We start from the raw sequence: 55,715 nt of genomic DNA, 5'->3' as shown, positions 1-55,715 counted from the left end.
GGCATCGGCGTCAGCATCCCCGGCCACGTCGATGTCGCGCCCGAGATCCCGCTGTGGACGCTGCAGGGCAAGACGTACACGCTCGAAGAACTGTGGCAGAGCGACGGCGTTCGCTGGCAGCTGGAGGATGCCGCGGTCGTCACCGTTCCCCTGCCAGGGGGTCTGCCCGACGGCATCCACGAGCTTTCGATCGACCTGCGCCTGCGCATGTCGTACATTCCGCAGGAGCACCAGCCCAGCCGCTATCAGGTCACCAAGCACGTGACGCTCTCGCCCGAAGCGAAGGGCGCCCCGTTCACCTACGGCGTCTCGCTGTACAGCTTCATGGGTGACTACGGCACCAACACCGACCTCGAGACGGCCCTGCATTCGATCGCCGACCTCGGGGCGACCGGTGTCGAGATCCTCGGTGAGGGCCACGTGCCGAACTACCCGGACCCGCCGCAGGAGTGGGTCGACGAGTGGTTCCGGCTGCTCGAGGTCTACGGTCTCGAACCGACCAACTATGGCTCCTGGATCGACACCCGCCTGCACTCCAGCGGCGAGCACGGCCGTGACATGACCGTCGAAGAGGGCGCCGCCGCCCTGCAACGAGACCTCCGGCTCGCGAAGCGACTCGGGTTCCGCTTCGTGCGCCCGAAGATCGGCGTCGTCTCCGGCGACCTCATCCCGCACCCGATCTGGACCGACGTGGTCGAGGCGAGCCTTCCGCTGGCGGAGGAGCTCGATGTCATCATCTGCCCCGAGATCCACTCGCCGACACCGATCAAGCACGAGGTCGTCGACGACTACATCGAACTGATCAAGCGCACCGGCACGAAGCACTTCGGGCTGCTGCTCGACACCGGGATCTTCCAGGATCGGCCGATCCCCCTGGCCCCGGGCGAGTTGCCCGGCCGCCGTCCGGCATTCCTCGACGGCATCGGTGTCGACCCAGCCGATGTCTTCGACATCATCGACCACGTCGTCTTCATCCAGGCGAAGTTCCACGACATCGACGACGCGCTCGAAGATCAGCAGATCCCGTGGGAGCCGGTCCTTCGCGCCCTCAAGGATGCCGGGTACACCGGCTACCTCTCCAGCGAGTACGAGGGCGAGCGCATCCCGTGGCGGTCCATCGAGCAGGTTCGCCGCCAGCACTCGCTCATGCGCCAGGTCGCAGACAAGCTCTGAACGGAAAGACATCATGCCCAACGGACTCATCCACGCCGACAGCCTCCGTCCGCACCCGGACGGCCTCGCGCTGCGCCTCACCATCCCCTGGTACCGCAGCCTGTGGCTGTCATCGGTGACCAGCCTCGAGCTGACCGTCGACGGCAAGCCCGTGCCACAGGACGACCTCCGCTTCGTCCTCGGCGACCGCGAATACCGCCTCGAGGAGCTGCCGAACCAGAGTGAGACGCTCTGGTTCCTGCAGGAGCATCCGCTGCTGGTGGCCAAGGGAGAGCGCCCGGTCGAACTCGGTGAGAAGTACGAGATCACGCTCGTCGGGCAGTTGCGCTTGCCGTACATGCAGATCGCTCCCGGGAAGGACGGCGCGCCGGGTATGTATGTACCCAACTTCGTCCGGGACTCTCTCTCGCTGACGGTGACGGATGCCGACGCGCCCGCTCCGGCGCTGGTCTCCGACGTTCCGCCGGCTCCGCCGGCGACCGATGCCGACCCGTTCCGGCTGGGTCTCACGCTCTACTCGGCATCCGCGGAGTTCCGCGCCGGCTGGTACGACTTCGACGGGCTGCTCGACCGCGTGTCCGAACTCGGCATCGGTCCCGGCATCGAGATCGTCGCGTCGCAGATGGTGCCGACGTACCCCGTCGTCTCCGACGAATTCGAGCGCACGTGGCGGACGGCATTCGATCGCCACGGCTTCGACGCCAGCTCGTTCGGCGCGAACCTCGACATGGGACGCCGACGCGACCGCGACATGACCCCCGACGAGGAGTTCGCCTTCAGCGAGCTCATGTTCCGCGGTGCGAAGAAGCTGGGCTTCCCGCTCGTGCGCATCCAGAGCGCGAAGCCGGAACTGCTGCGGCGACTGCTTCCGATCGCCGAGGAACTCGAGCTGAAGCTCGCCTATGAGATCCACGCTCCGATGGGCCCGAACGCCGAGCCGATCATGAAGGTGCGCGACACTTATGCCGCCCTCGACTCGCCACTGCTCGGATTCGTCGCCGACTTCTCGTCGACCATGCACGCGATGTCGCCGACGCTTCTGCGTGCCGTGCAGCGCGCCGGTCTCGACGACGAGGCGCTCGCCCGTCTGCAGCAGATCTGGGCGACGGATGCCACGATGCAGGAGCGTCAGCAGGAGTTCATCGGCTACCTCACGGGGCGCGATTTCGACCCGGGTCGACTCGGGTCCTTCGCGCACCTCGCATTCAACATGCACGGCCACGTCGACCCGCGCGAGTGGGCCGACATCATGCCGCAGATCATGCACGTGCACGCGAAGTTCTACGACATCGACGAGCACGGTCAGGAGCCTGCGATCGACTACCCCGAGCTCGTGCGAGTGTTCGTCGAGGGCGGCTACCGCGGGTACTGGTCGAGCGAATGGGAGGGGCATGCGTTCGCCGAGCTCGGCGAGGTCGACCCGCTCGTGCTCGTGCGCAGGCAGCACGACCTGATCCGCACGACGATGAGGTCGCTCCAGGCGGTGTGAGCCCACATGTGAACGCAGTCGGGCGTGGCTCAGGCGTGCTCGCCTGCCTGGACGATTTCGCCCGCCTCGCGGAGGAGATCGATCATCCAGGCGTGCTCCGGATCCCGGCCATGAACGGGGTGCCACCAGACCGCGTTGACGATCGGCGTCGCATCGAACGGCAGCCCGACGACCCGCACGCCGCCGAGGCGCGTGACGACGGGCGCCAGCGCGCGCTGCACGAAACCGACCCGGTCGGTTCCGGACACGAACAGCGGCATCGACAGGAAGCTCTCCACGACAGCCTCGACGCGCGGCTCGATGCCGAGCTGCTGGATCTGCCTGCTCGCCGACGTGAATGCCGACCGCGACTGGTATGTCATCACGAAGGGGAGCGTACCGAGCTCTTCCATGGTCAGCGTCTCGCCGACCGACGGATGGTCGTCGGAGACGATCGCCACCCAGTCGTCGCGCCACAGGTCGGCGTACGCGAGATCGGTGAGGAACCCGTGCGGGATGATCAGCGCGTCCGCGGAGCGCAGGCGTGTGGCGGCATCCTCGACGACGGTCGGATTGTGAAGCATGAACCGGAACCGGATGCCGAGACCACGGTCTGCCGCGAGCTTCGAGACTGCGGCGCCGACCGTGGCGAACCCGTAGTCGGAGCCGTAGATCGAGAACTCCCGGGTCGAGTCCGACGGTGCCCACGTCGCCTGGCTCTCGAACACGCGGCGCGCGGCCTCAAGTGCCGTCGAGGTGTGCTCCGAAAGTCGCAGTGCGAAAGGCGTGAGCTCATAGGTGTTGCCGCGCCGCGCCAGGATCTGGTCGTTGAAGTGCGTCCTCAGTCGGGCGAGCGACGCGCTCAGCGCCGGCTGGCTGAGATGGAGGCGATCCGCGGCCCTCGTCACGCTGCGTTCGGTGAGCAGTGCGTCGAGTGAGACCAGGAGGTTGAGGTCGAGACGAGAGAGAAGCGCGTGATCTGTCACAACGATGTGACCCTTCGGGAGAGGGGATCGGGTGCCGTCAGTCTATCGATGCAATCTATGTGCACGCCAGGGGCCATCGCTCAGCCGGATGCGGGGCATTCGCCATCCGGTTCGCGCCAGCTTATGCCGCATATCGAAACAGCTTATGTGTGTTTCTGGCACATCGGGACGATACTGGCAGAACAGCGGGCGGCCCGATGAACGAGTCGCCGACAACGAAGTCAGAAAGGCTGGACATGACACAGCACCGCCGCACTCACGTCCTCCGCACCGGCACTCTCGCCGTCGCGACCGTGGGAGCCCTCATCCTTGCCGGCTGCTCCGCCGGTGGAACCGACGACGCCGGCGACGGAGGCGAGTCGCAGTCGTTCTCGTTCACGTTCGCCACGTCCAACAACCTCGAGAGCCCGTACGAGTCGCTCGCCAAGGCCTACATGGAGGCGAACCCCGACGTCGAGATCACCACCAACCCGACGCCGAACGACAAGTACGGCGAGACGATCCGCACGCAGCTGCAGGCCGGCAACGCCTCGGACGTCATCCAGACGACGCCCGGTTCCGGTGATGCGCGCGGTGTCATCCCGCTCGCAGAGGCCGGGTTCCTCGAGCCACTGGGCGCCACCGCCGAGGGCCTCGTACCGGAGGGCAGCGAGACGATCTTCGAGATCGACGGCAAGACCTACGGCCAGCCGATGGACTTCACGATCGCAGCTGTCGTCACGAGCATGGGCACCGCGGCGATGAACGGCCTCGACGAGTGGCCGACCACCGAGGCGGACATGTACGACGCGTGCACCGCGCTCGCCGCAGACGGCAAGTCGCTCCTTGCGCTCGCCGGCGCCGCCGGCCCGAACGCCGGCCTCACGGCGCAGGGCATCGCCGCGACCCGCGTGTACGCCGAAACGCCTGACTGGAACCAGCAGCGCGCCGACGGCGAGACGACCTTCGCCGAGAGCGAAGGCTGGGCCGACACCCTGCAGACGGTCATGGACCTGCACGAGGGTGGCTGCTTCCAGCCCGGTGCAGAGGGCGCAGGCTTCGACGCCATCACGAACGGTCTCGCCCAGGGTGTCTCGGTGGGCAGCTTCATCCCATCGGGTTCGGCCGTCGAGATCGCGGCCGCCGCGCCGCCGGAGGCCGACTTCAAGGTGCAGCCCTTCCCGGCAGCCGACGGCGGGGATCCCTACATCATCGCCAGTTCCAACTACACGATCTCGATCAACGCCGCATCGGAGGCCAAGGACGCCGCGGCCGCGTTCGTCGAGTGGCTCGCGTCGTCCGAAGCGCAGACGCTGTACTACGAGAAGTCCGGTCTCCTGCCGGTCTCGTCGTACCAGGAGCTCGACCTCGAGGACACGATCTACTCCCCGGTCGTCGACCTTCTCGCAGAGGGCTCGTTCACGCCGCTGCCGAACAACATCTGGCCGAACCCTTCGGTGTACGAGGCGCTCCAGGTGGGCGTCCAGGGTCTGCTGACAGGACAGAAGACGGTCGATCAGGTCCTCCAGGACATGGACGCCGCATACGGCGACTGATCGCACGACTGCCCGGGGAGCCCCGCTTCCCGGGCAGTCATCGCCCCACCACTTCCGATGCACGAGCACACGAGGATCTCATGCCCACCAAGATGATCGACGCCGAAACAGAGACAGAGCTGGTGATCGTCCCGAAGCGCAATCGCCGGGGCCGTCACCGTAATCCGGCGCCGCGCCGCCCGGGGCTGCTGAAGTTCGGGCACTGGTGGTGGGCGCTTCCGGGCATCCTCCTCGTCATCGCGATCCACTATGTCGCGACCACCGTCGGAGGCTTCTTCGCATTCACCGACTGGTCCGGAATCGGATCGTTCAACTGGATCGGGTTCGCCAACTTCGCCAAGATCTTCGGCGATCCTACGCAGGTCGGCGCACTCAGCAACACGCTCTTCCTGGCGTTCGTCTCCGTCATCCTCAGCAACGTCGTCGGTCTCGGCCTCGCCCTCGCCCTCAATCGCGGGCTGAAGACCCGTTACGCGCTGCGGGTGCTGTTCTTCATGCCGGTCGTGCTCAGCCCGCTCGCCGTCTCGTACGTGTGGAAGTTCATCTTCGACTTCAACGGGCCGATCAACGCGTTCCTGCGCTCCATCGGCCTCGAAGAGTTCGCCAAGGCCTGGGTCGCAGATCCGACCTTCGCGATCTGGACCATCCTGATCGTCGTCGTCTGGCAGAACACCGGCTTCGCCATGGTCATCTACATGGCGGGGCTCGCCGCCGTTCCAGTGGAGATCGAAGAGGCCGCCGCAATCGACGGTGCGAACCTCCGCCAGCGGTTCTGGCACGTCACGTTCCCGTCCATCCGCCCCGCCGTCGCGATCGCGACGACGCTCGGGCTCGTCAACGGACTGCGCGTCTTCGACCAGATCATGGCGATGACCGGTGGCGGTCCCGCGGGGGCCACGGAGACGCTCGCCACCCAGGTGTACAAGGAGTCCTTCGCGCTCGGGAACTTCGGCTACGGTGCCGCGCTCGCGCTCCTGCTCACCGTCGTCATCCTGGTCTTCGCGATCATCCAGCAGCGCGTGACCAACGGCCGCCCCGAGGAGTCCTGACATGTTCCGCTACACGAAGCTCACCGCGCTCCGCGAGGTCCTCATCTGGGTGTTCGCCCTGATCTTCCTCGCCCCGTTCTACTTCCTGGTCACCACGGCGCTGAAGTCGGATCAGGAGGTCATCACCTCGTCCAACTTGGCCCCGCCTACGAGCGTCGACTTCTCGAACTTCGTCGAGGTGCTCACGGCCCAGGGCAATTCGAACGTCGTGATGGGTCTGGTCAACAGCATCCTCATCACCGCGGGAAGCATCCTCGGACTCGTGCTGCTCGGCGCCCTGACGGGGTACGTCATCTCCCGCAGCACCCGACGCTGGAGCCGGACGGTATACTACCTGTTCCTCATCGCCATCGTGCTTCCCACGCAGCTCGGAACCGTGCCGCTGTACATCGGTGCGCGCACCATCGGCCTGACCGGCTCGATCTGGGGCATGATCATCCTCTACACCGGGATGCTGCTGCCGCTGTCGATCTTCCTCTACGCCGGCTTCTTCCGGGGCCTCGGCACCGAGTACGAAGAGGCGGCCACGATCGACGGGGCCTCGCGCACGCAGATCTTCTTCCGCATCGTGCTCCCGTTGATGTCTCCGGCGACCGGCACGGTCGCGATCCTCGCAGGGCTCATCGTGTGGAACGACTTCTTCACCTCGCTCATCTTCCTCGGCGGCTCGGAGAACCAGACCCTCCCGGTCGCGATGTACTACTACATCGGTTCGCTCGTCTCGTCCTGGAACAAGATCTTCGCGATCGTCATCGTTTCGATGATCCCGATCCTCGCCTTCTACCTGTTCGCCCAGAAGCGCTTCATCCAGGGGTTCGCCGGCGGCCTCAAGGGCTGACGCCCTGCGGACGCCACGGAATCCCGCGAGCCTTCTTCGCTTCAACGACCCAGAAAGAGAACCATGTACCAGCTGTCCCCCAACATCGAGTTGCTCTTCGCCGAAGCCGGCGACTACCACGACCGGGTCCGTGCGGCGGCTGCCGCCGGATTCACCGCGGTCGAGATGTGGGGACCCACCGGAGTCGACGCTCCGGCGACGCCGAAGGACATCCCGGCGCTGAAGGCCGCGCTCGAGGAGACCGGCACGCAGCTCACAGCCCAGCTGTCCGAGCCGCGTACGCAGTTCATGATCCCGCCGTGGGACCACTCCGAGTTCTACCGCAAGCTCGATGAGGGGGTCGCGATCGCACACGACCTCGGGTGCCCGCGGATCGTCGTCGGCAGCGGCACGGGCTTCGGCGGGTGGAAGCGGCAGGTGCAGCTCGACAAGCTCGTGGAGATCTACCAGCAGGCGATCGCCCAGATCGACGGCTCCGGCATCACGCTGGTGCTCGAGCCGGTCAACGTCCGCGTCGACCACCCCGGCTCGCTCCTGGACCGCACCGCCGAGGCCGTGTACGTCGCCCGCGGCGTCGACTCCGCGCACTTCGGCGTGCTCTACGACATCTATCACTCCGCCGTGGAGGGGGAGGACATGGCCGCAGAACTCGCGAACGGCGGCGACCTCATCAAGTATGTCCAACTCGCCGATGCTCCCGGCCGCGGTGAGCCCGGAACCGGCGAGCTCGACTGGGCCGACCGCCTCGGCATCCTGCGCCGCTCGGGCTACGACGGGCCGATCGGACTCGAGTACTACCCGCAGACCGCCTCGGAGGCCTCGGTCGAGCGGATCGTCCGGCTGGCGGCAGAGGCGTGAGCGCCCGCGACTATCCGCAGCAGGTCGACGTGGTCATCGTCGGCAGCGGACCGACGGGCTCCGCCTATGCCCGGATTCTCACAGAGCGTGCACCGGATACGACGATCGCGATGTTCGAGGTCGGTCCGACGGTCTCGGATCCAGCCGGCGCGCACGTCAAGAACATCGACGATCCCGAGGAGCGCGCCGCGGCTCAGCGCGCCTCCGAGGGACCGGGTGCTCGTGCCGCGACCGTCGACTCGCCCGGTGCGGTGAAGTCCGGCCAGCGCCGTGCCCGTCCCGGCACCTATCTGCTGGAGGACGGCTTCCAGGAGCCGGGTGAAGACGGCATGCCGGTGGCCGCGATGTCGAGCAACGTCGGCGGGATGGCGGCGCACTGGACGGCGGCGTGTCCGCGCCCCGGCGGCAGCGAGCGAATCCTGTTCCTGGACGACCTCGATGAACTGCTCGATGAGGCCGAGCGGCTGCTCGGCGTCACGACCGACGCCTTCGACGCGACCCCTTTCGGCGACATCATCCGAGAACGGCTCGCCGCAGCCGTCGACGAGGGTCGCGTTCCGGCGTCGCGCGTGCAGCGGATGCCGCTGGCGGTGCACCGCCGCGACGACGGACGGCTCATGTGGTCGGGCTCCGACGTCGTGCTCGGTGATGTCACGCGCGACAACCCGAGATTCACCCTGTACGACGAGTCGCTCGTGACCCAGGTGCTCGTCGAGGACGGTCGCGCCTCCGGCGTGCGGGTCACCGACCTGCGCACGCAGGAGAGCCGCGACGTCCGTGCGCGCTTCGTGATCGTCGCTGCCGACGCGCTGCGCACTCCGCAGCTCCTGTGGGCATCCGGCATCCGCCCCGCCGCGCTCGGGCGGTACCTCAACGACCAGGCGCAGATCGTGTTCGCGACCCGCATCCGGGATGCCGCGGAGGTGTCGACCACCGCTCGTGAAGGGGCAGGTCTCAACGAGTACAGCGGCGTGACGTGGGTGCCGTTCACCGACGACACGCCCTTCCACGGTCAGGTCATGCAACTGGATGCCTCGCCCGTGCCTCTCGCCGAAGACGACCCGGTCGTCCCCGGATCCATCGTCGGAATCGGGTTCTTCTGCGCGAAGGACCTGCGCGCAGACGACCGTGTCGAGTTCTCGGACACGAAGACCGACGGCTACGGGATGCCGGCACCCCGCATTCGCTACCGCCTCACCGACACCGACCACGCGATCCTCGAGCGCGCGGAACGCGAGATCGTCGAGCTCGGAAAGGCGGTGGGCGAACCGCTCGATGACCGCCCGTTCCGCATGCCGATCGGCAGCTCACTGCACTACCAGGGCACCACCCGGATGGGCCAGGCCGACGACGGTACGAGCGTGTGCGATCCCGACAGCGAGGTGTGGTCGACACCCGGCCTGTTCGTCGCGGGCAACGGCGTCATCCCGACCGCCACCGCATGCAACCCGACCCTCACCGGCGTCGCGCTCGCGGTTCGCGGTGCGCGGTCCATCGCCGCGGCGTTAGACACCTGAGCATTGTTTATGTCGAAAAGAAACATTAGACTGTCGAAATACGAAAAAAGAACGAGGAGGTACTCGTGATCCCGGATCGCATCATCGAACAGGGAACGCTGAAGATCGAAGGCGGCCGTGCCGCCGTCGAGGTCCGCATTCCCTGGTACCGCGCACTTCCCGGCTCGTGCATCGCCGGAGCCGGCCTCACCGTGGACGGCGTCGCCGCCCCCGCCGACTCGCTGCGCTGGCAGATGAACGGCAAGGAGTTCACCTTCGAGGAACTCTCGACGAACACCGAGGAGTGGTGGTTCCCGGTCGACTCCGCCGTGCTGTCGGGAGATCTCGACCTCGCCGTCGACGCCGAGCACACGGTCGACGTCGACCTCACGCTGTTCATCCCGTACATCGTCATCTCCGACTCCGAGGTGCTCCACATCGAAGAGCACGATCGCAAGACCATGAAGGCGGTAGCGGCATGACCCTCGGCACTCCGATCCAGGGTGTGACGCTCTACAGCTTCACCCGGGCGTTCCACGGGCGCGAGTACGACCTCGACGCGCTCATCCGAAAGGTCGCGGCCGAGGGGTACGGCCCGGGCCTCGAGATCATCGGCTTCTCGAGCTTCCGCGGATTCCCCGAGATCGACGACGCGTTCGCCGGACGCTTCCGCGACCTGGTCGATGAGGTCGGGCTCGTCACCACCTCCCTCGCGGTCAACGCCGACATAGGCATCCATCGTGATCGACTCCTCGACCAGGAGGAACTGATCGCCTACATGCGCCGGCAGATCGCCGCCGCCGCGAAACTCGGATTCCCCATCGCTCGAGTGCAGATCTCGATCACGCCCGACTCGATGGAACAGCTCGCACCCATCGCCGAGGAGTACGGCGTGACCCTCGCCCTCGAGGTCCACGCCGATCAGTACGCCTCGCACCCGCGCATCCTCGCGCTGCGCGACCGCTACGAGAAGGTCGGCTCGCCGTTCCTCGGGTTCACGATGGACTGGGGCGCCACGGTCTCCGGCTTCGCGCCGTCACTCATCGAGTCCTACCGTCGCCGCGGTGCGTCCGAAGACCTGCTCGCGCAGGTCGTGTCGCTGTGGGACGACTTCTACCAACAGGGGCCCCCGCGCGATCAGGCGGAGCACGGACAGCGCTTCGGACGCTTCATCGGCCTTGCCGCGCAGAACGGCCGCCCCGATCTCGGGATCGACTTCGGCATCAACGGCACCGGCCTGTTCGGTCCCGCGCGCGTCGACGACTGGCTCGAGATCATGCCATGGGTCAAGCACGTGCATGGCAAGTTCTTCGGTATCGACGAGAACAAGGAGGAGCCCTCCGTCCCGGTTCGCGACCTCATCGGCCTTCTCGTCGAGAACGGCTACTCCGGTGCGGTCTCCAGCGAGTACGAGGGCTGGCACTGGAACAACTGGGAGAGCCCCTTCGACATCGTCCGCGACGAGCAGGCGGTGCAGCGCTCGGCAGCGCAGAACGCCGGCAGCCGCATGATCACGGATGCTGCCGAGGCGCGCGCCGCGCTCGCCGCTCACCTTCCGCACGCAGCTCTGAAGGGAGCACGCGCATGACCCGCAGACAGGCTCAAGGACCGGGCATCGCCGGCACCGGCATCAAGCTCGGCATCACCCTCTACTCGCTGACCAGCGAGTTCGCGGCGGGTCTCTACACTCCCGAGACCCTCATCGCCGCGGCGGCCGAGCACGGGCTCGGGCCGGGCGTCGAGTTCAACATCGCCCAACTGCTGCGCACGTATCCGGACGTGGACGACGAGTTCATCAAGCTCTGGTTCGACAGCCTGGAGAAGTACGAGCTCGAGCCGAGCGCCGTCGGCACCAATCTCGATATGGGGCGCCGCAAGGACCGTGACATGACCCCCGACGAGGAGCATGACTTCCTCGCGCGCCAGCTGAAGACCGCGCACCGGCTCGGTTTCAAGAACGTCGTCATCCGCTCGCACGGCAAGGAGCTGCTGCGCAGCCTGCTGCCGCTGGCAGAGAAGTACGACCAGCGCCTCGGGTATGAGATCCACGCGCCGTCGGGGCCGAACGCCCCCCAGGTGCTGCAGATGCGCGAGATGTACGACGAGCTGCAGTCGGACCGGCTCGGGTTCACGGCCGACTTCTCCTCGACGATGCATTCGCTCTCCCCGACCCTGCTGCGCACGCTCAGCCAGATGGGCATGGACGAGAAGCACTTCCCCGTCATGGACGAGATCTGGCATGAGCCCACGCCCATGCACGTGCGCAACCAGAAGTTCGAGGACTACCTCACCGGTGAGGGGGTCGACTTCCTCCGTTTCGGACCGTTCACGCGACTGGCGTTCAACATGCACGGGCTCGTCCCGCCGGAGGAATGGCTCGACATCATGCCGCAGATCTTCCACGTGCACGCGAAGTTCTACGACATCGGTGCGGACGGCGAGGAGCCGGCCATGGACATCCCGCGCATCGTCCGGCAGTTCGTCGAGGGCGGATACCAGGGGTACCTCTCCAGCGAATGGGAGGGCCACGCGTTCTCCGATCTCGGCGAATCCGACCCCATCGACCTCGTCCAGAAGCAGCACGCGCTCATGCGGCGTGCGATCGAGGAGACCGTCGTCGCAACGGCGGTGTAGGAGACATCATGGCAACGCACAACTCGCTCTTCGCCGAGAAGGACGTCCGTCGCACTGACGACGGGATCGCCGTCTCGGTGCAGCTTCCCTGGTATCGCAGCCTCTGGCTCTCGGCCGTCGACGACGTCGCGGCGACCGTGAACGGCGTCGAGATCGCGCGCGAGGACCTGCGCTTCGAGCTCGAGGGGCGGTCGTACACGATCGACGAACTGCCGGAGCAGTCCGAGACGCTGTGGTTCGTGGCCGACCGGCCGGATGTCGTCATCCGCCTCGACACGCCTCCGGTCTCAGGCGAGCGTCTCACCGCCGAGGTCGTCCTCACCATGCGGCTGCTCTACATGCAGATCATGCCCGGAGTGGACGGCGGCCCCGGTCGGTACGTGACCAACCGCGTACCGGTCGAGCGAGAGGTCGTGCTGGCATGAACGCGCGTGCGCCGCTGCGTGTCGCCATGATCGGCTACGGCTTCATGGGCGCGGCGCACTCGGTCGGCTGGCGTCAAGCACCTCGGATGTTCTCGCTCCCGCGCGACATCGAGATGGCGGTCGTCGTCGGGCGCAGCCCGGCGGCTGTGGCGGATGCCGCGGCGCAGTGGGGGTGGGCGGAGCACGCCACCGACTGGCGGTCGGTCATCGCGCGCGACGACATCGACATCGTCGACATCGTGACGCCCGGAGATTCGCACGCCGAGATCGCGATCGCGGCGCTGGAGGCCGGCAAGCACGTGCTGTGCGAGAAGCCGCTCGCGAACACCGTCGCCGAGGCGGAGGAGATGCTCGCCGCCGCGGAACGCGCCGCCGCGAGGGGCATCGTCTCGATGGTCGGCTTCACCTATCGCCGGGTCCCGGCGGTCACGCATCTGCGGGACCTCATCGCAGCCGGGGAGATCGGCGCGGTTCAGCAGGTGCGTGCCGCCTACCGCCAGGACTGGCTCGTAGACCCGCAGGCGCCGCTCGCATGGCGCCTGCAGAAAGAGCACGCCGGTTCCGGCGCGCTCGGTGACATCGGCGCGCACATCATCGACATGGCCCAGTTCGTCACCGGTCAGACCGTGGATGCCGTCGCCGGCGTCGTCGAGACGATCGTCGCGCGGCGGCCCCTGCAGGACGGCGGATCCGGGCTCTCCGCAACCGCCGGAGACGGCTACGGAGATGTCACCGTCGACGATCTCGCCATCTTCACCGGTCGGCTCGCGGGCGGTGCCCTCGTGTCGTTCGAGGCGACACGGTTCGCCACCGGACGCAAGAACGCCCTCACGATCGAAGTGTCCGGAGACAGAGGATCACTCCTCTTCGATCTCGAAGATCTCAACTCCCTGCAGTTCTACGACCGCACGGCCCCTGTTGACAGACAGGGATTCACGAAGATCCTCGTGACCGACCCATCCCATCCGTACGTCTCGGCATGGTGGCCATCCGGTCACATGCTCGGGTACGAGCACGGCTTCTCGCATCAGGTCGTCGACTTCGTGAATTCCGTCGCCGACGGCAGCCGGCCCCACTCGAGCTTCGCCGAGGGTCTCGCGGTCCAGCGCGTCCTCGCCGCTGTGGAGGCGAGCGCCGAGCGCGACTCCGCGTGGGTGCGTGTGGGTGCGATGGCGACGGCATCCGCCTGAGAACGTATTCCAACCGGAGCGAAGGAGCTCATCGCCATGTCTGATGTTCTGAACGTCCTCATCCTCTCCGGGCACATGACCCGCGAGCACGACAACGAGTTCCGCAGCTTCCGCCAGCACAACCAGTGGCTCACCACGCTTCTGGAGGACACCGGCCGCTTCCGCGTCCGCGTCGTCGAGGACCCGCGCGGGCTCGGCGCCGAGATCATCGACAAGTACGACGTCATCATCGTCGTCTTCGAGGGACGCGACGGCTATCACGAGAAGGCGGTCGGCTTCGGGCCTGAGACCGATGCCGCGCTGCTGCGCTTCGTCCATGCCGACGGCAAGGGCATGGTGTGGTTCCACGGCTCCGCAGCGCAGGAGGACGACTGGGGCTACCCCGAGGAGTACAACGTCATGCGCGGCGCGAAGCTGAGCGTGGCGACAGGGTTGCGGCCGCGGCCCTGGGGCGAAGCGCTGCTGCGCACCTCAGAGCCCCGTCACGCCATCACCGACGGCATCAGCGAGACCTGGACGGTCACCGGCGACGACATCCTCACCGGCGTCGAGCTCTACGACGGCGCGCAGGTGCTGCTCACCACGTTCGACGATCTCGAGTCGTACGAGAGGGCGCCGATGTGGCCGATGTCGCACTACCCGGTTGCGATCCCCGAGGGCGGGGTCGCCGACCTCCCCGGTATGAACAGCGATCAGCCGATCGCCTGGATCAACGAGTACGGCGCCGGTCGTTCGTTCACCATCACGATCGGTCACGACATCGACACCTTCCGGCGCATCGAGTTCATCAGGATGTTCCCGCGCGGCGTCGAATGGGCGGCGACGGGGGAGATCACCCTCGACGGTCCTGACCGGCGCGGCGAGCGGCGCTTCCTGCCCTGGCCGTACTACAACCACGAGGGCTGAACGCCCCTGCGGGGGCCGCGCTGACCGTCAGGCGGTGAGCGCGGCCCGGACCAGGTCGAGGTGGCGCCGCGTCATGTCGGCCGCATCGTCATCGAGCCATTCATGGCCGCCCCATTCGCTGGTGAGCGAGCCGGTGAATCCGGCCGTGCGCAGCTCGCTCGCGAAGTGGCGGACGGGCCGTGAGACGCGGTCATCGGCGTCGTGGAGGTCCCAGAACTTCAGGTGCGCGGCACCCGCGAACGTGAGCACGTCGCGGAGGTCGGCGGCATCGGAGCGACCGAAGCGCACGAGCAGGTTCATGAACATGGTGTGCACGTCGGGCGGCACCGCTCCTGCGCGCAGCAGCGCGACGGCGGCATCCGACGTCGCCGGATCCTGCCAGTCGCTCTCCAGCCGGTCGACGAACGAGGCGGGAAGGTCGCTTCGACGGAGCCGGTCGAGATAGGTGACGGGGAGCGCGGGCATCAGCATGCTGATGTCGACGAGCAGTCGCAGGTGCGGGTCGTCGAAGTGCGCGATCGTGTCGTAGTGAGCGCGGTGGGCGGGCGACGACGGGGTCTGCGGGCCCTGCGCCTCCTCGAACAGCACGAGGTCGAGGTCGTGCAGCTCCGGCAGCAGCCGCTCGAGCAGCGCGACCCCGGACTGACCGATCGGCAGACGGACGCCGGTGGCGCCGAGCCGGTGGGCTGCGCGCAGCTGCGGCAGCAGGAAGGACATCCGCTCGTCGTCGTCGCGCCGCCGCGTCGGCGCCGCCCAGTCGTCGATGCTGGCCCCGACGATCGAGACGCGGCCCCCCGCGGCGGCCAGGGCATCCCGGAGGCTCTCGGCCTCGGCGTCCGAGGGTACGGGGAACGAGCGCCAGAGTTGACCGAGCTCGACTTCGATGATGGGAGCGATGCCGTCGGAGACGATCCCGACGGCGATCTCGGTGGCGCCGGATTCAGCGCGGATCAGATCGGGGGTCCAGTTGAAGGCGCTCGCGGCGAGGGGCCAGGTGGGGGCGTGCTTCGGCATGATGCGTGCTTCCGGTCAGGCGACGTCGAGCGCCACGGTGGGGACGGCCGAGGAGTCGTTCAGGCTCAGCGTCCTGCCGAACCGGAAAGGCAGTCGGAGCGGGCTCTCCGGACCCGCCTGGAGGTAGGGCACCACGAGGTCGAAAACGACGCCCACTTCGTGGTCGCCGGGGGCGAGGGCCTGTTCGCCTCGCAGCAAGAGACGATCCTGGACGAACCACCATCCCGGCTCGTCGGCGAGATCCGACGGTGCGATCGCGCGCTGGCCGAGCAGGATCCGCAGGCCGCGCTCCGTGCGCCCGTCGATCGTGACGTGCAGTCCCTCGACGCTCCACAACGGCAGCGAACGGATCCACGGCAACGAGAGTCGGAGCACGAACCCGTCGTCCGTCGACCCGAGAGCGTCGTCACGCAATGCGCCGAGCATGGCACTCCTTCGTGTCTGTCAGGCTCGCGCCTGTTCAGACAGAAAGATACATGCTTATGTCTGTTTATGGAATAAGGGTCGAGCTCAGTGGAAACGCGAAAGTGTCGGCTTGCCCTCCGCGAACCAGCGGGGGAACGTGACCTCGAAGAGCTGCTCTCGTGCGAGCGCGGCCCCGCCGCGCAGCGGCTCGCCCTCGTCGTTGACGGAGTTGACGATCGTGAGATCGCGGGTGGCCAGCGGGAGCGAGAGTTCGTACACGCGCTGGCGTACCTCGGCGAGGTAGAGCTCGCCCGTGCCGGCGACCACGCCGCCGATCACGATGACGCTCGGATTGAACATGTTCACGAGTGCGGCGATCGATTCGCCGACGACGCGTGCGGACTGCTGCAGAAGGGTGGTCGAGAGCGCATCGCCGGAGTCCGCCGCGCGAGTGATGTCCTCCGGGCTGATCGTCTCTCCGGCGGCGTGCTGCGCGGCCAGTTGCCCGCCGACCCCCTCTGCGATCGCGGCTTCCGCCTGCTTCACCAGTGCCCATCCGCTGGCGACCGCTTCGAGGCATCCGGTCTTCCCGCAGCGGCAGAGCGCATCGGATTCGCGCACGCGCACGTGCCCGATGTCGCCGGCTGCTCCGTTCGCTCCGCGGTGCACGTGACCCTGAGAGAGCAGGCCGGCACCGATTCCGGAGCCGATCTTCACGTAGATGAGGTTGGCGTCCTCGCCGGCGCGGCGCACCAGTTCGCCGAACGCCAGGAGGTTCACGTCGTTGTCCACCCAGGTGGGGGCGTCGTAGCGCTGTTCGAAGGCCGAGCGGATGTCGTAGCCGTTCCATCCGGGCATGATCGGCGGCGCCACGGGGCGTCCGGTCTCGAAGTCCACGGGCCCGGGGGCCCCGACGGTCACGGCCCAGATCGGGGCTCCGGGGGTGCGCGTGATCAGCTCGTCGATCAGCTTCATCGCCATCTCGAGCGTTTCTTCGGGGCCGCGGGAGATCTCCCATGGCGTGTGGGTCTGATCGACGACTTCGCCCTCGAGATCGGCGATCCCCACGCGGATGTGCAGGGCGCCGAGTGCGCAGACGATCAACCGCCCGCGCTCGGAGCGGAAGCGCACATGGCGAGGGGCCCGGCCTCCCGAAGACGGACCGTAGTCACCGTCGGCGAGATAACCCATCTCGTACGCCTGATCGACGCGCTGAGTGACGACTCCGCGCCCGAGGCCGGTGATCCTGCCGATCTCAGGACGGGTGGTGGCTCCGCCGGTCCTGACCATGTTCACGATGCGAAGGAGGCTCGTCACCTCGTCAGTCTGGGCGCCGAAGCGCAGCGTGGATTCGGTGGCCATGGTTGATTTTTACACAAGAGGCAGCAGTACCCATGAGCAATCGCCGATCTATGGTCAACTATCTCGTAACTTACGTATACTTCTGACAAAAGCGAGGAGCAAAGATGCCAGCGGGAGTCGGGGTCATCGGTGCGGGGCCAGGAGCCGCTGCACTGCACCTGCCGACCCTCGCCCGGCTGAGCGATCGATTCGCCGTCGTGCACATCTCGGATGCGGGCAGCGGCCGCGCCGAGGACCTCGCCGCGCACTTCGGTGCGACGGCCTCCACCGGGACCGACGAGTTGCTCGCGGACCCGCGGGTGGAGGTCGTCGCGATCTGCAGTCCGCCGGACGCGCACGCGTCGCAGATCCTCGCCGCCGTCGCCGCGGGCAAACGCGCGATCCTGTGCGAGAAGCCGCTCGCCCTATCGCACGATGACGCCGCGCGCATCATCGACGCATGCCGCGATGCCGGAGTCGCGCTCGTGGTCGGTACGAATCACCTCTTCGACCCCGCATGGGGGCGGGCACAGCACCACATCGCGGCCGCGGGCGCGCCAGTGCGTGCGATCTCGATCACTGTCGCCCTTCCGCCGAACGGCAGATATCACGATGCGGTGACCGAGATGCCCGCGACGGCCGGGCAGGCTCGGGGAGTGCCCGACTGGAGCAGCCCCGCCGTCGCGGCCGCTGTGCTCCGCCAGCTCACCCTCGGTCTCGCCATCCACGACCTGCCGCTCGTGCGCGACCTCGCCCAGCGCCTGGACCGCGTCGTCTTCGCGCGCCCGGTGTCCCCGATCGGCTACGTCGTGGGATTCATCGCCGGGGACGTCGCCGTGAGGCTGACAGCGGTCATGACACCGGGCGGTGCGGATGCGCTGTGGCGCATCGGGATCGCCACGTCGCGCGACCTCGTCGACATCGAGTTCCCACCCGCGTTCGTGCACGACGGCAGTGCCGCGGTGCATGTGCGGACACCGGACGGCCGCCGCGCCTCGTTCCCGCTCAGCGCGGACGACGGCTACGTCGCGGAGTGGCGGGCTCTCTCATCCATCCTGGAGGGAGAGGAAGTCGTCGAGTACGACGAGATCCTCGCGGATGCAGGTTTTGCCATCGAGCTCGCGGATGCCGTGGCCGCCGCAGTCCACGCGAGGGTGACGGCATGATCGGGGTCTGCACGAGCATTCCCGCGTATCGCGTCGCGGTCGCGGAATTGCCGTCGAGCGTGAAGCTCGTTCCGAATGTCGCGGACTCCATCACTGTGGTGCCTGGCGATCGCCGGTGGGCGCAGAGCGCGCGAAGCGCATTCGAGGGCGGCGCTGCGGCCGTGATCGTCGCGAATCCAGGATTCGTCGATCCGGACGAGTGCCTCCGACTGCACGATGCCGCCGGTCGACGGCCGATCGTCGTCGATCGTCCGATGCTGCGCGCCGATCTCGTCGAGACGGCATCCGCTCACGCCTCGTCGCCGAGCTACGCGGCCGTCGACGTCGCGGCGATGGCAGGGCGCCGATCCGAGGCCGTCCGCGACGCCGCGGGCTGGATCCGCGTGCTGCTGGGCGGTCCCTGCGAGGTGCGGGAAGCAGGCCGCACCGGCTCGGCCGTCCTCGCGCTCCTGCAGTGCGCGGACGACGGTGCACCTGGCGCGCTCACGGCGACCACGATCGAAGGCGCCGACGAGGGGCCATGGATCAGGGTGCTGGCCGTCGCCGCGACGCGCATCGAGGTGGCCATCGACGAGGCGGATGCGCAGATGACCGTCGAGGTGACGACGGCGGAGGGCGTGCTGCGCACTCCGCGTCCATTCGAGACGCACGAGCGGTTGTCGCTGCGCCGGGCTCTCCATGCCCTGTCGGCTGGAGGGCAACCGGTCACCGATCTTGCTGAGCTCCGCGCCGACGACGCCGTCGCAGAGGGCCTCTTGGGCGGGCGCCGGTGATAAACAGCGCTGATCCTCCGCATAGGAAGAATCGGGTTCCTTGATGGTCGATTTCCGACAAAAGTAGGAAGTGGGGCAGATCCCACAGCCCCATCGGAAAGGAAGATCGAGGATGATCAAGCTACTCTCCCACCTCTCGTATGTCGCGATCACATCGCCCGATGTTGAGGCGTCCGTGAAGTTCTATGAGGAGCAGGTCGGGCTCACGGTCGTCGATCGGGTCGACGGCGCTGTGTACCTCCGATGCTGGGGCGACTACTACGCCTATTCGCTGGTCGTCGTCCCGGGCGACGAACCCGCGCTCGAGACGATGGCATGGCGCACTTCGAGCGCTGAGGCCCTCGAGGAGGCGGCCAAGCGCGTCGAGGCCGCCGGGGTCGAGGGCGAATGGCTCTCCGACGTGCCGCAGATAGGCCGCGCCTACCGGTTCACCGGTCCTTTCGGCCACTCGATGACGCTGCACTGGGAGGTCACGCGGCACCAGTCGTCGGGGGAGACCGCGTCGATCTACCCCGATCGTCCCGAGAAGCGTTCCAAGATCGCCGGTGCTCCGCGGCAACTCGATCACGTCACCGTCGCGACGAGCGACGTCGATGCGTTCGTCAAGTGGTACGTCGATGTGCTCGGTTTCCGCTTCATGGCACGCACCGTGCTGGACGAAGCTCCGGTCTCGGTCTTCTCCGTGCTCACCACCAACGAGAAGTCGCACGACCTCGGCGTCGTGCTCGACGGCTCCACTCGCGCGGGCCGGGTCAACCACTACGCCTTCTGGGTCGACACCCGCGAGGAGCTCCTCATCGCAGCTGACACCCTCATGGAGAACGGCATCCCGATCGAGTACGGCCCGAACATCCACGGGATCGGCGAGCAGACGTTCCTCTACTACCGTGAACCGTCGACGCTGCGCATCGAGTTGAACACCGGCGGCTACCGCAACTACGTCCCCGATTGGGAGGCGAACACCTGGAAGCCGTCGCAGGGGTCGAACAACTTCTACCGCAACGGCGCGATGCCGATGTCGATGACGGAGTCGTTCCCGCCGGCGGACGGTCCGAGCGCGACGGAGGAGGGTGTTCCCGACGAGATCAGGGACGCCCTGCTCAACCCGTACGCCAAGCACGGCCAGGGCTGACAGATGTCCCGACGCGGCGGATGCTCCTTCATCCGCCGCGTCGGGAGACCACACGCGCGAAGATGAGCGAGAGGATCACCCCATGACGACCACCACCCCAGAGGCGCCGTTCGCTCTGGTGCGCTACAGAGACGCCGACGGCGCGCAGCTCGGTCTCGCCGCCCGGAACAGGGTGCGGCCGCTGACCTCGGCTGACCTCGGAGCCGCCGACCTGAACGCGTTCCTCGCGAAACCGGATTGGGATAGCATCGCCGCGCTCGCAGTTCCGGACGAGACCTGGCTCTCTCTCGACGACGTGACGCTCACCGCTCCCGTCGAGCCGCGGCAGGTGCTCCAGACCGGCGCCAACTACCGCGAGCACGTCATCGAGCTCGTCGCCGCTGGTCTCACCCAGAACGCCGAGCGTACGCCCGACGAGGCGCGGGCCTTCGCCGCGAAGATGATGGACGATCGCAAGGCGAACGGCGAGCCCTACTTCTTCATCGGGCTTCCTTCGTGCGTCGTCGGGGACGACGCGGCCCTCGAGCTGCCCGCGTACAGCGAGGTGCACGACTGGGAGCTCGAGCTCGCGATCGTCGTCGGCCGCGAGGCCTTCCGGGTGTCGCGCGCTGACGCCTGGGGCCACATCGCCGGGTACACCATCGTCAACGACATCACCACGCGCGACCTCGTCTTCCGCAAGGATATGAAGGAGATCGGCACCGACTGGTATCGCGCCAAGAACGCCCCCGGCTTCCTGCCGACGGGGCCGTTCCTCGTGCCGGCGCAGTTCGTCGACGCGGAGGACGCGCACGTCACGCTCGCGCTCAACGGTGAGGTGATGCAGGATGCCTCGACGAGCGACCTGCTGTTCGACATCCCCGCGCTGCTGTCGGCCGCCTCTCAGACGCAGCGTCTCCTCCCCGGCGATCTGCTGTTGACGGGGAGCCCGGCCGGAAACGGGCAGCACTGGAAGCGATTCCTCCGCGACGGCGACGTCATGACCGGCACGATCGCCAATCTCGGCACTCAGGTGGTGCGCTGCGTCGCGGAAGGAGCCGCCTCATGAGCGTTCCGAGCGCGAACCCCGCAGACCTCGACCGGCAGGACCCCGCCTCCGAGGTCTCTGCCCGCGCCGAGGCCTTCCGCAACTGGGGTCGCTGGGGGGACGACGACGTGCTCGGCACCCTCAACTTCATCGACGAGTCCAAGCGCCTCGAAGCGGCCGCCCTCGTGCGCTCCGGCCGCGTCATCTCGCTCGCGCAGGCCTTCGACACCAACGGACCGCAGAAGGGATGGCGCCGTCGCACCAACCCGGTGCACACGATGACCGACACCGGCACCGACGCCGAGCGCGGCAATCAGGGCTTCCCGCACGGCATCGGCGGAGCGGATGACGTCATCGCGATGCCGTTGCAGTGTTCGACGCAGTGGGACGGTCTGGGCCACATCTTCGACAGGGGCATGGCCTGGAACGGGCGCCGTGCCGGCGACGTGGTCACCAGCGACGGCGACCTCGTCACGGGCATCGAACATGCGGCGTCCGTCATCGTCTCGCGTGGCGTGCTGCTCGACGTCGGCAGGCATCTGCGCCCCGAGACCTGTGAACTCGACGACGGACACCCGATCACGGTCGCCGATCTGGAGGCGACCGCCGCAGCGCACGGCGTCACGATCGGTCGCGGGGACATCGTCCTCGTGCGGACCGGACAGTACGCCCGAACCCGCCGCGACGGCTGGAACGACTACGCAGGAGGACCTGCGCCCGGACTCTCGCTGACGACAGCGGGGTGGCTGCACTCCACCGAGATCGCCGCGATCGCGACGGACACCTGGGGATTCGAGGTGCGTCCGAACGAGTTCGACGTTCCGGCGTTCCAGCCGCTGCATCAGGTCGTGATCCCCAACATCGGACTGACGATCGGCGAGATGTGGAACCTCGACGAACTCGCCGAGGCATGCGCGCAGCGCGACAGCTGGGACTTCCTGCTCTCGGCCGCGCCACTGCCGATCACCGGAGCCGTCGGATCGCCGATCAATCCCGTCGCCATCCTCTAGAAACCGCAACCACACACCACCAGAACAGGGAGGTTCTGAAATGACCGCAGTGCAGAAGGTCGCGATCGCCGGCAGCGGCGTCGCCGGTCTCGCCGCCGCCATCCAGCTCGCGAAGGCCGGCGTCACGGTCGACGTCTTCGAGGCCAAGCCGGAGTTCAACACGCACGGCTCCGGCATCTCGTTGCAGGGCAATGCCCTGCGCGCGTTCGGACAGCTCGGCATCTGGGACGATGTCCGTTCCGCCGGGTACCCCTTCGAGGGTCTCAAGCTGCGCGCGCCGGGTCCCGAGGCGCCCGTCGTCGCGGCGCTTCCCGACGTCAAGATGGGTGGACCGGACTACCCGGCCGCGATGGGTATGCCGCGCCCGGCGCTGGCGCGGATCATGTTCGACAGCGCGCAGCGCGCAGGAGTGAACATCCGCTTCGGTGCGAAGGTCTCCGGCATCGACGCCCGCGAGAACGGCGAGGTCGAGGTGTTCGTCGATGACGATTCCGCCGGTGCGTACGATCTGCTGATCGGCGCTGACGGCCTGAACTCGGCGGTTCGCGATCTCATCGGCATCGAGACCAAACCCGAGCCGAACGGAATGGGCATCTGGCGCACCTTCGTGTCGCGGCCGGCCGAGGTCGAGAGCAGCGAGCTGTACTACGGCGGTCCGGTCTACATCGCCGGATACACGCCCACCGGTGACGACACCATGTACGCGTTCCTCGTCGAGAAGGCGCAGGACCGCTTCGACGTGTCGCCGGAGGATGCCACGCGCATCATGCTCGAGGAATCCCGCGCCTACGGCGGCCCGTGGAACTCGATCCGCGCCGACCTCGAGCAGGGCGCACCCGCGAACTACACCTGGTTCACCAGGCACCTCGTCGAGGAACCTTGGAACCGCGGCCGGGTCGTCATCATCGGCGACGCCGCGCACTCGTGCCCTCCCACGATCGCGCAGGGCGCGGCGCAGGGTCTCGAGGACGCCGTGGTGCTGACCGAACTGCTCGTGAACCGGGACGTTGTCGATCAGGGCCTCTGGGATGAATTCCACGCCCGCCGGATCCCGCGAGCGAAAACGGTCGTCGACGCCTCGTCGCAGCTCGCCCAGTGGCAGATCGACGGTGATCGCGATGCCGACGCCGGCGGGCTGATCTTCGGCGTCGCACAGAAGATGGCGGAGCCGGCATGACGATCGACATCCACGCGCACGTACTGCTGCCCTCGCTCCAGGCCGGTGTCGAGGCGCGAATGCCTGAACTCGTGGAGGAGGCCGCGGCCCTCGAGCTGAAGCGCAACGGCGCCGAGAGTCTCGCGATCTCCGGACCCATGGTGGGCGCGCGGATCCCGAAGCTCACTCAGGTGTCCGAACGGATCGCGGCGATGGACGCGCAGGGCGTCGACGTGCAGTGGGTCAGCGCTTCGCCCAATCACTTCTACCCATGGGCGCCGGAGGGGCTCGCGGTCTGGGCGGCTAACGAAGCGAACCGGCTCGTCGCAGAGCACGTCGCAGAGGTGCCTGACAGGCTCGTCGGTCTCGGCCTCGTGCCGCTCCAGCATCCCGAGCGCGTCGTCGAATGTCTCGACGACGCGGTCCTCGGTCGCGGACTCGCCGGCGTCGAGATCTCGTCGTTCGCAGGGGACGTCGAACTGTCCGACGAGCGTCTCGAGCCCTTCTGGGCGCGCGCCGCCCAGCTCGGCTGCATCGTGTTCCTGCACCCGTTCGGCTGCAGTCTCGACGAGAGGCTCGACCGCTTCTACCTCTCGAACACCGTCGGTCAGCCGACCGAGAACGCCGTGGCGCTGTCGCACCTCATCTTCGCCGGCGTGCTCGACCGGCATCCTGGTCTCAAGATCGTCGTCGCGCATGGCGGGGGATACCTGCCGTTCGCAATCGGTCGGTCCGACCGCGCCTGGCAGGTGCGCCCGGAGGCGCGCCGCTGCGCGCATACGCCGTCGTCCTATCTGTCGAAGCTGTGGTTCGACACCGTGGTGCACGATCCGTCTGCACTGCAGCGGCTGGTCGAGGTCGCCGGCGCATCACGGGTCGTGCTCGGCAGTGACTTCCCGTTCGACATGGGGCTCGACGATCCCGTCGACTTCGTCCGCGGCGCCGGCCTCTCCGCGGAGATCACCGACGGCATCCTCGCCGGCAACGCGGAGGCGCTGCTTGCGACGAAGGTGCCGGCATGAGGATCGCGCGCTGGTCCACCCGCACCGGCCAGGCGGAGGGATTCGTCGACGGCGACGTCGTGATCCCTTTCCCCGATTCGCTGCGCGTCGCCGACGTTCTCGCGCAGGGACTGGATGCCGCGCACGCGCTGTTCGCGCGACGTGACCGCGCAGCCGCGCAGGCCTTGGGCGAGGTGATGCTTCTCGCGCCCCTCGCTCCGGCGGCGATCCGTGACTTCGTCGCCTTCGAGGAGCACGTCGAGGGCGTGAGCGCCTCCGTCGACGGCAAGAGCGAAGTCGTGCCGGAATGGTACGAGGCGCCGACTTTCTACTTCACGAACCCGCATACCGTGCGCGGTCCTGGCGAGACGGTTCGGGTTCCCGAGACCGCGCGGCTGGACTTCGAACTCGAGGTGGCCGTCGTCGTCGGCGGTGCCGGCGGCGAGAACCTCGACACGGATGCCGCGGCATCCGTCATCTTCGGATACACGATCATGAACGACTGGTCTGCGCGCGACCTGCAGTCCCGCGAGATGAAGGTGCGCCTCGGACCCGCGAAGGGCAAGGACTTCGCCACGACACTCGGTCCCTGGATCGTGACGGCCGACGAGATGGCGTCGTACCTCGACGCCGACGGCTTCCTCGCCGTGCGGGCAGAGGTGCACGTCAACGACGAGTTGATCGGCGAGGACCTCGTCTCGAACATGGGATGGCCGTTCAGCGAACTCATCGCATACGCCTCGCGCAACTCGAAGGTCGTCCCGGGAGATGTGCTCGGAAGCGGCACGGTGGGCAACGGCGGATGCCTCGGCGAGCTGTGGGGGCGCCGCGGTGAGCTGACGCCGCCGCCGCTGAAGACCGGTGACGAAGTGCGGATGTTCGTCGAGGGCATCGGTGAGCTTCGCGGGATCGTCGGCGAGCCGGTGACGGCGCCGACCGTGCCTGCGGCGCGGGTGCGTTCCCGGCAGCGACACCGCAGCTGACTTATGTTGAAAACCAACTAAAGATCGGATAGGATGAAAGCGGCGTCGGGGTTCCGCGGAGCCCGATCTCTGCGCGAAGATGCCGCAGAGGCACACAAGGTCGCGTCGACTGCCCGATCTCTCGGGTTACTCGCCATGCCACTGACTCCACTGCGGCTTCGACTGCTCGTCGCATCCCTCCTCACCGTCTCGTTCCTCGGGGCGCTCGATCACACCGTCGTCTCGACGTCCCTCGCCACTGTCGCCGGTGAACTCGGCGCGCTCGAGCACATGAGTTGGGTCGTGGTCGGCTACACGCTCGCCAGCACCGTGCTCCTGCCCGTGCTCGGCAAGCTCGGCGACGTCGTCGGCCCGCGCAACATCTTCCTGGTGTCGCTGGTGGTGTTCCTCGCAGCATCCCTCGCCTGCGGGTTCGCTCCCACCATGTCCTGGCTCATCGTCGGCCGCGTGCTGCAGGGTATGAGTTCAGCCGGCCTCCAGCTCATGTCGCAGACCATCATGGCGCAGGTGACGACGCCGCGGCAGCGACCCCAGTACATGGCGATCATCGGCGCCGCCTTCCCGATCGCGATCCTCGTCGGACCTGTCCTCGGCGGGCTCATCACCGATCTCTGGGGGTGGCAGTGGGTCTTCTGGGTGAACCTGCCACTCGGCCTCGCGGCGCTGGCTCTCGCGATCTTCGCGATCCCGCACATCGAGCCGGGTGCGCGCCGCGCCTTCGACGGCATGGGCGCTGTGACCTTCACGATCGCCCTCGTCGCGCTCGTTCTCGCCGTCTCGTGGTACCCGGATCCGGAGCTCCTCCTCAGCGCCTCCCTCGCGACGGCGCTCGCCGCGGCGGCCTTCGCCGCCTTCGTCCTCGCCGAGCTCAGGGCGCCGGAGCCGATCGTGCCGTTCCGTCTGCTCCGCAACCGCACCGTCGGCGCGGCGATCGCGCTGTCGGCGATCATCGGCGTCGGGATGTTCTCCATCACGGCGTACCTGCCCACCTACTTCCAGATGGCCTACCGCACCAGCGCGACCGTATCGGGCCTCGTTCCGATCGCGACGGTCTTCGGCATGCTCGTCAGCAACCTGACCTCCGGATTCATCGCCAGCCGGACCGGTCACTACCGCGCGTTCCCGATCGCAGGAACGGCACTGGGCGCAGGAGGTCTGTTCGTGATGGCGCTGCTGCCTGTCGGTCTTCCCCTGTGGGTGCCGATGCTCGTCATGTTCGTCGTCGGCATCGGAACGGGTGCGTTCATGAGCCTCATCATCACGGTGGTCCAGAGCGCGGTGCCGCGCGGCGAGACGGGTTCGATCACCGCGACGACGAACCTCGTGCGCCAGATCGGCGCCACGGTGACCACAGCGATCATCGGCGGCGTCGTCGGCGTCGGGGTGGCCGCGCTGCTCCCGGTCGGCCTCGATGCCGCCTCGCTCACACCGCAGATGGTGCATGGGTTGAACCTGGCGGCGCAGGATCTGGTGGCCGGTATCTACCGTGACGTCTTCGCACCGGTGTTCTTCGCGCTCGCTGCCGTCTACGTCGTCGGGTTCGTCGCCGCACTGCTGATGCCGCAGGGGCGCCTGTCCGACGATCACGAACCCGCTTCCGCGGCCGAACCTGTTCCCGCCTGACCTCCGGACCTGAGGAGACAACCATGACCGAACACCCCACCGTCGCCATCGTCGGCAGCGGACCGATCGGCTCCGCCTACGCTCGCACGATACTCGAGACTCTCCCCACGGCACATGTGGTGATGTTCGAAGCCGGACCTCAGCTCACCCAGCGACCCGGGGCGAGCGTGCGGAACATCGCCGACCCCGATGAGAAGGCGCGCGCACGCGAGATGTCGCAGGGTCCGCAGGCGGGCTCCTTCCGTGAATCGCTCGGCATCCCGGAGAGCGCCGTCGTGGAGGGCATGTTCACGGCGAGGCAGGGAACGCACCTGCTGGACTTCGGTGGCGAGGGCTCGGCGCACGCACCGACATTCCCGGCGGTGGCCGCGGCCACGAACGTCGGCGGTCAGGGAGCGCACTGGACCTGCGCCATTCCGCGACCGGCGTTCAGCGAGAAGATTCCGTTCATCGACGACGACGAGTGGGAGGATCTCATCTCTACGGCGGAGGCCCTGCTGCACCATCAGGCGGCGGCGTTCGCCGATTCCCCCATCGGCGGCGCCATCCGATCGCTGCTCAGCGATGAGTTCGGAGCGGAGCTGCCGGAAGGCCACGGCGTCGGCACGCTGCCCGTCGCCGGCGACCCCCAGCCGGATGGGTCGATGCTGTGGGCGGGAGCCGACATGGTCCTCGGGCCGCTCATCGAGGAGGGCACGGACGAGAGCACACGTTTCGAGCTGCGCGACCTCACCCTGGTGCGCCGCATCGAGCATGAGGACGGACGGGTGCGGGGGGTGACGGTCGAAGATCTGCGCACCAAGGAGACCTCTTTCGTCGCGGCTGATCTCGTCGTCGTCGCGGCGGATGCTTTCCGATCACCGCAGCTGCTGTGGTCATCCGGCATCCGTCCCGAAGCCCTCGGGCGCTACCTGACCGAGCATCACGTCGTCATCAGCACCGTCTCGCTGGACGGAGACCGCATGGGTGCGCTGATCACGGACGAGCAGCTCTCGGCCGAGCTCGCGCACCGCGCCGTTCACGCGGCGGACCCTGTCGCCGCCGTAAATCGCATCCCGTTCTCTGAGCCGGGCCACCCGTTCTCGCTGCAGGTCATGTATGCCGAGAACCCGCCGTTCCCGCTCGACCCCGAGAGCACCGAGGCCGGCAACCGCTGGGGCTACGTGAACATGGGCTACGGAGTGCGCAAGCACCCTCGCGCGGAGGACGGAGTCCGGTTCTCAGAGGACGAGCTCGACTATCGCGGGTTCCCGAACATGACCATCGAGTACGCCCTCACCGAGCGAGAGGAGACGGAGATCGCCGAGGCGACCCGGCGGCTGGAACGGGCCGGCGCGGCGCTCGGCACGTTCATCGCGACGCCGCGGCTGCTCCCGAACGGCTCGAGCCTGCACTACATGGGCACGATGCGAATGGGAGACACCGACGACGGCACCTCCGTCGCTGATCCGTACTCGCGGGTGTGGGGGACGGAGAATCTCGTGGTGGGTGGCAACGCCCTGATCCCGACGGCGAACACCATGAACCCCACGCTCACCAGCGTCGCCCTCGCGGTGCGAGGCGCCCGCAAGGCGGCGGAGGCGCTCGGAGCCGAGAGCTGACGGCTACCGCTGCGCGGCGAGGCGGATCGGCGCGTTCGCGCCGCCGTACCCGTCGTAGCCGCCGCGGCGCTCGACCACCTCGAAGAACACGTCGCCGATCGTGCGCGTGTAGAAGTGGATGAACTCGCCGTTCGCGTCCCGGTCGTACAGCAGGTCGAGCTCGCGCAGCGAGGCCAGTATCTCCGCAGGCAGGTCGAACCGCGCCGCGAGGTCGTCGTAGTAGTTCGCCGGGATCCGCAGGTGGTCGATGCCGCGCTCCCGAGCCCGCCGCGCGACCGTGAACACATCGTCACAGCGCACCGCGATGTGTCGCGCCGGCGGCTTCGCCGTCGGAGGGGCGAGGTTGATCGGCACCCGGACGATGCCGTCGGGCGTCCGCATCACCTGGCTGCGGATGAGCCCCTGCGGCCCAGGCACCTCAGCCGGAGCATCCGCCTGCAGCGACAGCGCGCTCGACATGAACAGCACCGCCTCGTCGAAGTCCTGCCAGGCGTAGGCGAGGTTGATGTGGTCGATCTCGCCCTCCAGCCCATCCACGACGCCCGTGCCGCCCTCGAACTCCTGCAGCCACGACCGCTCTGCCGGCAGAGAGCTCCAGAACACCTGCGTGCCGTCGGGAGCTGCAACGCCCCGCAGGTCCTGCTCGCCCTCATACGTCCGCCGGAACACCGACGGCGAACCGAGCGCCAGCGCGCGAGACACCGCTGCCGCGGCATCCGCCGTCCGCAACCCGATCCCGGCGAGTACCGGCTCGCTCTGCCGCGCCTGTTCGTTCAGGATGATCCGCGCCGACCCTGCGCTCCACAGTCGCACCGGCTTCGACCGGTGACGCCCCTCGAACGCGAACCCGAGCTGGGCGAGCAGCTCGTCGACCTCGGCGAGATCCGCCCCGGCCACCTCGACGAAGTCCAGTCCGGTCGACTGCGGCGCCTCCCCGAGCAGGCCGTCCGACCACCCGTTCGCGGCGGCCGTGCGATCGGCCAGCCACACCAGCGAGCGGTGCGCGTGCGCGGCCGTGCGCACCGTGTCGGTCTGCCGGTACGTGTCGTTGAACACCTCGAGCGACCACGGCCCTGAGTACCCCGCACGCACCACGTGCGTCATGAACCCCACCAGATCGAACGAGCCCTCACCCGGGAACAGTCGGTGATGCCGGCTCCACGACAGCACGTCCATGTCGAGCGCCGGAGCATCCGCCAGCTGCAGGAAGAAGATCTTCTCCGCATCGATCTGCTCGATGCCCGCCGGGTCATGCGCGAGCGACAGGATGTGGAAGCTGTCCAGGCACACGCCGAGATTCGGCCGATCGGCGCGCTTCACGATCTCCCAGGTGCGCCGGTAGTTGTCGACGTACCGGCCCCAGGCGAGCGCTTCGTAGGCGAGCCGGATGCCGTGCACTGCCGCCCTGTCCGCCAGCTCGCCGAGCTGCCGGGCGATCACCTCGTCGTCATCCACGCTCGCGGTGGCGACATTGCTGCACACGAGCATCAGATCCGTGCCCAGGCGCTCCATGATCTGGAACTTCGCCTCCGCTCGGCGCAGGTTGTCGGCGAACAGCTCTTCCGAGACGCCCTCCGCGTCCCGGAACGGCTGGAACATCTCGATCTTCAGTCCGAGGCGATCGCACAGCGCGCGGATCTCCTCGGGAGACTCGGGCGCGGCGATGAGATCGGCATCCATGATCTCGACGCCGTCGAAGCCTGCTTCGGCGCAGGCATGGAGCTTCTCGACGAGCCCGCCGGAGATGCAGACGGAGGCAACTGAGGTGCGCATGGCAGTGAACGTACCAGTTTGTACATTAATTTCACAGAGCACTTGCTGATCAATGTACTAACCAGTACATTCAGTTCCACTACCCGATCCACCGATGACGAAGGCGTCTTGTGACCTCAGATCAGCAACCGCAGCGAACCGGCGTTCTGCGCCGCATCGCGCGATACATCACCGGCTTCGAGCTGGTCATCGGCGGTGTCTCCGTCATGATGATCCTCGTCCTGGTCTTCTACCAGGCGCTGCAGCGCTACCTGCCGTTCGAGAGCATCGCCTGGACCGGTGAGCTCGCCCGGTTCGCGCTGCTGTGGGCGACGTTCGCCGCGATGGGCGTGCTCGTCACGACGCACGGCCACATCGCGCTCGAACTCGTCGACTCGATCCGCAACCCCATGACCGTTCGCGTCATCCAGGTCATCTCACTCCTCATGGTCGCCGCGACCGCGGTCGGCATGGCGCTGGAGGCCTGGGCCCTCGTCGAGACCCAGAGCATCGTCAAGTCGCCCGTCCTGCGCGTGCCCATGTCGTGGGTGTACCTCCCCGTGCTGATCGGCGTGGTCAGCACCGCCATCCGCGCGCTGATCTCGGCCGCCGACATCGCGCTGCACGGCCCGATCGTCGCCGACGTCGACGAGGACCAGGCGGAGGTGGCAGGACTGTGACTCTCCTTCTCCTCGCCCTCGCGATCGCCGTCCTGCTGGCGATCCGCGTCCCGGTGCCGTTCGCGTTCCTCGGCCCCTCCCTGGTCTACATGGCCATCGAAGGGCAGTCGCTCGGCATGGCGCTGCGCACCGTCACCAACGCCGCCAGCAGCTTCCCGCTGCTCGCCGTGCCGCTGTTCATCTTCCTCGGCGCGCTGGCCAACCACGCCGGCATCGCCGATCGCCTCTTCCGCTTCGCCCAGGCGCTGCTCGCCAACGTCCGCGGCAACCTCGGCTACGTCGCCGTCGGCACCAGCGTCGGCTTCGCCTGGATGAGCGGCTCTGCCGTCGCCGACGCGGCAGCGCTCGGCAAGGTGCAGATCCCCGCGATGATCCGCGCCGGCTACGGCCGTCGCTTCGCCACCGGTGTCTCGGCGACCTCTGCGCTGATCGCTCCGGTCATGCCGCCCAGCATCCCCGCCGTCATCTACGCGGGACTGGCCGCCGTCTCCACCGGTGCGCTGTTCGCGGCATCCGTCATCCCGGCCCTGCTCATGGCCATCGGCCTGTGCATCGTGGTGTGGATGCTGGTGCGCCGCATGCACAACGTCAAGAAGGGCACCTTCGACCGCGCCGAGTTCGTCGCATCGAGCAAGGGCGTCATCCTGCCCCTGATCGCGCCGTTCATCATCCTCGGCGGAATCCTGGGCGGGTTCTTCACCCCGACCGAGGCGGCGGCCGTCGGCGTCGTGTACATCGCCCTCGTCGGAGTGCTGCAGCGCTCGCTGAGCCTGAAGAGCTTCATAAAGGCGCTCACCGAGACCGCCACGACGACGGCGTCGATCATGATCATCGTCGCCTCGGCGTCGCTGCTCGGCTACATCCTCGCCAGGGAGCGCCTACCCCAGATACTCACCGAGCTGGTGTTCGCGATCACCGACAGCCCGATCGTGTTCATGCTGCTGGTCGCCCTGCTCATGCTGATCCTCGGCACCGTCATCGATGCGACCGCGATCCTCGTGCTCACCGTGCCGATCATCCTCCCGATCGCGAATCAGATCGGGGTCGACCCGATCGTGCTCGGCGTGCTGATGATCCTTTCGCTAATGATCGGCCTGCTCACCCCGCCGGTGGGAACCGTGCTGTTCGTCACCGCCGCGGTGTCGAAGACCCGCATCGGTGAGGTGTTCCGCGGCAGCCTGCCGTTCATCGTGCCGCTGCTGGTGATCTGCGTGCTCATCATCGCGTTCCCGAGTGCCGTGATGTGGCTGCCTGGAGTGCTGGGACTGTGACCCTCACCGACCTGGACACCACCGTCAGCGCTCGCCGCCCCGCCGTGCTGATCGGCCTCATCGGCGAGGGCGTCACGCCGTCGCTCAGCCCGCCGATGCACGAGCTCGAGGGCGCCCGCCACGGCATGCACTACGTGTACCGGACGATCGACCTGGCGCCCGCTGAAGGCACTCCCGAGTACCTCGAGGCGCTGCTCCGGGCGGCACGGCGCCTCGGCTTCAACGGGCTGAACATCACGCACCCGGTAAAGCAGGCAGTCGTTCCGCTGCTCGACGACCTCTCCGACAGCGCCCGCGCGGTCGGGGCGGTGAACACCGTCGTGTTCACGGATGCCGGCACCATCGGCCACAACACGGATGTGACCGGTTTCGACGCCGCGCTGAGGGATGCCTTCGGCGTGGAGCCGCTCGAACGCGTGGTGCTGCTGGGCACCGGAGGCGCAGGCTCCGCCGTCGCGACCGCGCTGGCGCAGCGTCCGGTCACGGACCTGGTGCTCATCGACCAGGTGCCGGTGCGCGCGAGCGCACTCGCCGCCCAGGTGAACGCGCTGGGTGCCGCCTCGGCGCGCGCCGCCGACCTCGGCGACCTGCCCGGTGTGCTCGCCGGCGCAGACCTCGTCGTCAACGCCACCCCGATCGGCATGGCCGCGCATCCCGGAACGCCGTTCGACGTGGCGCTGCTGCCGGATGGCATCCGCGTGGCGGACATCGTCTACCGTCCAGCGGACACCGCGCTGCTGCAAGCGGCTCGCGCCCGCGGCATCCGCACCATGTCGGGTCTCGGCATGGCGATGCACCAGGCCGCCGACGCCTTCGAGATCTTCACGGGGGAGCGCGCGGACCGCACGGCCATGCTCGCCGACCTGAACGACCTGGTCGCCGCCGAGGCGACCGGAAACCCACCTGCAACACCCGAAACAGCACCAGAAAGAGGAGAGAACCGATGAACGCACGACGCACACGGCGAACGATGTGGCTCGCCCTTGTCGCAGCACCGGCAATGCTGCTGGTCGCCTGCTCCAGCGGCGGAGACGGCACCGGCGGAGAAGCCGGAGGCGACGGGGAGACCCGTACCCTCGCGCTCGCCCACAGCTACAACGAGGATCAGCCGCAGCACCGCTGCGGCGCACAGGTCATCGCCGACGAGGTGAACGCGGCCGGTGTGGGGCTCGAGGTCGAGATCTTCCCGTCCAGCCAGCTCGGCGGCGACGCCGACCGCATCGCCTCGGTCGCCTCCGGTGACATCGACATCGACATCCAGGGCGCTTCGGCGCTGGGCGCCGTCTACGAGCCGATCAGCGTGCTCGATTCGGCATACGCCTTCGACGACGCCGACCACCTGGCGCGGTTCATGGCCAGCGACGCATCCGACACCGTCACGGAGGCCTTCGAAGAGGCATCCGGCGTCCATACGCTCGGCGCCTGGTCGGCCGGCGCCCGCCAGTTCACGGCCAACACGCCGATCCGCACACCGGAAGACCTCGAAGGCCTGCGGATGCGCTTCCCCGGTTCGCCGCAGTTCCTCATGAACGCCAAGGCGCTCGGCGCCGAGGCCACCGAGGTGGCGTACGAGGAGCTCTACCTCGCGCTGCAGCAGGGCACGGTCGACGGCCAGGAGAACCCGATCACCAACATCGTGGCCTCGAACCTCAAAGAGGTGCAGGACTACGTCAGCATGAGCTCCCACCAGCTCAACACCAACCTCGTGATCGTCGGCCCGGTGTGGAACGACCTCAGCGAGGAGCAGCAGCAGGCCCTGACCGACGCGACCGAGAAGGCCGTCACCGAGGTCACCTCCTGCGTCGCCGAAGACGAGGAGACGATCCTCGAGGAGTGGCGCACCGGTGGTGAGTGGGAGGTCGTCGAGGACGTCGACCGCGACGCGTTCAGCGAGAAGGCCGAGGAGTACCTCTCCGGCGCGCTGACCGGTGACTCGCTGACGGTGTACGAGGCGATCCGCTCCACCTCGGAGTGATCCTTCCTGCATGGCCCGTTCGATTCCGACGTTCACCGGTTCGGTCGACGAAGATGCGCTCGGGGTGACCCTCATCCACGAGCACATCTTCGTCACCGACCCGGAACTCGACGTCAATATGCCTCATCCGGAATGGGATGAGCAAGCGTGGATCGAACGCGCCGTGCAGACGCTCACCTCGCTGTATGACCACGGCGCGCGGACGGTCGTCGATCTCACCGTCATCGGCCTCGGCCGCGACGTTCGCCGCGTCGCCGAGGTCGCCTCGCGGGTGCCGGTGCAGATCGTCGCCGCGACCGGATGCTACGCCGCAGAAGTCCTGCCGCCGTACTTCCGGCTCAACGGACCAGGGCTCGTGGTCGACGGCCCGGACCCGCTCTTGGAGCTCTTCGTGGGCGACATCGAGCAGGGGATCGCGGGTACCGGCGTGCGGGCGGGCATGATCAAGGTCGCCTCGGATGCTGGTGGTCTCACCCCCGATGCGTCACGGGTGTTCGCGGCTGCCGCCTCGGCGCATCTGCGCACGGGAGTGCCCATCACGACGCACTCGCACGCGGCATCCCGCGGCGGGATCGCCCAGCAGGACGCTCTCGAGCGTCTGGGCGTGCCGCTGGACCGGGTCGTGATCGGGCACAGCGGCGACTCGGCGGAACTTCCCTATCTGCGCGGACTCGCCGACCGTGGTTCGTTCCTCGGCTTCGACCGGTTCGGCATGGAGAATGTCGGGTCCGACGAGGATCGGATCAGGATGCTGCTGCAGCTGCTCGACGCCGGCTACGCCGACCGCATCGTGCTCTCGCATGACGCCGCCGTGTTCAGCCGCGTGACCCCGCCGTCATGGCGGGCCGCGCACACCCCGAAGTGGACGATGACGCACCTGTTCGAGCGCATCCTTCCGCGGCTGCGCGCCGCCGGGCTCGACGCGGCCACCGAGCATCAGCTCATGGTCGTGAATCCGCGGCGCGTGCTGGCCGGTGCGGCATGATGTGGGGATGGGCAGCATGAGCGAACCGGTGGTGCGCAAGCGCGACGCCGAGCGGACCAGAGCAGAGCTGCTCGAGGTCGCCACGCAGGCCTTCGCCGAATCCGGCTACGCGGGCACGCGAGTCGACGAGATCGCCGAGCGTACGCAGACGACGAAGCGGATGATCTACTACTACTTCGGCGGCAAGGAGCAGCTCTACCTCGCCGTACTCGAGAACGCCTACCGCGGCATCCGCGAGACCGAGCAGTCGATTCACGCCGGCGATCTGCCGCCGGTGGAGGCGCTCCGGCAGATCGCCGAGCTCACCTACGACCACCACCGGAACCACACGGCGTTCATCCGGCTCGTGTCGATCGAGAACATCCACCACGGCGAGTTCATCAAGCGCCTGGATGGACTGCGCACCCTGAACCAGCCCGCCGTCGACGTGCTCGAGACCGTGCTGGAGCGCGGGCGTTCAGAGGGTTCGCTGCGGGCCGACGTCGACGCGCTGGACGTGCACCTGCTGATCAGCTCCTACTGCTTCTTCCAGGTCGCCAACCAGCACACGTTCGGGTACCTGTTCGACCGCGACCTGCTCGCCGAGGACCGCCGCGAGCACCTGCGCTCGATGATCGGCGACGTGGTCGTCGCCTGGATGACGGCGGCCGACTGACGCTTCGACTCAGATGAGTCGGCGGAGCGCCTGCTCCAGCGAGATCCCCTGGGCATCGGCCCGGTCGCGCAGCCGCGCGTGCTCGTCGGCGGTGAGCGTCACGTGCAGGTCGACAGGGGATGCCGCCGGCTCGTCGAACACGTCGAGAAGGGAGGATGCTTCGGCCCAAAGTGGCTGCGACGCGCCGGGCCCTTCGACAGGCTCGGGGACCGGCGTGAGCTCAGGGACCGGCGAGGGCTCAGGAGCCGTGACGAGTCCGGCCGCTGAGCCTGTCGAAGCGTCCGGACCCGTCACGAGCGTGAACCCCGGTCCGCGACGCGGCTCCCGCTTCGCCTGATAGGCCTTCGCCGCCGCGTTCGCGCGCTCGTCCGCCGCCTCGTTCAGATCGTGGCCGGCGTGGCCCTTGACCCACGCGAACTTCACGTCCCGCCCCTGCATGGCCTCGTCCAGCGACTCCATGAGGTCGCGGTTCAGCACCGGACCGCCGTCGGCCTTGCGCCATCCGCGGCGCTTCCAGCCCGGCATCCACTTGGTGATCGAATCGATCACGTACTTGCTGTCGCACATGATGATCAGCGACTCGTCGGTGCCCGCGGTGGCGCGCAGCAGCTCCAGCACGGCCTGCAGCTCGCCCTGGTTGTTCGTGCCGTGCGGCGATCCGCCCGCCGCCCAGTTGTCGTCGTCGATGTACCAGGCCCAGCCGTTCGGGCCGGGGTTGCCGAGGGCGGAGCCGTCTGCCGCGGCGGTGATCGTCATCCTTCAACCGTAACGGGCGCTGGTATTCCGCAACGCACCGGAGGAACGTTGGACCCATGGGCACCCACATCGACACCGACTGCGCGATCGTCGGCGGCGGACCCGCCGGGCTCATGCTGGCGCTCGCGCTCCTGCGCCACGGCATCCGCGTCACGGTCATCGAGAAGCACGCCGACTTCCTGCGCGACTTCCGCGGCGACACCATCCACCCGTCCACACAGGACCTGCTCGCCGACCTCGGCCTGCTCGAGGAGTTCCTCGCCCGGCCGCACGACGACATGCCGAAAGTGTCCCTGAGCTGGCAGGGCACCGAGCTCACGCTGGCCGATTTCACCCGTCTGCCCACCCGCCGCAAGGTCATGACATTCATGCCGCAGTGGGACTTCCTCGATCTGCTCGCCGACAGCGCCGCGCGGCATCCGCAGTTCACCCTGCTCCGCGAGATCCGCATCGACGGCCTGATCCGCGAGGACGGACACATCACCGGCGTCACCGGGTCAGGGCCGGACGGCGACGTCACCGTCCGCGCGCGGCTCGTGGTCGACGCCTCCGGCCGGGACTCGGACATTCGCGCGGTTGCGGGCCTCGAGCCCACCGGCGTCGCCGCGGCGATGGACGTACTGTGGTTCCGGCTCGCGAAGCGCGACGGCGAGCGCTACCCGTTCATCCAGGCCGGCGCCGGCATGATCATCACGATCGACCGCGGCGATTTCTTCCAGATCGCGCACGTGATCCCCGCCGGCACGTGGAACGGCACGGACGCCGACCTCGCGAGCATGCATGACCGGATCGCGCGCATCTCACCCCGAATGGCGGATGCCGTCACCGCCGTCGCGGCCGACGACGTGCATCTGCTGCGCGTGAGGCTGGAGCGGCTGCGCCGTTGGTACGTAGACGGGATGCTGTGCATCGGCGACTCCGCGCACGCCATGTCGCCGGCCGGGGGAGTCGGCATCAACCTCGCGATCCAGGATGCCGTCGCCGCGGCGCGCATCCTCGGTCCGGTGCTGCGCGACGGCATCCCCGAGGCCGCCGACCTGCGCCGTGTGCAGCGCCGCCGCACCTGGCCGACCAGGATCACGCAGTTCGTGCAGCGCCGGCTGCAGGGACCGCTGATCGCATCGCGCGAACCGGACGCGCCGCTGCCCGTGCCGCTCCGGCTGCTGCGTGATCATCCGCGGCTCACGCACCTCACCGGACGCTTCGTCGGCCTCGGCGCGCGCCCCGAGCATCTCGCCCCGCTGGATCGCTGAGCCCGCCGGCGACTACGGCCGCTCGATCGCGATCACGGTCGTCCTCCGCACACCACCGCCGGCATCCCCCGGTGAGATTGCATTCCGCGGCTGAGATCGCGCGGAGTTCCCGGCATCTCGGCCGCGGAATGCAATCTCGGGGAGGGGTTCGGCGTAGCGCACCGGCATGCCCGGGTGCGCGGGTGCGAACCAGAACGTCTCGGGGGCGGCATCCGCTCTCTCGCGCACCTCGTACCGCAGGCAGTCCACCCGCCCGATCGGCAGGTCGAGCGTCTCGGACGACAGCGTCGTGCGATCCGCCGGGAACGCCGCATGCCCCTGCAAGTCCCGCCACGTCACGCGCGAACTCGTGATCTCGCCCTGGACGATGCCGGTCGGCCCCGTGATCCAGCGCTCCAGCGTCGCACCCTCGTCGTCCACATCGCGGAACCGGTTCACCCGCAGGTGCTGCGTCCCGTCGGGTTCTTCCACCAGCATCCTGATCGTCTTGCCGCCGCGCGCCCCGTCGCGGATCTCGTCGGCAGTGAACGGCGTCGGCAACAGCCCCGGCCCGAGCACGTGCGGGTCGGGATCCTCCGGCTCCCCGTCCGACGCGTCCGCCGCCTCGGGCGCCGGCGGTGCGACGGGGAACACGATCGACGTGTACTTCGCGCCCAGCCCGACCTCGAGCGGGTCGATCGGGGATGCCGCATCCAGCACTTCCGCGGCATCCTGCGGTCCGCGCGGCTCACCGGGCAGCGCCGCCCAGGTGTTCTCCTCGTCCTTGCGCTGCGAGAAAAGTCCCATGAATCCCGTCTCTCAGAAGTCGTCGATGATGAGCTTCTTCATCTGCATCATCTTCGCGTACGCCCCTGGCCGTGCCATGAGTTCGCCCATGTTCTCCGGGATGATCTGCCAGCTCAGGCCGTACTTGTCGGCCAGCCACCCGCACACCTCGGCGTCAGGCACGGCGGTGAGGGCATCCCAGTAGTGGTCGAGCTCCTGCTGGTCGGCGACGCGCACCTCGAGCGAGACCCCGCAGTCGAACGTGAACGAGTGGTCGGATCCGCCATCCATCATCGAGAACCACTGATCGGCCAGTCGGAACTCGCCGAACATGACCGTCCCGGGCTGGGCGTGCGAGGCCTGCGGCGGATGCACGGCGACGTAGCCGACCTCGGCATCAGGGAACACCGACGTGTAGAACTCCGCCGCCTCGCGCGCCTTGCCGTCGACGTCCTCCGTGAACATGAGCTGGGGGATGAGGAACGGGCGCGTCTCGCCCTCCGGATTCGTCAGGACCAGCTGCCAGTTCACGCCGTAGCGGTCCTCCACCCAGCCGTAACGCGGGCTGAACGGATATGTGTCCAGCTCCATACGAACCGTGCCCCCGTCGGCGAGGCCGGCCCAGACGGCATCCATGCTCGCCCGCGCAGCCTCCCGGTCGTCGCCGAACCGCACCGGATCGAAGATCAGCATGAACGACACCGAGGGGTTCGGGCGGAACTCCGACCCGGCGTTGATCAGCGTCAGCTGGTAGCCGTCCACGTCGACGTCGACCGTGAGGGGCTTGCCGGCGAACTCCTCCTGCCAGTCAGCAACCTCGTCCGGATATCGCGCGACGACCTTCGATGTGGTCCCGGGCAGGATGCCGGCGTAGAACTCGCCGGCCTCCTCGGCGTTCCGGTCGAACCAGATGTTGGGCACGATCTTCTGAGACATCTCGACTCCTTCGTCGATCAGCGATTGGCGACAGATCCCGCGTGAATACAGAGTGCTCCTGCGCGCCGTCGGACTCAAGGGGGTTGTGCCCCACTCAGCCTGTCTGTCTAGGGTGGCACGATGGCCTCTTTCACCCTCGAATGGACCTCCTGGATCGGCACGCTGATCGCCGCACTCGTCGCGGTCGTCGTCGTGGCGGTGGTCGTGATCGGTGTGCGATTCGCCGCGAGCCGCACCCGTGGCCGCTCCGCGTGGATCGCCGACCTCGAACGCCGCGTCCGCGTACCGGGGATGACGCTGGCGTTCGTCATCGCCGCCTGGATCGTGTGCGGCGCGACCGCGCCGGCGGGACTGTCGTGGTGGCCGGTGCTGGAGCGCCTGCTCCTGATCGTGACCGTGCTGGTCGGCGCCTGGCTGCTGTCGGTGCTGGTGACGTTCGGCATGGAGCGGCTCATGCAGTACGACAGCCGGAAGGGCACGGTCGGCGCCGAGGCGCGTCGCCGGCGGACGCAGCTCACTGTGCTCAACCGGCTCGTCGTCGTGTTGATCGGCGTCATGGCGATCGGCGTCGTGCTGTTCTCGTTCCCCGAGGTGCGGGCGGTGGGCACCAGCATCCTGGCATCCGCCGGTGTCGTCAGCATCATCGCGGGCCTCGCCGCGCAGTCGACCCTCGGCAACCTGATCGCCGGGGTGCAGATCGCGTTCACGGATGCGATCCGCGTCGGGGACGTCGTCGTGATCGAGGGCGAGTGGGGGCGGATCGGCGAGATCAACCTCTCCTACGTCGTCGTCTACATCTGGGACGAGCGCCGGCTGATCCTGCCGTGCACGTACTTCACGTCGCAGCCGGTGGAGAGCTGGACCAGGAGGAGCGACAAGATCCTCGGCACCGTCTACATGGACCTCGACTGGCGCGTGCCGGTGGATGCCGTGCGCGAGAAGTTCATGCAGATCATCGAGGGATCGGATGCCTGGGACCGGCGTGCCGCGAACGTCCTGGTGACCGGGTCAGAGGGCGGGCACGTGACGGTGCGGTTCCTGATGTCGTCGGAGAACTCCGACGACCAGTGGGACCTGCGGTGCCTGGTGCGCGAGCAGATGGTCACCTGGCTGCAGCAGGAGCACCCGGAGGCGCTGCCGGTCAGCCGCGTGATGTTGGATCGTCAGGAGTAGCGGGGGCATCGGCGGCGCCGGACCCTTCGACGGGCTCAGGGGCCGGCTTTGCGCTGTCGGCCTCGCGCACCGCGTCGACCAGTTCGCGCCAGGCGCCCTGCAGCTCGGAGTCTGCGAGCTCGCGTTCGCGCTGCTCCTGCGGCATGCGCACGCGGATGCTCCACACGTAGCGGTCCGCCCCGGCATCCGTCTCGCGGGGAGCATCCCAGGGACAGCGCTCGATCAGCCCGATCCACACCCGGGTCTCAGGGCGCGGCGGTTCGACCTGCCAACGACGGCGGATGCCTGCGATGCCGCCCGAGCGGACGACGGCCACGACGACACGGTCGTCGTCTTCCGGTGTCTCGTCAACCGGTGCGTCGAGGTCCCTCGGCATCCAGCACTCCCACGGTCGTCCACGCGTCGCGTATTGCGGCGGTCACTTCCTCACCGTACTCGCGCTCGGCCGCCGACACCGTGGCATCCGCGAACTCGCGGAACGTCGCCGTCGCCGACAGTCCGCCGGTGAGCGCTCGGTACCAGACGACGCCCGCGCGCTCCCAGGCGTTGCCGCCGAGCGTGCGGGCGGTGAGGGCGAACGCGCGGTTCGGGATGCCGGAGTTGATGTGCACGCCTCCGTTGTCCTCGGTGGTCTGGACGAAGTCGCTCATGTGCGCGGGCTGCGGGTCCTTGCCGAGCTCATCGTCGTCATAGGCCGTGCCGGGCTCGATCATGGATCGCAGCGCCTTGCCCTGCACCTCGGCGGTGAAGATGCCGGCGCCGATCAGCCAGCTCGCCTCGGCGGCGGACTGACCGAGCGCGTACTGCTCGGTCAACGCGCCGAAGACGTCGGCGATCGACTCGTTCAGTGCACCCGGCTGCCCCTGGTACTCGAGGTTGGCGGTGTGCTGGATCACGCCGTGCGCGAGCTCGTGACCGATCACCGTGAGCGAGCGGGTGAAGCCCAGGAACACCTCGCCGTCGCCATCGCCGAACACCATGCGCTCGCCGTCCCAGAAGGCGTTGTCGTAGTCGGTGCCGTAGTGCACGGTGGCGTTCAGAGGTGCGCCCGCCCCGTCGAGCGAGTTGCGCTGGAATGCGGACAGCAGCATCTCGAACGTCGCGCCCAGGCCGTCGAAGGCCTCGTTCACCGAGACGTCGTCGACGGGCGGATCGTCCTCCGCGCGCACGACGACGCCCGGCAGCGTCTCGGTGCCGCCGGCATCGCTGATCGTGCGGTTCGGGGCATCCCCGAGCTCCGCCACGAGCGCGCCGTTCGCGTCGATGGAGAAGTTCAGGCGGGCGCGGAACTTCGGCCGCCCGGCGAGCAGGGTCTGGCGCGCAGCATCCGCGGCCTTGGGAAAACGGCCCGACTGCGCGAGGCGGGCGAGCAGATATGCCGGAACGATGCCGTGCACCGAACCGTGGCCCCGTGCCGAAGTGTGCTGAGCGCTGTGGTCCATGTCGCCGACGATACGCGGGGCCGCCGACAGAGTCACGAGGTGTCGCTTCGTGCCGCTTGGGTGCCGGTGAGGCGGCATGTTCGGCCACCTCCCGGGGCGGGGCGGCGCGATCTCCCAGCTCGCTCGCGTAAAATCGGCTCAATGACCGACGCCCCCGCCGACCGCACAGCCGACCTCGGCGACGGCCTCGATCCCGACGATCTCGCCACGACGCTGCGCGTCCTCGGCCAGCTCGACGAGATCAGCGAGCAGCATCCCGATTACATCGCCGTACGGCGCGCGACCGGCCGCATGTTCAAGGCCGTCAAGCGGGCCCGCCGCAAGGAGATCCGCGACGCGATCGCCGAGGCCGACAAGGCCGTCGTCGCACGGACCGCGACCGGCGCTGCCGACCGCATCGACGACGAGACGCGCGGCAACGACCTGAAGACGACGGCGGATGCTCCGATCGCCGGCGAACTGCTCAAGCCCCGCAACTGCTACATCTGCAAGCAGCCGTACACGCTCGTCGACGCGTTCTATCACCAGCTCTGCCCGGACTGCGCGCGCTTCAGCCACGGCAAGCGCAACGCCCGCACCGACCTCACCGGCCGCCGCGCGCTGCTCACCGGCGGCCGCGCCAAGATCGGCATGCACATCGCGCTGCGCCTGCTGCGCGACGGCGCGCACCTGACGCTCACCACGCGCTTCCCGAGGGATGCCGTGCGCCGCTTCTCTTCGCTGCCCGACTCCGCCGACTGGCTGCACCGACTGCGCATCGTCGGCATCGACCTGCGTGACCCCGCCCAGGTGATCGCGCTCGCCGATTCGGTCGCGGCCCAGGGGCCGCTCGACATCCTCATCAACAACGCCGCGCAGACGGTCAGGCGCTCGCCTGGTGCGTACTCGCTGCTGGCGGATGCCGAGATGCAGCCGCTACCCGACGGGCCGCTGCCCGAGATGGAGACGTTCGGGCACACCGCCGATCCGCATCCGCAGGCGCTGCAGGCATCCGTCGACGCCAACCCGCTGCTGTCGGTCGCGGCCCTCGGCGGCACCGTGGCGGAGCAGGGCGGACAGGCGCTCACGGCCGAAGACCTCGCGCGGCTCGCGATGGCGCCCGGATCGTCGTCGTTGGAGAAGCACGCCGACGGCAGCGCGATCGACGCCGGCGGCCTCGTCCCGGACATCAACCGCGTCAACAGCTGGGTGCAGTCCGTCGAGCAGGTCGACCCGCTCGAGATGCTCGAGGTGCAGCTCGCGAACACCACCGCTCCGTTCCTGCTGATCAGTCGCCTCCGGGCATCGATGGCCGCATCGTCCGCGCACCGCAAGTACGTGGTGAACGTCTCGGCGATGGAGGGCCAGTTCTCGCGTCGTTACAAGGGGCCTGGACACCCGCATACGAACATGGCCAAGGCGGCGCTGAACATGCTCACCCGCACCAGCGCCGGCGAGATGCTCGAGACCGACGGCATCCTGATGACCGCCGTCGACACCGGCTGGATCACGGATGAGCGCCCGCACCACACCAAGGTGCGCCTCGCCGAGGAGGGCTTCCACGCCCCGCTCGACCTCGTCGACGGCGCCGCGCGCGTGTACGACCCCATCGTGCAGGGCGAGGCGGGCGTCGACGTGCACGGGGTGTTCCTGAAGGATTACAAGCCCAACCCCTGGTGAAGCCGGCGTGGCCAACGGGTTCACGCCCCGTTAGCCATGGCGCGGTGTTACGCACGGCGGAGGGTGTTACGCCCGTCGGACCTTTTCGGCCGATACCTCCGAGGTCCGTCGCAGCCTCCGACGGGTGCAACAGTGTTGGCCGGTAATCAGTGCGCGGGGACCTCGAGGTTCGCAGCCGCCCACTGACCGAGCTCGCTGAGGATCGGCAGCAGCCTCTCGCCGCTGTCCGTCAACGCGTACGACACGGTCACCGGCGGCCCGGCGTCGACTGTGCGGTCGACGAGCCCCGCCTGAGCGAGCTCGGCGAGACGGTCGGAGAGCATGGCGTCGCTGATGCCGGACACGGCGCGGCGCAGTGCCACGAACGTGGCAGGGCCTCCGCCGAGTGACGACACGATCATGCCGTTCCAGCGCTTTCCGAGCACGCTGAAGGCCAGTGTGACAGCGGCGTCACACACGTGGATCGCTGTTTCGGCCTCGGCCATGCCCCCATCATACCTGTGCTACGTTAACGCGAGTTGCTAATAAAAACAGAGTGACTCCGAAAACGAAAGGTCCTTCATGTCCCTGTTCCGCCTGGATGCCAGTATCCTCCCGGCCACATCCGCCAGCCGCTCGCTCGCCGATCTCGTGGAGGCCGAGTGGACGGCATCCCACCCCGACTCGATCGTGACCAGGCGCGACCTCGCCGCCGACCCCGTCCCCGCGACGGTGTGGGCGGATGCCGTCACGTCGAAGTTCGTCGCAGAGGACCAGCGCAGCGAGCAGCAGAACGCCGCCCGCGCCCTCGCGGCCACCTTCGCGGACGAGCTGATAGGCGCGGACGCGCTGCTGTTCGCCGTGCCGCTGTACAACTACGGCGTCTCCCAGCACTTCAAGACGTGGTTCGACCTCGCCTACACCGATCCCCGCATCGATCCGGAGGGAACCGCGCTGAACGGCAAGCCCGCGACGCTCGTCACCGTGCTCGGCGGCAACTACGCGCCGGGAACGCCCAAGGAGGGCTGGGACCACTCCACCGGATGGTTGCGTCGCGTGCTCGAGGACGTCTGGGGTCTCGACCTGCGCGTCGTGCAGCGCCCGTTCACCCTCGTCGGCGTGAACCCGGCCCTCGACGCCTTCACGGAGGTCGCGAACGAGCTCAAGGGCAAGGCCGAGGAGTCGGCACGCGTGTACGGGCAGGAGCTCGCCGCGACGCGCGGCACCAAGGTCGCCTGACCGGCCGCACCGAGGTCGGGAACTCGTCGATCGGGCCGGGTACGCTATGCCCGGACGGCGCGCATGAGACGCGCCGCGCTCACGTGAGGACCCGTCGATGACCATCGTCCGCCCCGACGTCAGCGTCCACGCCAGGGTGCGGGCTGCGGCATCCGCACTCGGGCCGAGCGAGGGCCGGGTCGCCGCCGTCATCATGGAGCGCCCCGACGATGTCGTGGACTGGTCCGCCGCCGAACTGGCTTCGGCGGCGGGCACCTCGACCGCCACCGTGATCCGTGCCTGCCAGAGCCTCGGGTTCCGCGGCTTCCAGCATCTGCGCCTCGAGCTCGCCCGCTCCGCGCCCCTCGTCCCCAGGGATCAGGCGGATGCCGCAGGGGCGAGCACCTTCGACGACGCGGTGGACGCGCTGCGCCTCGCCCAGGAGAGCGTGGACCCAGAGCGCATCGAGGCGGCGGTCGAAGCGCTTCGTGCCGCTCGCCGGGTCGTGCTCGTCGGCAACGGGTTCTCCGGACCGCCGCTGCAGGATCTCGCGATGCGCCTCAGCGGGCTGGGGCGGCCCGTCGAGGCGCCGATCGATCCGCTCGCGCAGCAGTTCGCCGTGCACTCGCTCACCTCGGACGATCTGTGCCTCGCGCTGAGCTACTCCGGAGCGAACGTGCAGACGCTGCGCGCGTGCACAGCGGCATCCGAGCGCGGCGCCACGGTCGCGCTGATCACGAGCTACACGCGCTCGCCGCTCGGACGGGCCGCCGACATCGTGATCGCGACGGGCCCGGTCGGCTCGGCGCACGACCTCGACCCGTACCTGGCGCGCCTCGGGCACACGGTGGTGCTGCACGCGCTGCACGGTGCGCTCGCGAGGGACGCCGGGCAGGCCGATGTCGCCGAGATGCGCCACGTCGTCGCCGACGCCCTCAGCGAGGATTGACCGGCCGCTCACTCGCGCACCGATCGTTCTCGTCCCGGTCTCCTGCCGGACACCTGCCTGTCACTGAGACGGGTCAACCTGCCTGTGTAATCGAATTCCAATCGGAATGAAACACATGTAACAGGCAGGGTGGAAATGCGGACGATCGGAATCGACGGGCTGTTCAACGCCCGCGCGACCAGCGCATCGGCGCCGTGGCTCATCCGCACCGGCGCCCCAGATGCACTCAGCGCCGACGGCGTCTCGACGCTGCGCGCACTCGGCGTGAGCGTCATCATCGACCTGCGCGAGCCGAGCGAGGTCAGCGTCGCCGAGCACGGCATCCCGGTGCGCTCCGTGGGGATCTACGGCGCCGAACCACCGCAGACCGGGCGTCTGGAGGACGTCTACGAGGCGCTGCTGCGAGAGCGCGGCGCGGCATTGGCCGTCGCTGTCGGGCTGGTCGCGGACGCCGAGGGCGCCGCTCTCGTGCACTGCACGGCGGGCAAGGACCGCACCGGACTGGTGGTGGCGCTCGCCAGGCTCGCCGCGGGCGACTCCGCCGAGCAGGTCGTGGAGGACTACGTGCTGTCAGAGCCGGATGTCAGACCGGTTCGGGAGAGGCATGCCTTGGCGGTCGCCGGCGCGCTGCCCGCCGCGGAGCGCGAGGAGACGCTCCGCCTGCACCTGGCCAGTCCCCGTGAGGCGATCGAGCATGCGCTCGCCGTGATCGACGGTCTCGGCGGTGCCGCCGCCTACCTCACCGGCAACGGACTGTCGGATCCGCAACTGCGTGAACTGCGGCGCAAGCGGCAGGCGGCGACGTGAGCCGGGCCAGCGGACGCCTCACGGTGCTGCACGTGAGCGACGTGCACGCCACCGATCACGGCCTGCTCTACGACGCCGTCGACGGTCTCGAACGGCTGCAGGCGGTGGGGGAGTACGCGCGCCGTGCGCGGATCACCCCTGAGGCGGTCATCGTGACCGGCGACCTCATCCAGCGGGGCAACTCCGCGGCGTACGGCGCGGTGCGCGATGCGCTGGCAGATCTCGAGCAGACCGTCCAGGCGCCGGTGCTCACCGTGCTGGGAAACCATGACGAACCGGATGCTGCGCGCATCCTCCGCGGACACGAGAAGTCGCATCACCGCACGGTGCTCGTCGCCGGTCTGCGCATCATCCTCCTCGACACGTCGTCTGGCGCGCTCGGACGAGTGCAGCGGGAGTGGCTGGCCGGTGAGCTGGCCGAGCCGCATCGGGACGGCACGGTCATCGCCCTGCATCACCCTCCGCTCGGCTCGCCCCTGCCGACCCTCGCCAAGGCGGGACTGCGCGATGCGGATGAGTTCCTCGACGTCATCGAGGGCTCAGACACGCGCGCCATCCTTGCCGGGCACTTCCACCATCCGCTCGCGGCGCACCTGCGCGGCACCCCCGTCACCGTCGGCCCGTCGCTGGCCTACCACCAGGTGATGGATGCGCGCCCCGACCTCATCAGCGGGCACGACCGCGCGATGTTCTCGATCGTGCACCTACTCTCCGAAGGCATGACCGCGACCAGCGTGAGCCTGGAATCGCCTTCGCCCCTCTTCTCATCCTCCGTTCCTGTACCCGCACATCAGAACAGTTAGGAAGCCATGTCCCGCTCACGCCTCACCACAGCTGTCGCCGCTTTCGGCATCGCAGTCATCACCCTCACCGGTTGCGCTCCGGCGTCATCGGAAGCGGGTGAGAGCCCGGCCGAGACGGCCGACGCGCTCGAGCCCACCACGATCACCCTCTACACGTCCGAGCCGCAGGAGAAGGCGGACGAGCTCGTCGCCGCCTTCAACGAGGTGCACCCGGAGGTCACCGTCGAGGTGTTCCGCGCGGGCACCGGCGATCTCACCACCCGCGTCGCGACCGAGCAGAAGACCGGCAAGATCCAGGCCGACGTGTTCCTCGCGGCGGACGCGCCCACGTTCGAGAACTACGCCGCAGACGACCTGCTGCGGGAGTACACGCCCGCGGACGTCGACGCCCTCGACCCCGCCGTCGTCGATCCCGAGGGCTTCTACGTCGGCACGCGCATCATCCCGACCGTCATCGCGTACAACACCGACATGGTCGAGAAGGCGCCCGAGTCGTGGGCCGATCTGACCGATGCCGAGTACGCCGACCGTCTCGTGATGCCGAACCCGGATGTCTCGGGAGCGGCCGCCTACAACGCCGCGGTGTGGCTGGACGAGGACCAGCTCGGCGAGGAGTGGCTGACCGCCCTCGCGGCCAACCGCCCGGTGATCGCCGACAGCAATGGCCCCGTCTCGCAGGCGGTGGCCACCGGCACCCAGCCCGTCGGCATCGTCGTTGACTACCTGGTGCGCGAGCTCGCCGAGCAGGGCTCGCCCATCGCGGTGTCCTACCCCAGTGAGGGCGTGCCGTTCGTCTCCCAGCCGGTCGGCATCTTCGCGGACTCGGAGAACGTCGAAGCATCCGAGGCGTTCGTCGACTTCCTGGTCAGCGCTGCGGGCCAGAAGCTCGCCGTCGAGCAGTCGTACCTCCCGGTGCGCTCCGACGTCGGCACGCCGGAGGGCGCACCGGAGCTGGATGACATCGCCATCCTCGCGCCCGACCTCGAGACCATCCGCTCGACGCAGGCCGGCGCGGTGGAGACCTTCCGGGAGCTGTTCCAGTAGTGAGTACTCTCGTTCAGGCTCCGGGGCCGGCGGTTCGCCGACCCCGGAGCCTCGACGGCGTCGATGCGCTGACCGTCGTCCTGTGGATCGTCTGCGGGGCGGTCGTGCTCGTGCCGATCGGCGCCATCATCGCTCTCACCGCCGGCGGCTCGCAGCTCGGCGTACTCGTGCAGGGCGACGTCGTCGAGGCCGCGGTCAACAGCCTCGTCTCGGCCACCGTCTCCGCTCTCGCCGCCGTGGCGGTCGGCGGTGCGTTCGCGGTCGTGCTCGAACGCACCGATCTCCGTCATCGCCGGGTGCTGCGCCTGATCGCACTCACCCCGCTGCTCATGCCTCCCTTCGTCGGCGCGATCGCGTGGCTCGGGATCGCGGGGCCGTCGAGCCCGCTCAACGTCTGGTGGCGCGGGATATTCGGCGGTCCGCTGTGGTCGATCTACGGTGCGGACGGGGTCATCATCCTGCTCACCGTGCACAGCTACCCGCTCGCCATGCTCATCGTCTCGGCCGCGCTGCGCCGCATCCCCTCCGACCTCGAGCAGGCCGCGCGAATCTCCGGTGCCGGACCTGCGAGAGCGCTGTTCTCGGTCACCGTGCCGCTGCTGCGCCCGGCGCTGCTGTCGTCGTTCCTGCTCATCGCGGTGAGCAACCTCGCCGATTTCGGCATCCCGTCGATCATCGGCCTGCCCGAGCGCTACGTCACGCTCGCGACCCTCGTCTACCGGTACCTGCAGTCGGGGACGGTGGACGAGCCGCTCGCCGTGGTCGCGACGATCGGCGTGGTGCTGCTCGTCCTCGCCGTCGGCGCACTGCTGCTGAATGCGACCATCGGACGCCGCGGGTGGGAACTGGATGCCTCATCCTCACCCCCGCAACCGCTTCCGCTCGGGCGTGCGCGCACACCGCTGGGGCTCGCGATGTGGACCATCGTGCTGGCCATCACACTGCTCCCGCTGCTCGCGCTGCTCACCCAATCGATGCTGCGCGCCCCCGGTGTGCCGTTGACGCTCGAGAATCTCACGTTCGACAACTTCGCCAAGGCGCTGTCGTCGTCGACCGCGCTGGCGGGAGCCGCGAACTCGGTGATGCTCGCGACGCTCGCCGCCGTCGTCTGCGGTGTCATCGGCCTGGGCATCGGCGTGCTCACCACCCGCACGTCGGCGCGCGCGGCCAAGGGCCTGAACGCCGTGGCGATGCTGCCGCAGGCCGTGCCAGGGATCGTGATCGCCGTGGCGTGGCTCATCATCGCGCCGCGCATCGGGCTGTTCAACACGCCCTGGCTGATCCTCGCCGCCTACATCACCTCGTTCACCGCGCTGGTCGTCCAGTCGGTCACCGCACCGCTGTCGAGCACGCCGACCAGCGCGGAAGAGGCGGCCCGCATCTCCGGGGCGGGGCGTCTTCGTGCACTGGTCGACATCTCGTCGCGCATGGCGCTTCCCGCCGCTATCTCGGGCGCAGTGGTCGTCGCGGCCACGGCCGTGCGCGAGCTGACGCTGTCGGTTCTGCTGCTCTCGCCCGGATCGCAGACCCTCGGGGTCGCGATCTTCAACTTCCAGCAGGCCGGTGCGTTCAGCACCGCAGCAGCGTGGTCGCTCGTCGTGGCCGTGCTCGGCATCGCCGTCATCGGTCTGGCCACCCGCCGCCCCTCATGAACCCGCCCTCCGCACATTCTGAAAGGGAGCAGTCATGGCATCCGTGAATCTCGACTCCGTATCGGTCCGCTATCCGTCAGGCGCCGTCGGCCTGGACTCCATCGACATGCACGTCGACGACGGCGAGTTCATCGCGCTGGTCGGCCCGTCCGGCTCGGGCAAGACCACACTCCTGCGCACGATCGCCGGGTTCCTCTCGCCGACGAACGGCCGAGTGACGATCGGCGACCGCACCGTGGCGGAGGGGAGCACGCTCGTGCCGCCGGAGCAGCGCGAGCTGGGCATGGTCTTCCAGCAGCACGCGGTCTGGCCGCACTGGAACGTCGGTCGCAACGTCGAGTATCCGCTGCGCCGCGCCGGAGTGCAGAAGGCGGAGCGGTCCGCGCGCGTCGCATCTGCGCTCGAGCTCGTCGGCCTCGAAGGGTACGCACGTCGCGATCCAGCGACGCTCTCCGGCGGACAGCGGCAGCGCGTCGCGCTCGCCAGGGCGCTGGTCGCTCGTCCTCGTGTGCTGCTGCTCGACGAGGCGCTCTCCGCGCTGGACGAGCCTCTGCGCGATCACCTCCGCTTGGAGCTGCATGCCCTGACCCGCGAGCTGGGTCTCACGGTGGTGCACGTCACGCACGACCGTTCGGAAGCACTCGGCCTCGCCGATCGGGTCGCCGTGCTCGATGCCGGAATGATCCGTCAGGTCGGCACGCCGCACGAACTGGTGACGCGCCCCGCGAGCGGATTCGTCGCACGATTCCTCTCGGATGCCACACTCGTCCCCGGCGCCGTCGACGCCGACGGGTTCCGCGCCGACGGTCATCCGCTCCGGATTCCGCGCGACGCCGGCATGCCAATCTCAGGGCGGGCTCATGCCGCACTGCTCCCGTCGGCGATCGAGGTCGTGCCCGCCGAGGACGGCGACGCCGTTGTGCGATCGTCGTTGTTCACCCCTGAGGGAAGCGACCTCATGATCGATTGGGCCGGCGTCGCCCTGCGCGCACGCACGCACGGCACGCGACCGCAGGTCGGGGACCGGATGCGCGTCGCCGTTCGCGAGGCGCTCGTCTACGCCGACGAGGACCCGGGCGGGCAGATGGACGGGGACGGGATGCCGTCGGTCGGCCATGCAGCGGATGCCGCGGCATCCGCTCGCTCGACATCCTTCGCGCGCGCATGACGGTCGCTCTCGTCCGGCACGGGCGCACCGCCTGGAATCTGGCCAGGCGCATGCAGGGCCGTGCCGACATCCCGCTGGACGCGCACGGGCGGGCGCAGGCGGAGAGCGCAGCGGAACTGCTGTCGCGCGCCAGCTGGGACCGCATCGTCACCTCGCCGCTCCGCCGCGCATCCGAGACCGCGTCTCTGATCAGGATGAAGCTCGCGCACGCCGAGGTCACGACGGACGCACACCTGATCGAGCGCGACTACGGCGTCGCGGAGGGGATGGCGGTGAGCGAGGCGCGCGAGCGCTGGCCGGAGTCGGACTACCCGGATGCCGAGCCGCTGAACGAGACGACACAGCGGGCGCGGCGGGTGCTGACCCGCATCGAACGACTGGAGGGGAACAGCATCGTCGTGGCGCACGGCACCCTGTTGCGCGTCGGCGTCGAGGCACTCACGGCGGGGAAGTGCCCGCGGATCCTGAACGGCCAGGTCGTGCTGTTGGAGAGGGACGGGGCAGAGCGGCTCGTCGCGAGGTTCCTGAGCTAAGGGTCTCGTGAGCCCCACCGCGATGGGCGGACTTCACTGCGATGGGCGGAGGATTCTCAAGGATTCCTCCGCCCATGAGCGCGTTCTCCGCCCCAGGCGGGGTGTCCGAAGCGCGCTCAGGCCATCGCCGTAGGCGCGCCCAATGAGCTCGAGAGCTCGCGCGCGGCCTGCGCCACGTACGCGCCGAGGCGATCGAGCTGCCCACCGATGCGCGACTTGGGTGCGCTCACGTTGATCGCCGCGACGATGTGCCCGGTGAAGTCGGTGATGGGGGCGGATGCGCCGACGACTCCGAGCTCGAGCTCCTCGTCGAGCGTCGCGTAGCCGCGTTCCCGTATCCGCTGCAGCTCCACCAGGAGGGAGTCGAGGTCGCGCACGATCGCCTTGTTCTCCGGCGGCGTCTCCAGGACGGCGAATCCCGCCGCCGCCATCGACGGGTTCAACGGACCGACGAGGGGCTGGTCGCGGCCGTGCTCGTGGTACCAGCGGGTGAGCGAGGCGCGATCCCAGTCGCTGATGAGCACGCGGCCGGAGGGGGTGCGCCACGCCGCCGTCGTCACGCCCTCCCACCCGGTGGTCCGGAACTCGTGCGGGCTCAGCTCGCTGAGAACGGTCAGCACGTTCCCGCCGCGGAGCACGCACAGGTGCGTGGTCTCGCGAGTGGACTGCGCGATGTTGCGCAGATGCGGCCGGGCACGGGAGACCAGCGACGCCTCGGTGGTGCGCGCGGCGATCGCGAACAGGCGGCTGCCCAGCCGGTAGTTCATCGTCGTCTCGTCGCGGACCACGAGCTCGGCGTCGGCGAGCGTCGACATCGTCCGGGAGATCACCGCCTTGTCGCGACCGGTGAGCTGCGCGATGCGCATGACGCCAAGGCCGCCCTCCGCGACGGCTTCATCGCTGCCCAGCAGTTCGATGATCTCGATGTCCCGACCCAGTCCTGAAGAGTTGCGCCTGGCGGTGCTCTGTGGGGGAGTCATCTGCACAGCGTAGATCTCGGTTGCCATATGGTCAACATCTGTTGTGGGAATGTCATCAGTTCCCTAATCTGATGTCATCGTCACCCGGACGATCCCCTCACCGTTGAGAAAGGAGCGACAGTCCGTGTCAGGATTCGATCTCGACAACGTCACGAAGTTCCTCGAACGCCGCTGGGAAGACATCCTTCAGCTGGCGGCCGAGCACCTGCTCGTCGTGGTGATCTCGCTCGCCATCGCGCTCGTCATCGGGGTGGTCCTCGGCCTGCTCGTGTGGGACCGTGCGACGCCGCGTGCGATCGCGATCACCTCGGCATCCGTCGCGATCACGATCCCCTCGCTCGCACTGCTCGCGCTGCTCAGCCCGATCCTCGGCCTCGGCTGGGGACCGACGATCGTCGCCCTCGTCTTCTACTCGCTGCTGCCGATCATCCGCAACACGGTGGTCGGTCTGCGCGAGATACCCGCGCACATCCTCGAGTCGGCGACGGCCATGGGGATGAGCAGGCCCAGGGTTCTGCTGACCACGCAGCTCCCGCTCGCATGGCCCGTGATCCTCACCGGCACCCGTGTGGCCGCGCAGCTGTCGCTGGGCATCGCCGCGATCGCCGCCTACGTCGCCGGCCCCGGCCTCGGCCAGTACATCTTCAAAGGACTCTCGTCGCTCGGCTCGAAGAACGCGTTGAACTACGCCCTCGCCGGCACCGTCGGAGTCATCGTCCTCGCGCTCCTCGTCGACGGAGCGTTCGTTCTCATCTCCCGATACACAACCTCGAGGGGTCTTCGTGCCTGATCTCACCACTGACACACAGAAGGTGTCCACCGACACCGGTTTCCTCTCCGCGATCGCGCAGAAGCAGCGCGGAGTCGGCATAGAGCTCCGCGGGGTCAGCAAGGTCTACCCCGGCCAGGATGCGCCGGCCGTCGAGGACTTCTCGATGCAGATCGACCCTGGCGAGCTCATCATGTTCGTCGGGCCCAGCGGATGCGGCAAGACGACCACGATGAAGATGATCAACCGCATCATCGAGCCCACTGGCGGCTCCATCCGCATCGACGGCACCGACATCCTGTCGATGAACCCCAATCAGCTCCGCCGCCACATCGGGTACGTCATCCAGCAGATCGGGCTCTTCCCGCACCTGACGATCGCCGAGAACATCGGCGTCGTGCCCCGCCTGCTCGGCTGGTCGAAGGCGAAGACGGCCGAGCGCGTCGACGAGCTGCTGCAGACCGTGCAGCTCGACCCCGGACAGTTCGCGAAGCGCTACCCGAAGCAGCTCTCGGGCGGCCAGCAGCAGCGAGCGGGCGTCGCCCGCGCTCTCGCCGCCGACCCGTCCGTAATGCTCATGGACGAGCCGTTCGGCGCGACCGACCCCATCACGCGCGAGAAGCTGCAGGCCGAATTCCTGCGCCTGCAGGCCGACATCGGCAAGACGATCATCTTCGTCACGCACGATTTCGATGAGGCGATCAAGCTCGGCGATCGGATCGCCGTGCTCAGCGACCGCTCGCACATCGAGCAGTTCGACACCCCGGCGCACATCCTCGCCAACCCGGCGAACGAGTACGTGGCCTCGTTCATCGGCCACGGCGCCGCCCTGAAGAGACTGGCACTCATCCCCGTCTCGGAGGCCCAGCTGCGTCCGGCATCCGATGGGGCACCGCAGATCGATCTCGACGTCTCGCTGCGCGATGCGCTCGACCTGCTCATGGTCACCGGAGCACCGGTCGTCAACGTGGTCGACGCCGACGGCCGAGTGCGCGGCTCCATCGACAGCGCGGGGATCTCCGCAGTGCTCACTGACGCGCCGGGTGCCGCCGCCGAAGGAGTGCACTGACATGACCGTCGTCTCCGCGACCCAGATGACCCCGGTCGTCGCCCGCCGTGGTCGGTTCGGCTCGGTCGCACGCATCTCCGCCGCTCCGATCGTCGTCGGCGTCGTGCTCGTGCTCACCCTCGTGTGGGTCGCGAGCATCCCGCTGGACTCGATCGAGCAGCGCACCCTCAACCCCGACTACATCCTGTCCCGTGTCGGAGAGCACCTGCTGCTCACCGCCGCGGCTTCAGCACTCGTGGCCGTCCTCGCGATCCCCGCCGGCATCGGCGTCTACCGCAGTCGCTCGAAGATCGTGCACGCCTTCGCCCTCGGACTCGCGAACATCGGCCAGGCCACGCCCGCGGTCGGCGTCGTGATCCTGCTGGCGATCGTGTGGCAGACCGGTTTCGCCACGGCGCTGGTCGCACTCGTCGCGTACTCGTTCCTCCCTGTCCTGCGCAACACTCTGGTCGGCCTCGAGCAGGTGGATGCCGGGGTCAAGGAGGCCGCCCGCGGCATGGGGATGACGTCGGGGCAGGTGCTGCGCCGCATCGAGCTTCCGCTCGCATCGCCCGTGATCCTCGCAGGGCTGCGCACCGCCCTCGTCTTCTGCGTCGGCGTCGCGACGATCGCGACGTTCATCAACGCCGGCGGCCTCGGCGACATGATCGTC

General features: G+C 68.4%; 55 protein-coding genes (1 of these 55 running past the window's edge). 43 read left to right on the top strand and 12 right to left on the bottom strand.

Going from position 1 to position 55,715, the window contains the following annotated elements:
- A protein-coding gene (locus tag MAE01_RS13060; protein ID WP_147040043.1) for a C-glycoside deglycosidase beta subunit domain-containing protein crosses the window boundary here: on the top strand, positions 1-1,173 show its 3' portion. Its footprint begins 129 nt before the window's first position; only the last 1,173 of its 1,302 coding nucleotides appear in the window; its start codon lies beyond the left edge, outside the window; the stop codon is at positions 1,171-1,173.
- A gap of 13 nt (positions 1,174-1,186) precedes the next feature.
- Entirely contained in the window at positions 1,187-2,662 is a 1,476-nt protein-coding gene (locus MAE01_RS13055; RefSeq protein WP_147040041.1) for a C-glycoside deglycosidase beta subunit domain-containing protein, read from the top strand.
- A 29-nt stretch (positions 2,663-2,691) separates the two neighbouring features.
- Here MAE01_RS13055 and MAE01_RS13050 read toward each other — a convergent pair whose 3' ends face one another.
- A complete protein-coding gene (locus tag MAE01_RS13050; protein ID WP_147040039.1) occupies positions 2,692-3,627 on the bottom strand; it encodes a LysR family transcriptional regulator in 936 nt (311 codons plus the stop codon).
- A gap of 236 nt (positions 3,628-3,863) precedes the next feature.
- Here MAE01_RS13050 and MAE01_RS13045 point away from each other — a divergent pair, with 236 nt between their 5' ends.
- From MAE01_RS13045 to MAE01_RS12995, 11 genes are all read left to right on the top strand, one after another.
- Complete coding sequence (locus MAE01_RS13045; protein WP_147040037.1) at positions 3,864-5,162, top strand: extracellular solute-binding protein; 1,299 nt, start codon at positions 3,864-3,866, stop codon at positions 5,160-5,162.
- An 80-nt stretch (positions 5,163-5,242) separates the two neighbouring features.
- Positions 5,243-6,211: a carbohydrate ABC transporter permease gene (locus MAE01_RS13040; RefSeq protein WP_229718253.1), complete on the top strand. Its 969-nt coding sequence runs from the start codon at positions 5,243-5,245 to the stop codon at positions 6,209-6,211.
- Between the two features lies 1 nt (position 6,212).
- The gene (locus MAE01_RS13035; protein WP_147040035.1) at positions 6,213-7,049 is read left to right on the top strand and encodes a carbohydrate ABC transporter permease; all 837 of its coding nucleotides are present in this window, start codon (positions 6,213-6,215) and stop codon (positions 7,047-7,049) included.
- Between the two features lie 63 nt (positions 7,050-7,112).
- The gene (locus MAE01_RS13030; protein ID WP_147040034.1) at positions 7,113-7,907 is read left to right on the top strand and encodes a TIM barrel protein; all 795 of its coding nucleotides are present in this window, start codon (positions 7,113-7,115) and stop codon (positions 7,905-7,907) included.
- The gene (gene carA, locus MAE01_RS13025; RefSeq protein ID WP_147040032.1) at positions 7,904-9,424 is read left to right on the top strand and encodes a c-glycoside 3-oxidase CarA; all 1,521 of its coding nucleotides are present in this window, start codon (positions 7,904-7,906) and stop codon (positions 9,422-9,424) included. Before MAE01_RS13030 ends, carA begins: the two co-directional genes overlap by 4 nt.
- A 65-nt stretch (positions 9,425-9,489) precedes the next feature.
- Entirely contained in the window at positions 9,490-9,885 is a 396-nt protein-coding gene (locus MAE01_RS13020) for a C-glycoside deglycosidase beta subunit domain-containing protein (protein ID WP_147040030.1), read from the top strand.
- Positions 9,882-10,991, top strand: a complete 1,110-nt coding sequence (locus MAE01_RS13015) for a sugar phosphate isomerase/epimerase family protein (protein WP_147040028.1) — start codon at positions 9,882-9,884, stop codon at positions 10,989-10,991. Before MAE01_RS13020 ends, MAE01_RS13015 begins: the two co-directional genes overlap by 4 nt.
- On the top strand, positions 10,988-12,037 hold the full coding sequence (locus MAE01_RS13010; protein ID WP_147040026.1) for a sugar phosphate isomerase/epimerase family protein: 1,050 nt from the start codon (positions 10,988-10,990) through the stop codon (positions 12,035-12,037). Before MAE01_RS13015 ends, MAE01_RS13010 begins: the two co-directional genes overlap by 4 nt.
- 8 nt (positions 12,038-12,045) lie before the next feature.
- On the top strand, positions 12,046-12,462 hold the full coding sequence (locus MAE01_RS13005; RefSeq protein ID WP_147040024.1) for a C-glycoside deglycosidase beta subunit domain-containing protein: 417 nt from the start codon (positions 12,046-12,048) through the stop codon (positions 12,460-12,462).
- Positions 12,459-13,652, top strand: coding sequence for a Gfo/Idh/MocA family protein (locus MAE01_RS13000; RefSeq protein ID WP_229718252.1), 1,194 nt, complete (start codon positions 12,459-12,461; stop codon positions 13,650-13,652). The genes MAE01_RS13005 and MAE01_RS13000 overlap by 4 nt, the downstream gene beginning before the upstream one ends.
- Before the next feature lie 36 nt (positions 13,653-13,688).
- Positions 13,689-14,558 carry a ThuA domain-containing protein gene (locus tag MAE01_RS12995; protein ID WP_147040023.1) on the top strand — a complete coding sequence of 290 codons (870 nt, stop codon included), beginning with the start codon at positions 13,689-13,691 and terminating at the stop codon, positions 14,556-14,558.
- A gap of 27 nt (positions 14,559-14,585) precedes the next feature.
- Here MAE01_RS12995 and MAE01_RS12990 read toward each other — a convergent pair whose 3' ends face one another.
- The 3 genes from MAE01_RS12990 to MAE01_RS12980 form a co-directional block, all read right to left on the bottom strand.
- Positions 14,586-15,572, bottom strand: a complete 987-nt coding sequence (locus MAE01_RS12990) for an IolE/MocC family protein (protein ID WP_147040021.1) — start codon at positions 15,570-15,572, stop codon at positions 14,586-14,588.
- A 15-nt stretch (positions 15,573-15,587) separates the two neighbouring features.
- Complete coding sequence (locus MAE01_RS12985) at positions 15,588-15,998, bottom strand: hypothetical protein (RefSeq protein ID WP_147040019.1); 411 nt, start codon at positions 15,996-15,998, stop codon at positions 15,588-15,590.
- 84 nt (positions 15,999-16,082) lie between these two features.
- On the bottom strand, positions 16,083-17,339 hold the full coding sequence (locus MAE01_RS12980; protein ID WP_147040017.1) for an ROK family protein: 1,257 nt from the start codon (positions 17,337-17,339) through the stop codon (positions 16,083-16,085).
- Positions 17,340-17,443: 104 nt separating this feature from the next.
- Here MAE01_RS12980 and MAE01_RS12975 point away from each other — a divergent pair, with 104 nt between their 5' ends.
- From MAE01_RS12975 to MAE01_RS12930, 10 genes are all read left to right on the top strand, one after another.
- A complete protein-coding gene (locus MAE01_RS12975; RefSeq protein WP_147040015.1) occupies positions 17,444-18,484 on the top strand; it encodes a Gfo/Idh/MocA family protein in 1,041 nt (346 codons plus the stop codon).
- A complete protein-coding gene (locus MAE01_RS12970; protein ID WP_147040014.1) occupies positions 18,481-19,257 on the top strand; it encodes a hypothetical protein in 777 nt (258 codons plus the stop codon). The genes MAE01_RS12975 and MAE01_RS12970 overlap by 4 nt, the downstream gene beginning before the upstream one ends.
- A gap of 112 nt (positions 19,258-19,369) precedes the next feature.
- Positions 19,370-20,389, top strand: coding sequence for a VOC family protein (locus tag MAE01_RS12965; protein ID WP_147040012.1), 1,020 nt, complete (start codon positions 19,370-19,372; stop codon positions 20,387-20,389).
- A gap of 82 nt (positions 20,390-20,471) precedes the next feature.
- Positions 20,472-21,437 carry a fumarylacetoacetate hydrolase family protein gene (locus tag MAE01_RS12960; protein ID WP_147040010.1) on the top strand — a complete coding sequence of 322 codons (966 nt, stop codon included), beginning with the start codon at positions 20,472-20,474 and terminating at the stop codon, positions 21,435-21,437.
- Positions 21,434-22,426 (top strand): cyclase family protein, encoded by a 993-nt coding sequence (locus MAE01_RS12955; RefSeq protein ID WP_147040008.1) that lies wholly within the window; start codon positions 21,434-21,436, stop codon positions 22,424-22,426. Before MAE01_RS12960 ends, MAE01_RS12955 begins: the two co-directional genes overlap by 4 nt.
- Before the next feature lie 40 nt (positions 22,427-22,466).
- Positions 22,467-23,603 carry an FAD-dependent monooxygenase gene (locus MAE01_RS12950; protein WP_147040006.1) on the top strand — a complete coding sequence of 379 codons (1,137 nt, stop codon included), beginning with the start codon at positions 22,467-22,469 and terminating at the stop codon, positions 23,601-23,603.
- A complete protein-coding gene (locus tag MAE01_RS12945; protein WP_147040004.1) occupies positions 23,600-24,604 on the top strand; it encodes an amidohydrolase family protein in 1,005 nt (334 codons plus the stop codon). Before MAE01_RS12950 ends, MAE01_RS12945 begins: the two co-directional genes overlap by 4 nt.
- Positions 24,601-25,566 (top strand): fumarylacetoacetate hydrolase family protein, encoded by a 966-nt coding sequence (locus MAE01_RS12940; protein WP_147040002.1) that lies wholly within the window; start codon positions 24,601-24,603, stop codon positions 25,564-25,566. The genes MAE01_RS12945 and MAE01_RS12940 overlap by 4 nt, the downstream gene beginning before the upstream one ends.
- Before the next feature lie 135 nt (positions 25,567-25,701).
- The gene (locus MAE01_RS12935) at positions 25,702-27,189 is read left to right on the top strand and encodes an MFS transporter (protein WP_147040000.1); all 1,488 of its coding nucleotides are present in this window, start codon (positions 25,702-25,704) and stop codon (positions 27,187-27,189) included.
- A 23-nt stretch (positions 27,190-27,212) separates the two neighbouring features.
- Positions 27,213-28,790 (top strand): GMC oxidoreductase, encoded by a 1,578-nt coding sequence (locus MAE01_RS12930; RefSeq protein ID WP_147039998.1) that lies wholly within the window; start codon positions 27,213-27,215, stop codon positions 28,788-28,790.
- A gap of 3 nt (positions 28,791-28,793) precedes the next feature.
- Here the strand turns inward: MAE01_RS12930 and MAE01_RS12925 are convergent, their stop codons facing one another.
- Positions 28,794-30,563, bottom strand: coding sequence for a sugar phosphate isomerase/epimerase and 4-hydroxyphenylpyruvate domain-containing protein (locus tag MAE01_RS12925; protein WP_147039997.1), 1,770 nt, complete (start codon positions 30,561-30,563; stop codon positions 28,794-28,796).
- Positions 30,564-30,673: 110 nt separating this feature from the next.
- Between MAE01_RS12925 and MAE01_RS12920 the strand changes: the two genes are divergently transcribed.
- The 6 genes from MAE01_RS12920 to MAE01_RS12895 are packed head-to-tail and all read left to right on the top strand — an operon-like array spanning position 30,674 to position 36,108.
- Positions 30,674-31,222, top strand: coding sequence for a TRAP transporter small permease (locus MAE01_RS12920; protein WP_147039995.1), 549 nt, complete (start codon positions 30,674-30,676; stop codon positions 31,220-31,222).
- Positions 31,219-32,493: a TRAP transporter large permease gene (locus tag MAE01_RS12915; protein ID WP_147039994.1), complete on the top strand. Its 1,275-nt coding sequence runs from the start codon at positions 31,219-31,221 to the stop codon at positions 32,491-32,493. Before MAE01_RS12920 ends, MAE01_RS12915 begins: the two co-directional genes overlap by 4 nt.
- A complete protein-coding gene (locus tag MAE01_RS12910; RefSeq protein ID WP_229718251.1) occupies positions 32,490-33,440 on the top strand; it encodes a shikimate dehydrogenase in 951 nt (316 codons plus the stop codon). Before MAE01_RS12915 ends, MAE01_RS12910 begins: the two co-directional genes overlap by 4 nt.
- Complete coding sequence (locus MAE01_RS12905; RefSeq protein ID WP_147039992.1) at positions 33,437-34,468, top strand: DctP family TRAP transporter solute-binding subunit; 1,032 nt, start codon at positions 33,437-33,439, stop codon at positions 34,466-34,468. Before MAE01_RS12910 ends, MAE01_RS12905 begins: the two co-directional genes overlap by 4 nt.
- Positions 34,469-34,478: 10 nt before the next feature.
- Positions 34,479-35,453: a phosphotriesterase family protein gene (locus tag MAE01_RS12900; protein WP_147039990.1), complete on the top strand. Its 975-nt coding sequence runs from the start codon at positions 34,479-34,481 to the stop codon at positions 35,451-35,453.
- Between the two features lie 16 nt (positions 35,454-35,469).
- The gene (locus tag MAE01_RS12895; protein ID WP_147039988.1) at positions 35,470-36,108 is read left to right on the top strand and encodes a TetR family transcriptional regulator; all 639 of its coding nucleotides are present in this window, start codon (positions 35,470-35,472) and stop codon (positions 36,106-36,108) included.
- A gap of 9 nt (positions 36,109-36,117) precedes the next feature.
- Here the strand turns inward: MAE01_RS12895 and MAE01_RS12890 are convergent, their stop codons facing one another.
- Entirely contained in the window at positions 36,118-36,864 is a 747-nt protein-coding gene (locus tag MAE01_RS12890) for a ribonuclease H family protein (RefSeq protein ID WP_147039986.1), read from the bottom strand.
- Positions 36,865-36,920: 56 nt separating this feature from the next.
- Between MAE01_RS12890 and MAE01_RS12885 the strand changes: the two genes are divergently transcribed.
- Positions 36,921-38,117, top strand: a complete 1,197-nt coding sequence (locus MAE01_RS12885; protein ID WP_147039984.1) for an FAD-dependent oxidoreductase — start codon at positions 36,921-36,923, stop codon at positions 38,115-38,117.
- Between the two features lie 12 nt (positions 38,118-38,129).
- Here the strand turns inward: MAE01_RS12885 and MAE01_RS16020 are convergent, their stop codons facing one another.
- Complete coding sequence (locus MAE01_RS16020; protein WP_186806242.1) at positions 38,130-38,903, bottom strand: hypothetical protein; 774 nt, start codon at positions 38,901-38,903, stop codon at positions 38,130-38,132.
- A 12-nt stretch (positions 38,904-38,915) separates the two neighbouring features.
- Entirely contained in the window at positions 38,916-39,818 is a 903-nt protein-coding gene (locus MAE01_RS12870; RefSeq protein WP_147039983.1) for a VOC family protein, read from the bottom strand.
- 120 nt (positions 39,819-39,938) lie between these two features.
- On the opposite strand from MAE01_RS12870, the gene MAE01_RS12865 reads away from it, so the two are divergent.
- The gene (locus tag MAE01_RS12865) at positions 39,939-40,991 is read left to right on the top strand and encodes a mechanosensitive ion channel family protein (protein ID WP_147039981.1); all 1,053 of its coding nucleotides are present in this window, start codon (positions 39,939-39,941) and stop codon (positions 40,989-40,991) included.
- Here the strand turns inward: MAE01_RS12865 and MAE01_RS12860 are convergent.
- Together MAE01_RS12860 and MAE01_RS12855 are read right to left on the bottom strand one after the other, a co-directional pair.
- Positions 40,960-41,367 (bottom strand): protealysin inhibitor emfourin, encoded by a 408-nt coding sequence (locus MAE01_RS12860; protein ID WP_186806241.1) that lies wholly within the window; start codon positions 41,365-41,367, stop codon positions 40,960-40,962. The two genes, MAE01_RS12865 and MAE01_RS12860, sit on opposite strands and share 32 nt — an antisense overlap.
- Positions 41,339-42,433 carry a M4 family metallopeptidase gene (locus MAE01_RS12855; RefSeq protein ID WP_186806240.1) on the bottom strand — a complete coding sequence of 365 codons (1,095 nt, stop codon included), beginning with the start codon at positions 42,431-42,433 and terminating at the stop codon, positions 41,339-41,341. The genes MAE01_RS12860 and MAE01_RS12855 overlap by 29 nt, the downstream gene beginning before the upstream one ends.
- A gap of 141 nt (positions 42,434-42,574) precedes the next feature.
- Between MAE01_RS12855 and MAE01_RS12850 the strand changes: the two genes are divergently transcribed.
- Complete coding sequence (locus tag MAE01_RS12850; protein WP_147039979.1) at positions 42,575-44,092, top strand: SDR family NAD(P)-dependent oxidoreductase; 1,518 nt, start codon at positions 42,575-42,577, stop codon at positions 44,090-44,092.
- A 146-nt stretch (positions 44,093-44,238) separates the two neighbouring features.
- Here the strand turns inward: MAE01_RS12850 and MAE01_RS12845 are convergent, their stop codons facing one another.
- Positions 44,239-44,577 carry a winged helix-turn-helix transcriptional regulator gene (locus MAE01_RS12845; RefSeq protein ID WP_147039977.1) on the bottom strand — a complete coding sequence of 113 codons (339 nt, stop codon included), beginning with the start codon at positions 44,575-44,577 and terminating at the stop codon, positions 44,239-44,241.
- Positions 44,578-44,653: 76 nt separating this feature from the next.
- On the opposite strand from MAE01_RS12845, the gene MAE01_RS12840 reads away from it, so the two are divergent.
- The 8 genes from MAE01_RS12840 (at position 44,654) to MAE01_RS12805 (ending at position 52,245) form a co-directional block, all read left to right on the top strand.
- On the top strand, positions 44,654-45,310 hold the full coding sequence (locus tag MAE01_RS12840; protein ID WP_147039975.1) for an FMN-dependent NADH-azoreductase: 657 nt from the start codon (positions 44,654-44,656) through the stop codon (positions 45,308-45,310).
- Between the two features lie 97 nt (positions 45,311-45,407).
- A complete protein-coding gene (locus tag MAE01_RS12835; RefSeq protein WP_147039973.1) occupies positions 45,408-46,238 on the top strand; it encodes a MurR/RpiR family transcriptional regulator in 831 nt (276 codons plus the stop codon).
- 135 nt (positions 46,239-46,373) lie between these two features.
- Positions 46,374-47,045: a tyrosine-protein phosphatase gene (locus tag MAE01_RS12830; protein ID WP_147039971.1), complete on the top strand. Its 672-nt coding sequence runs from the start codon at positions 46,374-46,376 to the stop codon at positions 47,043-47,045.
- A complete protein-coding gene (locus MAE01_RS12825) occupies positions 47,042-47,848 on the top strand; it encodes a metallophosphoesterase family protein (protein ID WP_147039970.1) in 807 nt (268 codons plus the stop codon). Before MAE01_RS12830 ends, MAE01_RS12825 begins: the two co-directional genes overlap by 4 nt.
- A gap of 6 nt (positions 47,849-47,854) precedes the next feature.
- A complete protein-coding gene (locus MAE01_RS12820) occupies positions 47,855-48,892 on the top strand; it encodes an ABC transporter substrate-binding protein (RefSeq protein ID WP_147039968.1) in 1,038 nt (345 codons plus the stop codon).
- The gene (locus MAE01_RS12815) at positions 48,892-50,544 is read left to right on the top strand and encodes an ABC transporter permease (RefSeq protein ID WP_147039966.1); all 1,653 of its coding nucleotides are present in this window, start codon (positions 48,892-48,894) and stop codon (positions 50,542-50,544) included. Before MAE01_RS12820 ends, MAE01_RS12815 begins: the two co-directional genes overlap by 1 nt.
- A 34-nt stretch (positions 50,545-50,578) precedes the next feature.
- Complete coding sequence (locus tag MAE01_RS12810) at positions 50,579-51,712, top strand: ABC transporter ATP-binding protein (RefSeq protein WP_147039964.1); 1,134 nt, start codon at positions 50,579-50,581, stop codon at positions 51,710-51,712.
- Positions 51,709-52,245, top strand: a complete 537-nt coding sequence (locus MAE01_RS12805; RefSeq protein WP_147039962.1) for a histidine phosphatase family protein — start codon at positions 51,709-51,711, stop codon at positions 52,243-52,245. The genes MAE01_RS12810 and MAE01_RS12805 overlap by 4 nt, the downstream gene beginning before the upstream one ends.
- 116 nt (positions 52,246-52,361) lie before the next feature.
- Here the strand turns inward: MAE01_RS12805 and MAE01_RS12800 are convergent, their stop codons facing one another.
- The gene (locus tag MAE01_RS12800; protein WP_147039960.1) at positions 52,362-53,225 is read right to left on the bottom strand and encodes an IclR family transcriptional regulator; all 864 of its coding nucleotides are present in this window, start codon (positions 53,223-53,225) and stop codon (positions 52,362-52,364) included.
- A gap of 124 nt (positions 53,226-53,349) precedes the next feature.
- On the opposite strand from MAE01_RS12800, the gene MAE01_RS12795 reads away from it, so the two are divergent.
- The 3 genes from MAE01_RS12795 to MAE01_RS12785 form a co-directional block, all read left to right on the top strand.
- Positions 53,350-54,015 carry an ABC transporter permease gene (locus tag MAE01_RS12795; protein ID WP_147039958.1) on the top strand — a complete coding sequence of 222 codons (666 nt, stop codon included), beginning with the start codon at positions 53,350-53,352 and terminating at the stop codon, positions 54,013-54,015.
- Positions 54,016-54,037: 22 nt separating this feature from the next.
- Positions 54,038-55,063 (top strand): ABC transporter ATP-binding protein, encoded by a 1,026-nt coding sequence (locus tag MAE01_RS12790; protein ID WP_371861775.1) that lies wholly within the window; start codon positions 54,038-54,040, stop codon positions 55,061-55,063.
- A 1-nt stretch (position 55,064) separates the two neighbouring features.
- The coding region (locus MAE01_RS12785) for an ABC transporter permease (protein ID WP_147039956.1) at positions 55,065-55,715 on the top strand (651 nt) is incomplete at its 3' end.

The organism is Microbacterium aerolatum, from assembly GCF_007988825.1.
Lineage (GTDB): Bacteria > Actinomycetota > Actinomycetes > Actinomycetales > Microbacteriaceae > Microbacterium > Microbacterium aerolatum.
The sequence above is the reverse complement of the archived record's forward strand: the minus strand, read 5'-3'. Positions and strand labels throughout refer to the sequence as shown.

What these genes read in the sequence shown, in the direction of transcription:
- MAE01_RS13055 (WP_147040041.1), top strand. Translation starts at nt 1,187, where the DNA reads ATGCCCAACGGACTCATCCACGCCGACAGCCTCCGTCCGCACCCGGAC.
- MAE01_RS13045 (WP_147040037.1), top strand. Translation starts at nt 3,864, where the DNA reads ATGACACAGCACCGCCGCACTCACGTCCTCCGCACCGGCACTCTCGCC.
- MAE01_RS13040 (WP_229718253.1), top strand. Translation starts at nt 5,243, where the DNA reads ATGCCCACCAAGATGATCGACGCCGAAACAGAGACAGAGCTGGTGATC.
- MAE01_RS13035 (WP_147040035.1), top strand. Translation starts at nt 6,213, where the DNA reads ATGTTCCGCTACACGAAGCTCACCGCGCTCCGCGAGGTCCTCATCTGG.
- MAE01_RS13030 (WP_147040034.1), top strand. Translation starts at nt 7,113, where the DNA reads ATGTACCAGCTGTCCCCCAACATCGAGTTGCTCTTCGCCGAAGCCGGC.
- MAE01_RS13015 (WP_147040028.1), top strand. Translation starts at nt 9,882, where the DNA reads ATGACCCTCGGCACTCCGATCCAGGGTGTGACGCTCTACAGCTTCACC.
- MAE01_RS13010 (WP_147040026.1), top strand. Translation starts at nt 10,988, where the DNA reads ATGACCCGCAGACAGGCTCAAGGACCGGGCATCGCCGGCACCGGCATC.
- MAE01_RS13005 (WP_147040024.1), top strand. Translation starts at nt 12,046, where the DNA reads ATGGCAACGCACAACTCGCTCTTCGCCGAGAAGGACGTCCGTCGCACT.
- MAE01_RS13000 (WP_229718252.1), top strand. Translation starts at nt 12,459, where the DNA reads ATGAACGCGCGTGCGCCGCTGCGTGTCGCCATGATCGGCTACGGCTTC.
- MAE01_RS12995 (WP_147040023.1), top strand. Translation starts at nt 13,689, where the DNA reads ATGTCTGATGTTCTGAACGTCCTCATCCTCTCCGGGCACATGACCCGC.
- MAE01_RS12990 (WP_147040021.1), bottom strand. Translation starts at nt 15,572, where the DNA reads ATGCCGAAGCACGCCCCCACCTGGCCCCTCGCCGCGAGCGCCTTCAAC.
- MAE01_RS12985 (WP_147040019.1), bottom strand. Translation starts at nt 15,998, where the DNA reads ATGCTCGGCGCATTGCGTGACGACGCTCTCGGGTCGACGGACGACGGG.
- MAE01_RS12980 (WP_147040017.1), bottom strand. Translation starts at nt 17,339, where the DNA reads ATGGCCACCGAATCCACGCTGCGCTTCGGCGCCCAGACTGACGAGGTG.
- MAE01_RS12975 (WP_147040015.1), top strand. Translation starts at nt 17,444, where the DNA reads ATGCCAGCGGGAGTCGGGGTCATCGGTGCGGGGCCAGGAGCCGCTGCA.
- MAE01_RS12970 (WP_147040014.1), top strand. Translation starts at nt 18,481, where the DNA reads ATGATCGGGGTCTGCACGAGCATTCCCGCGTATCGCGTCGCGGTCGCG.
- MAE01_RS12965 (WP_147040012.1), top strand. Translation starts at nt 19,370, where the DNA reads ATGATCAAGCTACTCTCCCACCTCTCGTATGTCGCGATCACATCGCCC.
- MAE01_RS12960 (WP_147040010.1), top strand. Translation starts at nt 20,472, where the DNA reads ATGACGACCACCACCCCAGAGGCGCCGTTCGCTCTGGTGCGCTACAGA.
- MAE01_RS12955 (WP_147040008.1), top strand. Translation starts at nt 21,434, where the DNA reads ATGAGCGTTCCGAGCGCGAACCCCGCAGACCTCGACCGGCAGGACCCC.
- MAE01_RS12950 (WP_147040006.1), top strand. Translation starts at nt 22,467, where the DNA reads ATGACCGCAGTGCAGAAGGTCGCGATCGCCGGCAGCGGCGTCGCCGGT.
- MAE01_RS12945 (WP_147040004.1), top strand. Translation starts at nt 23,600, where the DNA reads ATGACGATCGACATCCACGCGCACGTACTGCTGCCCTCGCTCCAGGCC.
- MAE01_RS12940 (WP_147040002.1), top strand. Translation starts at nt 24,601, where the DNA reads ATGAGGATCGCGCGCTGGTCCACCCGCACCGGCCAGGCGGAGGGATTC.
- MAE01_RS12935 (WP_147040000.1), top strand. Translation starts at nt 25,702, where the DNA reads ATGCCACTGACTCCACTGCGGCTTCGACTGCTCGTCGCATCCCTCCTC.
- MAE01_RS12930 (WP_147039998.1), top strand. Translation starts at nt 27,213, where the DNA reads ATGACCGAACACCCCACCGTCGCCATCGTCGGCAGCGGACCGATCGGC.
- MAE01_RS12925 (WP_147039997.1), bottom strand. Translation starts at nt 30,563, where the DNA reads ATGCGCACCTCAGTTGCCTCCGTCTGCATCTCCGGCGGGCTCGTCGAG.
- MAE01_RS12905 (WP_147039992.1), top strand. Translation starts at nt 33,437, where the DNA reads ATGAACGCACGACGCACACGGCGAACGATGTGGCTCGCCCTTGTCGCA.
- MAE01_RS12900 (WP_147039990.1), top strand. Translation starts at nt 34,479, where the DNA reads ATGGCCCGTTCGATTCCGACGTTCACCGGTTCGGTCGACGAAGATGCG.
- MAE01_RS12895 (WP_147039988.1), top strand. Translation starts at nt 35,470, where the DNA reads ATGAGCGAACCGGTGGTGCGCAAGCGCGACGCCGAGCGGACCAGAGCA.
- MAE01_RS12890 (WP_147039986.1), bottom strand. Translation starts at nt 36,864, where the DNA reads ATGACGATCACCGCCGCGGCAGACGGCTCCGCCCTCGGCAACCCCGGC.
- MAE01_RS12885 (WP_147039984.1), top strand. Translation starts at nt 36,921, where the DNA reads ATGGGCACCCACATCGACACCGACTGCGCGATCGTCGGCGGCGGACCC.
- MAE01_RS16020 (WP_186806242.1), bottom strand. Translation starts at nt 38,903, where the DNA reads ATGGGACTTTTCTCGCAGCGCAAGGACGAGGAGAACACCTGGGCGGCG.
- MAE01_RS12870 (WP_147039983.1), bottom strand. Translation starts at nt 39,818, where the DNA reads ATGTCTCAGAAGATCGTGCCCAACATCTGGTTCGACCGGAACGCCGAG.
- MAE01_RS12865 (WP_147039981.1), top strand. Translation starts at nt 39,939, where the DNA reads ATGGCCTCTTTCACCCTCGAATGGACCTCCTGGATCGGCACGCTGATC.
- MAE01_RS12860 (WP_186806241.1), bottom strand. Translation starts at nt 41,367, where the DNA reads ATGCCGAGGGACCTCGACGCACCGGTTGACGAGACACCGGAAGACGAC.
- MAE01_RS12855 (WP_186806240.1), bottom strand. Translation starts at nt 42,433, where the DNA reads ATGGACCACAGCGCTCAGCACACTTCGGCACGGGGCCACGGTTCGGTG.
- MAE01_RS12850 (WP_147039979.1), top strand. Translation starts at nt 42,575, where the DNA reads ATGACCGACGCCCCCGCCGACCGCACAGCCGACCTCGGCGACGGCCTC.
- MAE01_RS12845 (WP_147039977.1), bottom strand. Translation starts at nt 44,577, where the DNA reads ATGGCCGAGGCCGAAACAGCGATCCACGTGTGTGACGCCGCTGTCACA.
- MAE01_RS12840 (WP_147039975.1), top strand. Translation starts at nt 44,654, where the DNA reads ATGTCCCTGTTCCGCCTGGATGCCAGTATCCTCCCGGCCACATCCGCC.
- MAE01_RS12835 (WP_147039973.1), top strand. Translation starts at nt 45,408, where the DNA reads ATGACCATCGTCCGCCCCGACGTCAGCGTCCACGCCAGGGTGCGGGCT.
- MAE01_RS12830 (WP_147039971.1), top strand. Translation starts at nt 46,374, where the DNA reads ATGCGGACGATCGGAATCGACGGGCTGTTCAACGCCCGCGCGACCAGC.
- MAE01_RS12820 (WP_147039968.1), top strand. Translation starts at nt 47,855, where the DNA reads ATGTCCCGCTCACGCCTCACCACAGCTGTCGCCGCTTTCGGCATCGCA.
- MAE01_RS12810 (WP_147039964.1), top strand. Translation starts at nt 50,579, where the DNA reads ATGGCATCCGTGAATCTCGACTCCGTATCGGTCCGCTATCCGTCAGGC.
- MAE01_RS12805 (WP_147039962.1), top strand. Translation starts at nt 51,709, where the DNA reads ATGACGGTCGCTCTCGTCCGGCACGGGCGCACCGCCTGGAATCTGGCC.
- MAE01_RS12800 (WP_147039960.1), bottom strand. Translation starts at nt 53,225, where the DNA reads ATGACTCCCCCACAGAGCACCGCCAGGCGCAACTCTTCAGGACTGGGT.